Annotated in this window: 55 protein-coding genes; 36 read left to right on the top strand and 19 right to left on the bottom strand. The window is 64.3% G+C overall.

What is annotated here, in order from left to right:
* Positions 1 to 174 precede the first annotated feature (174 nt).
* A complete protein-coding gene (locus tag QUG01_RS13960) occupies positions 175 to 756 on the top strand; it encodes a hypothetical protein (protein ID WP_500830665.1) in 582 nt (193 codons plus the stop codon).
* 77 nt (positions 757 to 833) lie between these two features.
* Here QUG01_RS13960 and QUG01_RS13955 read toward each other — a convergent pair whose 3' ends face one another.
* Positions 834 to 1,160, bottom strand: a complete 327-nt coding sequence (locus QUG01_RS13955; RefSeq protein ID WP_043623312.1) for a Mor transcription activator family protein — start codon at positions 1,158 to 1,160, stop codon at positions 834 to 836.
* A 225-nt stretch (positions 1,161 to 1,385) separates the two neighbouring features.
* Between QUG01_RS13955 and QUG01_RS13950 the strand changes: the two genes are divergently transcribed.
* The 22 genes from QUG01_RS13950 (at position 1,386) to QUG01_RS13845 (ending at position 20,761) form a co-directional block, all read left to right on the top strand.
* Positions 1,386 to 1,844 carry a Gp37 family protein gene (locus QUG01_RS13950; RefSeq protein WP_500830664.1) on the top strand — a complete coding sequence of 153 codons (459 nt, stop codon included), beginning with the start codon at positions 1,386 to 1,388 and terminating at the stop codon, positions 1,842 to 1,844.
* Positions 1,841 to 2,044, top strand: a complete 204-nt coding sequence (locus QUG01_RS13945; RefSeq protein ID WP_500830663.1) for a hypothetical protein — start codon at positions 1,841 to 1,843, stop codon at positions 2,042 to 2,044. The genes QUG01_RS13950 and QUG01_RS13945 overlap by 4 nt, the downstream gene beginning before the upstream one ends.
* Before the next feature lie 2 nt (positions 2,045 to 2,046).
* Positions 2,047 to 3,483: a phage tail sheath subtilisin-like domain-containing protein gene (locus tag QUG01_RS13940; protein WP_500830662.1), complete on the top strand. Its 1,437-nt coding sequence runs from the start codon at positions 2,047 to 2,049 to the stop codon at positions 3,481 to 3,483.
* Between the two features lie 2 nt (positions 3,484 to 3,485).
* Positions 3,486 to 4,010, top strand: a complete 525-nt coding sequence (locus QUG01_RS13935) for a phage major tail tube protein (protein ID WP_043623302.1) — start codon at positions 3,486 to 3,488, stop codon at positions 4,008 to 4,010.
* 130 nt (positions 4,011 to 4,140) lie between these two features.
* Entirely contained in the window at positions 4,141 to 4,404 is a 264-nt protein-coding gene (locus QUG01_RS13930; protein WP_052246692.1) for a phage tail assembly protein, read from the top strand.
* Between the two features lie 10 nt (positions 4,405 to 4,414).
* Complete coding sequence (locus tag QUG01_RS13925) at positions 4,415 to 4,549, top strand: hypothetical protein (protein WP_262983064.1); 135 nt, start codon at positions 4,415 to 4,417, stop codon at positions 4,547 to 4,549.
* An 84-nt stretch (positions 4,550 to 4,633) separates the two neighbouring features.
* The gene (locus QUG01_RS13920) at positions 4,634 to 7,795 is read left to right on the top strand and encodes a hypothetical protein (protein ID WP_500830661.1); all 3,162 of its coding nucleotides are present in this window, start codon (positions 4,634 to 4,636) and stop codon (positions 7,793 to 7,795) included.
* Between the two features lie 30 nt (positions 7,796 to 7,825).
* Positions 7,826 to 8,740, top strand: coding sequence for a phage tail protein (locus tag QUG01_RS13915; RefSeq protein WP_500830660.1), 915 nt, complete (start codon positions 7,826 to 7,828; stop codon positions 8,738 to 8,740).
* A gap of 3 nt (positions 8,741 to 8,743) precedes the next feature.
* Positions 8,744 to 8,959: a tail protein X gene (locus QUG01_RS13910; RefSeq protein WP_083341074.1), complete on the top strand. Its 216-nt coding sequence runs from the start codon at positions 8,744 to 8,746 to the stop codon at positions 8,957 to 8,959.
* Positions 8,956 to 9,999, top strand: a complete 1,044-nt coding sequence (locus tag QUG01_RS13905; protein WP_500830659.1) for a phage late control D family protein — start codon at positions 8,956 to 8,958, stop codon at positions 9,997 to 9,999. Before QUG01_RS13910 ends, QUG01_RS13905 begins: the two co-directional genes overlap by 4 nt.
* Positions 9,996 to 10,673, top strand: coding sequence for a phage baseplate assembly protein V (locus QUG01_RS13900; RefSeq protein ID WP_500830658.1), 678 nt, complete (start codon positions 9,996 to 9,998; stop codon positions 10,671 to 10,673). Before QUG01_RS13905 ends, QUG01_RS13900 begins: the two co-directional genes overlap by 4 nt.
* A 42-nt stretch (positions 10,674 to 10,715) precedes the next feature.
* Positions 10,716 to 12,575: a phage tail protein gene (locus tag QUG01_RS13895; RefSeq protein WP_500830657.1), complete on the top strand. Its 1,860-nt coding sequence runs from the start codon at positions 10,716 to 10,718 to the stop codon at positions 12,573 to 12,575.
* A complete protein-coding gene (locus QUG01_RS13890; protein ID WP_500830656.1) occupies positions 12,572 to 13,150 on the top strand; it encodes a hypothetical protein in 579 nt (192 codons plus the stop codon). The genes QUG01_RS13895 and QUG01_RS13890 overlap by 4 nt, the downstream gene beginning before the upstream one ends.
* 85 nt (positions 13,151 to 13,235) lie before the next feature.
* Positions 13,236 to 13,973 (top strand): phage tail protein I, encoded by a 738-nt coding sequence (locus tag QUG01_RS13885; protein WP_500830655.1) that lies wholly within the window; start codon positions 13,236 to 13,238, stop codon positions 13,971 to 13,973.
* Between the two features lie 35 nt (positions 13,974 to 14,008).
* Positions 14,009 to 14,401, top strand: coding sequence for a GPW/gp25 family protein (locus QUG01_RS13880; protein ID WP_071110825.1), 393 nt, complete (start codon positions 14,009 to 14,011; stop codon positions 14,399 to 14,401).
* Between the two features lie 28 nt (positions 14,402 to 14,429).
* Positions 14,430 to 15,593: a baseplate assembly protein gene (locus tag QUG01_RS13875; RefSeq protein WP_500830654.1), complete on the top strand. Its 1,164-nt coding sequence runs from the start codon at positions 14,430 to 14,432 to the stop codon at positions 15,591 to 15,593.
* Positions 15,586 to 16,287, top strand: coding sequence for a phage tail protein I (locus QUG01_RS13870; protein ID WP_500830653.1), 702 nt, complete (start codon positions 15,586 to 15,588; stop codon positions 16,285 to 16,287). The genes QUG01_RS13875 and QUG01_RS13870 overlap by 8 nt, the downstream gene beginning before the upstream one ends.
* Positions 16,284 to 17,000 carry a phage tail-collar fiber domain-containing protein gene (locus tag QUG01_RS13865; protein ID WP_500830652.1) on the top strand — a complete coding sequence of 239 codons (717 nt, stop codon included), beginning with the start codon at positions 16,284 to 16,286 and terminating at the stop codon, positions 16,998 to 17,000. Before QUG01_RS13870 ends, QUG01_RS13865 begins: the two co-directional genes overlap by 4 nt.
* Positions 17,001 to 17,010: 10 nt before the next feature.
* The gene (locus QUG01_RS13860) at positions 17,011 to 17,706 is read left to right on the top strand and encodes a hypothetical protein (protein ID WP_500830651.1); all 696 of its coding nucleotides are present in this window, start codon (positions 17,011 to 17,013) and stop codon (positions 17,704 to 17,706) included.
* Positions 17,707 to 17,716: 10 nt separating this feature from the next.
* Positions 17,717 to 17,971 carry a hypothetical protein gene (locus tag QUG01_RS13855; protein WP_500830650.1) on the top strand — a complete coding sequence of 85 codons (255 nt, stop codon included), beginning with the start codon at positions 17,717 to 17,719 and terminating at the stop codon, positions 17,969 to 17,971.
* Positions 17,972 to 18,596: 625 nt separating this feature from the next.
* Positions 18,597 to 19,172 (top strand): phage tail protein, encoded by a 576-nt coding sequence (locus QUG01_RS13850; RefSeq protein ID WP_500830649.1) that lies wholly within the window; start codon positions 18,597 to 18,599, stop codon positions 19,170 to 19,172.
* Positions 19,172 to 20,761 carry a hypothetical protein gene (locus QUG01_RS13845; protein WP_500830648.1) on the top strand — a complete coding sequence of 530 codons (1,590 nt, stop codon included), beginning with the start codon at positions 19,172 to 19,174 and terminating at the stop codon, positions 20,759 to 20,761. Before QUG01_RS13850 ends, QUG01_RS13845 begins: the two co-directional genes overlap by 1 nt.
* 177 nt (positions 20,762 to 20,938) lie before the next feature.
* On the opposite strand, the gene QUG01_RS13840 is transcribed toward QUG01_RS13845, so the two are convergent.
* The 3 genes from QUG01_RS13840 to QUG01_RS13830 are packed head-to-tail and all read right to left on the bottom strand — an operon-like array spanning position 20,939 to position 26,683.
* Positions 20,939 to 22,339 carry an efflux transporter outer membrane subunit gene (locus QUG01_RS13840; protein ID WP_500830647.1) on the bottom strand — a complete coding sequence of 467 codons (1,401 nt, stop codon included), beginning with the start codon at positions 22,337 to 22,339 and terminating at the stop codon, positions 20,939 to 20,941.
* Positions 22,332 to 25,475: an efflux RND transporter permease subunit gene (locus tag QUG01_RS13835; RefSeq protein ID WP_500830646.1), complete on the bottom strand. Its 3,144-nt coding sequence runs from the start codon at positions 25,473 to 25,475 to the stop codon at positions 22,332 to 22,334. The genes QUG01_RS13840 and QUG01_RS13835 overlap by 8 nt, the downstream gene beginning before the upstream one ends.
* 20 nt (positions 25,476 to 25,495) lie before the next feature.
* On the bottom strand, positions 25,496 to 26,683 hold the full coding sequence (locus QUG01_RS13830) for an efflux RND transporter periplasmic adaptor subunit (RefSeq protein WP_500830645.1): 1,188 nt from the start codon (positions 26,681 to 26,683) through the stop codon (positions 25,496 to 25,498).
* A 224-nt stretch (positions 26,684 to 26,907) separates the two neighbouring features.
* Here QUG01_RS13830 and QUG01_RS13825 point away from each other — a divergent pair, with 224 nt between their 5' ends.
* The 5 genes from QUG01_RS13825 to murA all read left to right on the top strand — a co-directional run bounded on the left by QUG01_RS13825 (position 26,908) and on the right by murA (position 31,030).
* Complete coding sequence (locus tag QUG01_RS13825; RefSeq protein ID WP_500830644.1) at positions 26,908 to 27,549, top strand: TetR family transcriptional regulator; 642 nt, start codon at positions 26,908 to 26,910, stop codon at positions 27,547 to 27,549.
* Positions 27,550 to 27,640: 91 nt separating this feature from the next.
* Positions 27,641 to 28,543 carry an ABC transporter ATP-binding protein gene (locus QUG01_RS13820; protein WP_500830643.1) on the top strand — a complete coding sequence of 301 codons (903 nt, stop codon included), beginning with the start codon at positions 27,641 to 27,643 and terminating at the stop codon, positions 28,541 to 28,543.
* Entirely contained in the window at positions 28,540 to 29,295 is a 756-nt protein-coding gene (locus QUG01_RS13815; protein ID WP_199154427.1) for an ABC transporter permease, read from the top strand. The genes QUG01_RS13820 and QUG01_RS13815 overlap by 4 nt, the downstream gene beginning before the upstream one ends.
* Before the next feature lie 31 nt (positions 29,296 to 29,326).
* Positions 29,327 to 29,572: a BolA family protein gene (locus tag QUG01_RS13810; protein ID WP_500830642.1), complete on the top strand. Its 246-nt coding sequence runs from the start codon at positions 29,327 to 29,329 to the stop codon at positions 29,570 to 29,572.
* A gap of 204 nt (positions 29,573 to 29,776) precedes the next feature.
* On the top strand, positions 29,777 to 31,030 hold the full coding sequence (gene murA, locus QUG01_RS13805; RefSeq protein ID WP_500830641.1) for a UDP-N-acetylglucosamine 1-carboxyvinyltransferase: 1,254 nt from the start codon (positions 29,777 to 29,779) through the stop codon (positions 31,028 to 31,030).
* 69 nt (positions 31,031 to 31,099) lie between these two features.
* Here murA and QUG01_RS13800 read toward each other — a convergent pair whose 3' ends face one another.
* Positions 31,100 to 31,453, bottom strand: a complete 354-nt coding sequence (locus tag QUG01_RS13800) for an ArsR/SmtB family transcription factor (RefSeq protein ID WP_500830640.1) — start codon at positions 31,451 to 31,453, stop codon at positions 31,100 to 31,102.
* 85 nt (positions 31,454 to 31,538) lie between these two features.
* On the opposite strand from QUG01_RS13800, the gene QUG01_RS13795 reads away from it, so the two are divergent.
* The gene (locus QUG01_RS13795) at positions 31,539 to 32,756 is read left to right on the top strand and encodes an MFS transporter (protein WP_500830639.1); all 1,218 of its coding nucleotides are present in this window, start codon (positions 31,539 to 31,541) and stop codon (positions 32,754 to 32,756) included.
* A 218-nt stretch (positions 32,757 to 32,974) separates the two neighbouring features.
* On the opposite strand, the gene QUG01_RS13790 is transcribed toward QUG01_RS13795, so the two are convergent.
* The 9 genes from QUG01_RS13790 to dapC all read right to left on the bottom strand — a co-directional run bounded on the left by QUG01_RS13790 (position 32,975) and on the right by dapC (position 39,859).
* Entirely contained in the window at positions 32,975 to 33,313 is a 339-nt protein-coding gene (locus QUG01_RS13790) for a zinc ribbon domain-containing protein YjdM (RefSeq protein WP_199154443.1), read from the bottom strand.
* Positions 33,314 to 33,496: 183 nt separating this feature from the next.
* Complete coding sequence (locus QUG01_RS13785) at positions 33,497 to 34,321, bottom strand: MlaA family lipoprotein (protein WP_500830638.1); 825 nt, start codon at positions 34,319 to 34,321, stop codon at positions 33,497 to 33,499.
* A gap of 1 nt (position 34,322) precedes the next feature.
* Positions 34,323 to 34,610: an STAS domain-containing protein gene (locus QUG01_RS13780; protein ID WP_500830637.1), complete on the bottom strand. Its 288-nt coding sequence runs from the start codon at positions 34,608 to 34,610 to the stop codon at positions 34,323 to 34,325.
* Positions 34,610 to 35,242 (bottom strand): MlaC/ttg2D family ABC transporter substrate-binding protein, encoded by a 633-nt coding sequence (locus QUG01_RS13775; protein ID WP_500830636.1) that lies wholly within the window; start codon positions 35,240 to 35,242, stop codon positions 34,610 to 34,612. The genes QUG01_RS13780 and QUG01_RS13775 overlap by 1 nt, the downstream gene beginning before the upstream one ends.
* An 86-nt stretch (positions 35,243 to 35,328) precedes the next feature.
* Positions 35,329 to 35,805, bottom strand: a complete 477-nt coding sequence (gene mlaD, locus QUG01_RS13770) for an outer membrane lipid asymmetry maintenance protein MlaD (RefSeq protein ID WP_500830635.1) — start codon at positions 35,803 to 35,805, stop codon at positions 35,329 to 35,331.
* A gap of 11 nt (positions 35,806 to 35,816) precedes the next feature.
* The gene (gene mlaE / locus QUG01_RS13765) at positions 35,817 to 36,602 is read right to left on the bottom strand and encodes a lipid asymmetry maintenance ABC transporter permease subunit MlaE (protein WP_500830634.1); all 786 of its coding nucleotides are present in this window, start codon (positions 36,600 to 36,602) and stop codon (positions 35,817 to 35,819) included.
* On the bottom strand, positions 36,595 to 37,413 hold the full coding sequence (locus tag QUG01_RS13760; protein WP_500830633.1) for an ABC transporter ATP-binding protein: 819 nt from the start codon (positions 37,411 to 37,413) through the stop codon (positions 36,595 to 36,597). Before QUG01_RS13760 ends, mlaE begins: the two co-directional genes overlap by 8 nt.
* Positions 37,414 to 37,756: 343 nt before the next feature.
* Positions 37,757 to 38,578 (bottom strand): 2,3,4,5-tetrahydropyridine-2,6-dicarboxylate N-succinyltransferase, encoded by an 822-nt coding sequence (dapD, locus tag QUG01_RS13755; protein WP_500830632.1) that lies wholly within the window; start codon positions 38,576 to 38,578, stop codon positions 37,757 to 37,759.
* Between the two features lie 75 nt (positions 38,579 to 38,653).
* Complete coding sequence (dapC, locus tag QUG01_RS13750) at positions 38,654 to 39,859, bottom strand: succinyldiaminopimelate transaminase (RefSeq protein WP_500830631.1); 1,206 nt, start codon at positions 39,857 to 39,859, stop codon at positions 38,654 to 38,656.
* Positions 39,860 to 39,912: 53 nt separating this feature from the next.
* On the opposite strand from dapC, the gene QUG01_RS13745 reads away from it, so the two are divergent.
* Together QUG01_RS13745 and QUG01_RS13740 are read left to right on the top strand one after the other, a co-directional pair.
* Complete coding sequence (locus QUG01_RS13745; protein WP_500830630.1) at positions 39,913 to 40,824, top strand: DMT family transporter; 912 nt, start codon at positions 39,913 to 39,915, stop codon at positions 40,822 to 40,824.
* 19 nt (positions 40,825 to 40,843) lie between these two features.
* Positions 40,844 to 41,422, top strand: coding sequence for a GNAT family N-acetyltransferase (locus tag QUG01_RS13740; protein WP_500830629.1), 579 nt, complete (start codon positions 40,844 to 40,846; stop codon positions 41,420 to 41,422).
* 52 nt (positions 41,423 to 41,474) lie between these two features.
* On the opposite strand, the gene QUG01_RS13735 is transcribed toward QUG01_RS13740, so the two are convergent.
* The 3 genes from QUG01_RS13735 to QUG01_RS13725 form a co-directional block, all read right to left on the bottom strand.
* A complete protein-coding gene (locus tag QUG01_RS13735) occupies positions 41,475 to 41,981 on the bottom strand; it encodes a hypothetical protein (protein WP_500830628.1) in 507 nt (168 codons plus the stop codon).
* Between the two features lie 274 nt (positions 41,982 to 42,255).
* Entirely contained in the window at positions 42,256 to 42,483 is a 228-nt protein-coding gene (locus QUG01_RS13730) for a SlyX family protein (RefSeq protein WP_500830627.1), read from the bottom strand.
* Position 42,484: 1 nt separating this feature from the next.
* Positions 42,485 to 43,798: a Na+/H+ antiporter family protein gene (locus QUG01_RS13725; protein ID WP_500830626.1), complete on the bottom strand. Its 1,314-nt coding sequence runs from the start codon at positions 43,796 to 43,798 to the stop codon at positions 42,485 to 42,487.
* Between the two features lie 208 nt (positions 43,799 to 44,006).
* Between QUG01_RS13725 and QUG01_RS13720 the strand changes: the two genes are divergently transcribed.
* Both QUG01_RS13720 and QUG01_RS13715 read left to right on the top strand, forming a co-directional pair.
* A complete protein-coding gene (locus QUG01_RS13720; protein WP_043626803.1) occupies positions 44,007 to 44,303 on the top strand; it encodes a DUF2325 domain-containing protein in 297 nt (98 codons plus the stop codon).
* Between the two features lie 237 nt (positions 44,304 to 44,540).
* Positions 44,541 to 44,936 (top strand): acyl-CoA thioesterase, encoded by a 396-nt coding sequence (locus QUG01_RS13715; RefSeq protein WP_071110842.1) that lies wholly within the window; start codon positions 44,541 to 44,543, stop codon positions 44,934 to 44,936.
* Positions 44,937 to 45,154: 218 nt separating this feature from the next.
* On the opposite strand, the gene QUG01_RS13710 is transcribed toward QUG01_RS13715, so the two are convergent.
* Positions 45,155 to 45,871: an ArsR/SmtB family transcription factor gene (locus tag QUG01_RS13710; RefSeq protein WP_500830625.1), complete on the bottom strand. Its 717-nt coding sequence runs from the start codon at positions 45,869 to 45,871 to the stop codon at positions 45,155 to 45,157.
* Between the two features lie 181 nt (positions 45,872 to 46,052).
* Between QUG01_RS13710 and QUG01_RS13705 the strand changes: the two genes are divergently transcribed.
* Entirely contained in the window at positions 46,053 to 46,400 is a 348-nt protein-coding gene (locus QUG01_RS13705; protein ID WP_500830624.1) for a hypothetical protein, read from the top strand.
* The gene (locus QUG01_RS13700) at positions 46,397 to 46,744 is read left to right on the top strand and encodes an antibiotic biosynthesis monooxygenase family protein (RefSeq protein ID WP_500830623.1); all 348 of its coding nucleotides are present in this window, start codon (positions 46,397 to 46,399) and stop codon (positions 46,742 to 46,744) included. Before QUG01_RS13705 ends, QUG01_RS13700 begins: the two co-directional genes overlap by 4 nt.
* Here QUG01_RS13700 and QUG01_RS13695 read toward each other — a convergent pair.
* Entirely contained in the window at positions 46,736 to 47,512 is a 777-nt protein-coding gene (locus tag QUG01_RS13695; RefSeq protein ID WP_500830622.1) for a class I SAM-dependent methyltransferase, read from the bottom strand. The genes QUG01_RS13700 and QUG01_RS13695 overlap by 9 nt on opposite strands.
* A gap of 322 nt (positions 47,513 to 47,834) precedes the next feature.
* Here QUG01_RS13695 and QUG01_RS13690 point away from each other — a divergent pair.
* A partial coding sequence (locus QUG01_RS13690; protein WP_500830621.1) for an Ig-like domain-containing protein occupies positions 47,835 to 52,773 on the top strand: 4,939 nt, incomplete at its 3' end.

Raw genomic sequence — 52,773 nt, 5'->3', positions numbered from 1 at the left:
CATGTGAAAGTAGGACACCGCCAGACGCCCGATAAGACAAAGCCCAGCTCACACGAGCTGGGCTTTGTGCTTTGCGCATACGAAGCGAAACCAAAAACCCCAGCTCCATGAGCCGGGGTTTTTTGCGTTTGGACGCGGTATGATGGAATCCCATTCTTAATCAGAGGTCTCGCGATGCGATTCAAAGCCGGAGTTTATGCAGTGCTGTTCAGCGGCATGTTTGTCACGGCAACTTGGGCGCATGCCGATGCGTCGCCCGCGCAGCTTGTCGCGGCAGATGTCGCCGTGCAGCAGCGTGAGACGGGTGGCGAAGTGGCAGCCATCGATCTTGCCCAACGCGTGGTCATGCTCAAGGGCGACCAGGGTTGGGTGCTGGAGTTTCCCGTTTCGCCTGAGGTGCGCAATCTGGAACAGCTGAAGGTAGGGGACCGGGTTAGGATCCGTTACCGCAGCGCATTGGCGCTGGCCTTGAAGAAGGGCGGCGACAATATACGCAAGGACATTGAAGGCAGTGTGCAGACGCAAGCGCCGGAAGGCGGCAAGCCCGGTGTGACTGAGAGCCGCAGGCGCACGGTGGTCAGCAATGTCGTGGCCCTGGATCGGGCCAATGGCGTCGTGACGCTGGAAGGCCCGCATGGCGGACGGATGGATGTGGAGGTGCGCAATCCGCAACTGCTGGATGAGATCGCGGTGAAAGACCAAGTGGTGGCGGTGATTACCGAGTCGGCCGCGGTCTCGATTGAACCGACGCGCTGATCGCTTGCCACTTTCCTCTAGAACGCCCGATGGGAAACCATCGGGCGTTTTGCATGGTTGCGGCTGGCGCGATCAGGTCAGTCGCATTGCGCCTTGCGGGCATTCTTCAAAATCTTGTACACCCATTGCACGGAAATGCCGTGCTTCAGCGCCAGTTCGGCATGGTTGCCGCCATTGAATTCCTGCAGGATCAGGCGGTCGCGCTCGGCAGACTTGCTGCTCTTGCCCAGCGGGAAGTAGATGTTCTGGCCGCCCCAGTGCTGCGCCATGCGGCGGGTGATTTCCTGGGCGATCTTTTCCGCCTGGCGGCTCTCGGTGTTGGCCAGCTGCCGCAAGGCCAGGGCGATGTGGTCGGTCAGGTCGGTCAGCAGTTCCGGTCCCTTGCTGCGAAATTGTGCTTGCATGTGCGCTCCCGCGGGCGATGTCATCCAATGCGGTCATTTTTCCATTTCCGCTCTGGTCACGCCTTTTGACCGGTGTCAGCGCCGTGTCAGTGCCGCACTTCCTAAAGCCGGCTACAAGATATCCCCCCTCCCATCCGGCATTCTCTGCCTCGTTCGGCAAGCAGCCTTGCTGGCCGGCGATCCGAGCGCGTTTGCGCATCCCTTTCCCTGTCCTGGAGTTCCGTTGTGGCAAGCACTTCCCAAATTGTCGACGCGCTGTTGGCGCGTTTGCGTGCCAGCGTGCCGCAGTTGACCGTCGAGTACTTTGCCGGCGCCGAGGATGACTATCCGCTGACGCACCCGCAAGGCGCAGCCCTGCTGTGCCTGCGCGGCAGCCAGTTCGGTCCGCTGCGCGACGGCTACGGCCAACTGCGCACCTTGCAGTTGACGATCACGGTTCTGCTCGGCCAGAGCCGCGCCGGAGAGGCGGATGGCGATGTGCTGGACGCTGTCCGGCAAAGCTGCCTGGGCTTCGCGCCGCCGGATTGCCAGCCGGCGTGGCTGCTGTCCGAAACCTTCCTGGGTTACCGCGATGGGGTGGCGTGCTACGCCATCGCGTTGGCCACCGACACCCTGCAGGTGACGGCGGCGTCCCCGGAATCCCTGCCTGTGCTAACTGCAGTCTCACTCGAGGAGCAACCATGAAGTATCTGTATTCCGGCCCGATCAGCGGCGTTACCTTGGCCGACGGCCAGGAAATCATGCTGTTTCCCGGCAAGGAAGTGGACATGCCGGAGGACCACAACTACACCCGCACGCTGGTGGCGCTGGGTTATCTGAACCCGCAGCCGGTTTCCGTTGCCAGCGTCGCAACGTCTTTCCATACCGCTGAACAAGGAGCGTAAGCATGGCGGCAAACTATCTGCATGGCGTTGAAACCATCGAAGTGGAGCGCGGCCCGCGCCCGGTGCGCACCGTCAAGTCGGCAGTGATCGGCCTGATCGGCACCGCGCCGCAAGCCCCGGCGGGCGGCATCAACGCCCCGGTGCTGAGCCTGTCCGAAAAAGACGCCGCAGCCTTTGGCCCGCAGCTTCCGGGCTTCACCATCCCGCAGGCGCTGAGCGCCATTTATGACCACGGCGCCGGTTCGGTGATCGTAATCAACGTGCTGGACCCGGCGGTGCACAAGACCAGCATCGCCGCCGAGGCGGTGACGCTGGACCCGATCAGCGGCGTGGCCGCGCTGCAAAAGCAGGCGGTGGCCAATGTGGTGGTGAAGAGCGCGGACGGCAGCATCACCTATGTGGCCGGCACCGACTACCAGCTTGACGCGACCTACGGCAAGCTGACCCGCGTGAAGACCGGGGCGATGGCTGTCGGCGCCAGCCTGAAGGTGAGCTACGACTACGCGGATCCGACCAAGGTAACCGCAGCCGACATCATCGGCGGCGTCAACGCGGCAGGCAAGCGCATCGGCATCAAGGCGCTGCAGGACACCTACAACCTGTTCGGTTTCTTCGCCAAGATCCTGATCGCGCCGGGCTTCTGCACCCAGAACACCGTGGCGGCGGAACTGGCGGCGGCGGCCGATCGCCTGGACGCCATCGCCTATGTCGATGCGCCTATCGGCACCGCCTTCGCCGACGCGCTGGCCGGCCGCGGCCCCAACGGCACCATCAACTTCAACACCTCCAGCGACCGCGTGCGCCTGTGCTACCCGTACGTGATGGTGGCTGACGGCAACGGCGGCTTGCGTCTGGACGCGCTGTCGGCCCGCGCCGCCGGCTTGCGCGCCAAAGTGGACAAGGACAAGGGCTTCTGGTGGTCCAGCTCCAACCAGGAGCTGGCCGGCGTGGTCGGCGTCGAGCGTCCGCTGTCGGCGATGATCGACGATCCGAACTGCGAAGTGAACCAGCTGAACGCGGCCGGCATCACCACCGTGTTCAACAGCGTGGGCACCGGCTTCCGCCTGTGGGGCAACCGCACCGCCGCCTGGCCCACCGTGTCCAGCATGCGCAACTTCGAGAACGTGCGCCGCACCGGCGACGTGATCAACGAGTCCATCCGCTACTTCAGCCAGCAGTACATCGATATGCCGCTGGACCAGGCCACCATCGATTCCTTGGTGGAGTCGGTGAACGGCTACGGCCGCAAGCTGATCGGCGACGGCGCCCTGCTGGGCTTCAAGGCCTGGTTCGATCCGGCGCGAAACCCGGCCACCGAGCTGTCTTCCGGCCATTTGCTGATCAGCTACAAGTACACCGTGGCGCCGCCGCTGGAACGCCTGACCTTTGAAACCGAGATCACCTCGGAATACCTGCTCAGCCTGAAAGGAGGCAACTAATCATGGCCGGCAAGATTGAAATCAACCGCATCACCAACGCCAACATCTACATCAACGGCAATTCGCTGCTCGGCCGCGCCGAGGAGATCAAGCTGCCGGATGTGGCCGCCATCATGCAGGAGCATAAGGCGCTGGGCATGGTCGGCAAGATCGAGCTGCCGGCAGGCTTCGACAAGCTGGAGGGCGAGATCAAGTGGAACTCGCTGTACAAGGACGTGGCCAAGACTGTGGCCAACCCGTTCCAGGCCGTGCAGCTGCAGGCGCGTTCCAATATCGAGACCTACGGTTCGCAGGGTCGGCTGCAGCAGGTCAGCCTGGTGACCTACCTGACGGTGATGTTCAAGAAGAACCCGATGGGCACCTTCAAGCAGCATGAAAACGCCGATTTCAGCTCCGCCTTCACCGCCACTTATATCAAGCAGGTGATAGGCGGCGAGGACATCCTGGAGCTGGACTACATGGCCAACATCTTCCGCGTGGCCGGCAACGACATGCTGGAGCTGTACCGTCAGAACATCGGCGGCTAAGGCTGGCTGGCGCCTCCCGCGGGTTTGCCCTGCGGGAGGTTTTAAAGCCGCTTCCTAAATCGCTTTCGCATACCCCGCATTCCGGAAGCCGGACAATCACGGCATTCCCAACCCGCTTCAAGGAACCATCATGCAAATCAAGCTGCAATACCCGTTCACCAATGCCGCCGGCCAGCGCATCGAAGCGCTGGACATCCGCCGCCTGAAGCGCGCCGACCTGAAGGCCGCCAGCCAGCACAGCCAGGATGACGCCGACCAGGAAGATTTCCTGTTCGCCCGCATGACCGGCCTGACGTTGGAAGACATCGACCAACTGGACATCGCCGACAGCCGCGCCTTGGCGGACAGCTTTCGCGACATGGTGGGCGGAGCCGAGCACGCTCAGAGCGTTTGACGAGGCGCTGTTGACGGTGCTGGGTCTGCCGCCGTCGGAAATCGACGCCTTGGCCATGGACGATTACTGGTTCTGGTGCGAAGTGGCCGAACGCGAAGTCCAGCGCCGCGGCGAGCGTCAGCAGCAACTGTTGGACGCCATCTGATTCCTCCATCTTTCTGGTCGGCCGCCGTCCGCAAGCCGGGCCGGGGCCGGCCGCTCCTTTCTTTCCCCATCACAGGCACACACCATGGTAAGCGAGTTTTTCATCGGTCTTAAGGTGGGCGCGACGCTGTCCGGGGTCTTCGACAACGCTTTCCGCTCCGCCCGCGCTGCGCTGGACGAGCTGCGCAAGTGCGGCCTGCGCCTCAACGATGCGCAGAAGGATCTGGCCGGCAATGTCGAACGGACCCGCCAGGCCTGCGCCGGGCTGAATCTGGCCAGGCTGGAGAGCCAGCACCGCCAGCTGGCGTCCACCTTGGGCGGGCTGACGCGCCAGCACGAGGCGTGGCAGGCCAGCTTGCGGCGCGGACAAGCGCTGCAATCCGTCCTGAGTCTGCAGCAGACCCGCCGGATCGAGCTTTTGGCCTCGGTCCGGCTTAGCGCCGTCATCCGCCTGGTGGAAGAGAAGGTGGAACGGCAGCGGCGCGACCAGGACAAGACCCAGCGCGACATGCCGTCGGCCGACTGGCAGCGACCGGTACAGCGCGGCGGCAAGGGCGGCGAGCGCAAAGGCGGCGACAGCGATGCCGCCGGCGAAGCGCCGCGTTCCCCCTCCCGCTCGTCCCCCGCCTCCTCTTCCCCGCTCGACAAACTGCGTCTGCCTACCCGGCAGGAATTCATCCGCGCCGCCGATTTCGTGCAGAAAGCCGGCACCGCCGTGGCCGACGTCAGCGGCAAAGCACACGTCCTGCTGTCTGATGGCCTGGGCCGCAAAGTCTTTGACAAGCTGCACGGCAAGCTCAATGCCAAGTTGGGCGGCAAGCTGCCTAGCGTCGAATCCATCCTGAATGGCCTGAAAACCACCGAGTCTGTCGCCAAAGGCGTCGCCAAGGGCGGCGAATGGGCCGGCAAGCTGCTGCGCGGAATGGACGACGGCATCGCAGTGTCCGCCAAATCAGGAGCGGCCAACGCCACCGCGAAGCAGAAAAAGCCGCCGGCCCAGTCTGGCGGCAAGAGCCGTCCCGGCGCGGCGTTGAAGGCGTATCGCGATACCCAGGGCAGCGCGGCCTTCCTGAAGGACGACGAAGCGGACGCGGCAGCCGGAGACAAGAAGGCTGACGCCAAGACGGAAGGCAAAGTTTCCGGCAAGCGCGACAGCGCCAAAGCCAAGAAAAAGTCGTCCGCCAAGCCCGGCAGCAGGAGCCGCCCCGGCGAGGCGGTGGCCGAGCTGAAGCGGCAGGAAAGCGAAGCCGACGGCTGGCTGGACAAGGCCATAGACGCGACCGAGAAGCTGAAGAAAGTCAGCGAGATCAGCGAAAAGCTGACCGGCGGCGCAGCCAAGGCCCTGCGCACCGACATGGGCCGCAAAGTCTACGAAGCGGCGCGAGCCAAACTCAATCCAGCGCTGGGCAAGCGTTTGCCCGACACCAAGCGCGTCTTGTCCCTACTGGACAAGGCCGGGGACTACAGCGGCAAGGCGGCGAACTACCTGGGCCGCACCGGCGAGGCGTTGAAGGCGTATCGCGACACCCAGGGCAGCGCGGCCAAACGGCTATTGGCCGCCGGCGCGGCCTTCCTGAAGGGCGACGAAGCGGACGCCGCCGCCGGGGACAAGAAGGCGGACAAGAAGCGCAGCCCAGCGGCCGGCAAAGCCAAACGCGGCGCGGCGGTAGCCGAGGCTAAGCGGAAGGCGGCCTCAGCATCTGTCAAGACCAAGGCGGGCAAGGCGCTGGGCGCAAGCAAGAAGCAGACGAATCCATCGGCGCGGCGCGACACATCCAGCAACGCGGCGGCTTCGTCCAAGAAAAAAACGTCTCCATCGGGCCGCCGCCGACAGGCTGGCCACGCCACCGCGCAGGCTGGGAAACCGGCGAGCCGGACCAAGCCGGGCAAGGCGCTTGCGCAGGCCAGGAGGAAGTCGGCCGCGACCGCCTCGCTGCTGGACCAGGCCATTCACGCCGCCGGCATCCTGAAACGCGGCAGCGAGCTGAGCGAGAAACTGACTGGCGGCGCGGCCAAGGTCTTGCGCACTGACACGGGCCGCAAGCGGTATGAACAGGCGCGCGCCAAGCTCAATCCCTTGCTGGGCAACCGTCTGCCGGATACCGATCGCGCCCTGGCCTGGCTGGACAAGGCGGAAGGCTACAGCTCGACGGCAGCGGAATACCTGGGCCGCACCGGCTCGGCCCTGAAGCGCTTCCGCCAGGCCAAGGGCAGCCTGCCCAAGCGGCTGTTGGCGGCTGGCGTCCGCTTCCTGAAAAACGACCTGGCAGATGAGGACGATGCCAAGCCCAGCAAGCAGTCCGGCCGCAAGACGAGCGGCGGTAAACAGCCGGCCGCGTCGAAACCGGCTGAGCGCGGCGGCAAGGCAGCGGCCAAGCCGGCAGCCAAATCCACAGCCAAAACCGCGGCGAAGCCGCTTGCCCAACGCGGGGCGGCGCTGAAGGAGGCCCGCGTCAGCGGGGGCCTGGGCAAGAGCAAAGCGCTGTTGTCCGAAGGCAAGTTGCTCAAGTCCGGCGACGGCGCGCTCAAGTCCATGGGCGGCGCGCGCGGGCTGGCCAAAGGCGCGCTGAAACGGATGGGGGCGCTGGGCGATATCGCCAGCCTGGGCACGGACCTGGCGGCAATCCGCCAGTCCCGGCTGAGCCCGCAGGCTAAGTCGGCGGCCTATGGCAAGGCGCTGGGCGGCGCGGCGGGTTCGGTGGCCGGCGGCGCGGCGGGCGCGGCGATAGGCAGCGCGCTGGGTCCGATCGGCGCGTTCATCGGCCAGCAGGCCGGCAGCTGGCTGGGGCAGAAGGGCGGCGAGTGGCTGGGCGAAAAGGCCGGCGCGCTGTTCGCCAAGCATGCGCTGTCGACCAAGCCGGTGGCGGCGCCCAAGCCTGTCGCGCGGCCCCCGTCCATCGTCCGGGCCATGCCCGCCCTGCCCAAGCCGGCGGCTGCCGTCAAACCGATTTCCATCAAACCAACCGCGGCAGCTCAATCCGTGCCCATCCGCGCGCAGGGCAGGCAGGCCCAGCAGTTGCAGCGCATGCAGCAGGCGGTGGCCAACACATCGAAACCGGCCAAGCCGGCGCCGGCGGCGGCCATCTTCCATATCACCTTCTCGCCGCAGATCACCATCAGCGGCGGCGCGCAGGGCGTCAAGCAACAGGTGCAGCAGGCGATGCAACTGTCGTTCGCCGAGTTCGAGCGGCTGATGCGCCGCTACGAGTCCGACCGCCAGCGCCGCAGCTACGCCGCGCGCGGCTGAGGAGCCTAGCCATGAACAAAGGAGCAAACGATGTACGCAGTGCTGGGTGACATCGAGTTCGACCTGATCAGCTATTTCGACGGTCTGGAGCAGCGCGCCGGCAGCGACTACGCCGAACACGGCCGCATCGGCGGCAAGCCGGTGTTGCAGTTCGTCGGCGACCGGCTGGACGAGATCCGCATCGATCTGGTGCTGCACGCCGCCTACTGCCTGCCGGATGCCGAGCTGCAGCGGCTGCATGCGGCGCGGCAGCAGCATCAGGCGCTGGCGCTGGTGCTGGGCAACGGCGACCACAAGGGCCTGTTCGTGATCACCGACCTGAGCAGCAGCGGCCGGCAGAGCGACAGCCAGGGCAATCTGTTGGCGGTGGAGGCGCAGCTGTCCTTGCGCGAATTCGGCGGCCAGCTGGCCCCGGCGCCGCGGCCCGGCCTGCTGGGCACGGTCAGCGGCTTGCCGCAGGCCAAGCTGTCGCAGACGCTGGCCAGCGCCGGTTTCAAGCCCAATCTGCAAGGGCTGGCGCAGGCGGTGTCGCAGGTCAAGACTGTGGTCGGCCAGGTGCGGACCGTGGTGAACGACGTGCGCGAACTGAAAGACCTGGCGCGGCGCGATCCCTTGTCCGCGCTGGGACGGGTGCCCGACGTGCTGAGCGACGTGCAGACGGCGCTGCCCGGCTTGTCGCAGGGCGTGGGCCGACTGAAAACCTTCATCCAGCCGTTTTCCCATCTGGCTGACACCATCAAGCCGCTGGTTCCGCAATTTCAAAAGATGGGCCAGCAAATCACCGCCATGGCGCGCTCGCTGGAGGGCTGCACCTTGGACAACGTCGCCGACAAGCTGGGACAGGCGGCCGACACCATACGCGACATCGACAACAACTGGCCGGACCGCGATCTGGCGCTGGCGAAGCTGGCCGCGCGGGCGGCGGTGCGCAGCATTCTGGAGTGAATCATGTTTCTCAAGCATACCTGCAAGGAAGGCGATCGCTGGGATCACATCGCCTGGCAGTACTACGGCGACGTGGGGCAGATGGTGATGCTGATCGCCGCCAACCCGCAGGCGCCGATCAGCGAGACGCTGCCGGCCGGCCTGCAACTGGCCATTCCGCTGCTGGAGGCGCAGGACAGCGCCGCCGTCGACCAGCTGCCGCCCTGGAGGCGGCCATGATGGACAGCCGCATACAGGACGTGGCGACGCCGGTGTTCGAGCTGGCTTACAACGGGCAGTCCATCACCGCCGACATCGCCCGCTACGCGTTGAACATCAGCTACACCGACCACCTGAGCGGCGAATCGGACGAGTTGGAAGTGGAGCTGGAAGACAGCGACGGCCGCTGGCTGAACGGCTGGTACCCGGACAAGGGGGCCACGCTGGATTTCAAGCTGGGCTACCGCGGCGCGGCGCTGGCGGCGCTGGGCAGTTTCGACATCGACGAGGTGGAGTACAGCGCGCCACCGTCCGTGGTCCGCATCCGCGCGCTGGCCACCGGGGTGCAGCATCCGCTGCGCACCCGCCAGGGCCAGGCCTACGACAAGCTGACGCTGCAAGACCTGGCGCAGCGCATCGCCCGCCGCAACGGCATGACGCTGCAGGGCAAGATCGACGGCGTGGACATCGACCGGCTCACCCAATACCACGAAACCGACCTGGCCTTCCTGCAGCGGGTGGCCAGCCACTACGGCTACATCTGCAAGGTGATCGACAACAACCGCAAGCTGGTGTTCTGGAAGCGCGGCGACCTGATCGATTCCGCCAGCGTGAAGCGCTACACCCCGGCCGACCTGATCAGCTGGCGCGCGCGCGATCAGCTGTCGCAAGTGCCCAGCGCGGTGGAGGTGAGCTACCACGACCCGAACAAGCGCGCGCTGCAGACGGCGCGGGCCGCGGCGGACGCGCGCGCCCCCGGCGGCAAGGCCAGCAGCGCCGATGTGGTGAAACTGACGCGCAAGTCCGGCGGCAAACTGCAGGCCGAGCTGCAGGCCAAGGCGGAGATGGAGAAACGCCAGCTGGCGCGCACCTCCATGTACATCACCGTGGACGGCGCGCCGCAGCTGGCCGCCGGCCGCAATGTTGACCTGTCCGGCTTCGGCAAGCTGTCCGGCCGTTACCTGATCGAGCAGGCCCGTCACCGGCTGTCGCGGCAGGAGGGCTATCTGTGTGAACTGGAACTGAAGCGGGCGGCGCCCGCGGACAAGGGGGCGGCATGAACGACGTATCGTTGCCCGACGCGCTGGCGACATTGAAGTTCGGCAGCGTGGCGGAGCAAGACCCGGACACCCAGCGCGTGCGGGTGCGGCTGCCGGAGCTGGGCCAACTGCTGACCGCCTGGCTGCCGGTATTGAGCCGCAAAACCCTGAAAGACAAGGACTACTGGCTGCCGGACATCGGCGAGCAGGTGGCGGTGCTGCTGGACGCGCGCGGCGAGGACGGCGTGGTGCTGGGCGCCATCTATTCCGAGCAGGACGCGGTGCCGGTGAAAAGCGCCGACAAATGGCAGCGCCGCTTCGGCGACGGCGCGGTGCTGGAGTACGACCGGCAGCAGAACCAGCTGACCGTCAATGGCGGGGTCAAGCATGTGGTGGTGGACACCCAGGCCGACGTGCTGATCAAGGCGGCTTCCAGCGTCACCATAGACGGCGGCCAGACGGTCACCGTCAAAGCGGGAAGCAAGGTCAGCATCAACGCGCCGGCCACCGAGATCAGCGGCACGCTGACGGTGAAGGGCGCGATCACCGGCCAGGGCGGCATGGCGGTGTCCGGCGGCGGCGGAGCCACGGTGAGCGGCAGCGTCAGCGTCAGCGGCGATGTGGTCGCCAGCGGCAAGAGCCTGGTGGGGCACAACCACATGGGCGCGCACGGCCCGACCAGCCCGCCGCTGTAAGCCGCGGCGGCATTGATTCTTTTCCTTCTCAATGGAAACCCTATGAGCAACGACTTTTTCACTCTCCTCACCGCCGTCGGCAAGAACAAGCTGGCGGCTGCCGCCACCGGCGGCGCGCCGCTCAAGCTCACCCATATGGCGGTGGGCGACGGCGACAACGGCGGCTACTACACGCCCAGCGAAGCGCAGGCCGCGCTGAAGCATGAAGTGTGGCGCGCGCCGCTGAACAATCTGTCCACCGATCCGCAAAATCCCAACTGGATCATCGCCGAGCTGGTGATTCCGGACGAGGTGGGCGGCTTCACCATCCGCGAAGTGGGCGTGTTCGACGCCGCCGGCGCGCTGATCGCCGTCGGCAAATTCCCGGAAAGCTACAAGCCGGTCCTGGCCGACGGCGCCAACAAGCAGCTGTACGTGCGGCTGATCATGGAGGTGTCCAATGCCGCGGCGGTAACGCTGCAGGTGGACCCCAGCGTAGTCCTCGCCACCCGCGCCACGGTAGACCAGCGCATCGCCGAGGAACTGGCCAAGCTGGACGGCAAGCCATCCGTGCGCGCCGCCACCACGGCCGCCATCGCGCTTGCCGGCCTGCAAACCGTGGACGGCGTGGCGCTGCAAGCCGGCGACAGGGTCTTGGTTAAGAACCAGGCCAATGGCGCCGACAACGGCATCTACATCGCCTCTGCCGGAAACTGGGGCCGCAGCGTGGACGCCAACGCCAGCATGGAAGTGACGCCGGGCCTGTTTGTGGCGGTGGAACAGGGGGCGGTCAACGGCGGGGCGATTTGGCAATTGACGACACCGTCACCGATTGCGCTCGGCACAACGCCGCTGAGCTTCGCCATGCTGGGCGGCAATACCGGGGTGGCGGCGGGCACTTACCGTAGCGTCACCGTTAATGCGCGCGGCTTGGTGGTGGGTGGCAATAACCCATCGTCTGTCGATGATTACGGTTTGAGCGCGGATCTGGCACTGCCATTGCCAGCCTTGCCTTTGCCTGTAATTTGCACGCCGGACAACAGGATGACGGTAACTGCCACAACGGTAGCCGGGCAAGGTGGTGCCATTTCGATACCTGCGGGCGTGACACTGTCCTTGGGGCAGGAGGTGTTCGTGGGACAAAATGGCCGCGTCCGCTCGTTTGTCACTTCAGCGTGGAGTAGTCCAGTATTGCAAACCAACGCCGAATATTACCTGCGCGCGCAGGTCGGGGCTGGCGGTTTGACGATCTATGTTCAGCGCGGGCAATTGAATGACGCCAAGCCGGATGGCCTGAAAGGCAGTCCCAATGGCGGCAGCGGCGGCGGTTTTTACTCTACGGCGCTGGATATTTGTCTTGCCCGTGTGTTGACCGGCGCACCGGGCTCCGCGCCGATTGTGCAACGGGTAATCAACCGAGGCGACAATAGTTGGTCGGCAACGATGAATGGCAACGGCACAGTTTACTTGCCATTCGATCCATTTATGCGAGCAGGGCATATCTCCACTGGCATTGTGACCCCTCATTCATCAGCCATATCTTCCGTGGTGCATGGTTCCGCAGGGTGGACTGGATATGCATATTGGTATGCAGCTCCCAGTGGTCCGAATGGTAGTAGCTATGTAACTGGTAGTTCTTTAAATTGGACCGCCAATACAAGCGGAGTCCTGACCTCAAGCAATGTTGTGGGTGATGCTACGGTATCAACTAGTACGGGCATATTTGAGCATGTCACGGGCAAGTCTATGTGGCAGGTGCTGCAGTTGGAACATCAGATCGGTGATTTGACTGGCGCCAATGGTGATGAACACTTGATGGCAGAGGCGACTAAGAACCTTTTGCAAGCCGATTATGACTCTGGTTTGGCCATCAGCTTTGCCAATTGCGTCAATGCTTTGATTACTTGGGAGGTTGTACGATGAGAATCATACAAGACTTGCTGGCATATGATGGCGAGCTGCGTCCGGCGCAACCAAGCCCCGATCATGTCTGGGATGGCGCGAACTGGCAGTTTTCTGAGGATAAACAGGCTTTGAGATCGGCTCAGTCCAAAGATGAAATGTGCATCCGCCTGGATGCCGCCGCCGACGCCGCCAGCCAGACGTATGCCGGCAACGAGCTGCGCGCGCTGGAGTACCAACGCGCCGCCGCCGAGGCCCAGGCGTATAAAGACGCCGGCTACAAGGGCGACGCGCCGGCCGGCGTGCAGGCCTGGGCGGACGCCAAGGGCTTGAGCGGCAAGGACGCGGCCGATGGCATCCTGGCCAAGGCCATGGCGGCGGAACAGGCGCAGGCGGCCATCCGCGCCATCCGACTGAAAGCCAAGGAGGCGGTGCGCAGCGCGACGAGTCTGGATGCTGTCCAGACCGCCGCAGACAGCGCGCTGGCCGCTTTGCAGGCGCTGGCGACGGGCGCGCCGCAGGCTGGCGCCATTCCGGCTGAGGCTGCAGCCAAAACCAGCCTGTGGCGCGCGCCGCTGAAGCTGTTCTCTCGTTGATCCCAGGGGCGCGCAGCGCGCCTTTTCTCCCCCGCCGGCGTGAGCCGCCGCTTTATGGCCAGGCCGGCGCCCGCAGAGTCCTCCCATGACCGACACCACCCCCAACATCCTGGCGGGCGATGGCCGGCTGTCGCCGCTGGCCGAGCTGAGCCGGCGCTTCCAGCGGATCGCGCTGCCGCCGTTTCTGGTTTACCTGATAGACAGCGTGCAGGCCGAGTGGCTGCCGGCGCTGGCTGAGCAGCTGCACGTGGCCGGCGACGAGGGCTGGCTGCTGGCGCGGACCGAGTCGCAACGGCGCGAGCTGATCAAGCAGGCCATCGCCTTGCACCGCAGCAAGGGCACACGCTGGGCCTTGCGCCAGGTGCTGGCCACGCTGGGCGTCAACGGCCGGATCAGCGAATGGTTCGAGTACCAGGGCGAGCCGTACCGCTTCCGCATCGACCTCGATCTGTCTGCCAACGGGCTGGCCGAGCCGACCTACCACGCGCTGCGGCGCATGCTGGAGCAGTACGGCAACGCCCGCTCGCAGCTGGAGGGCCTGAGCCTGCGTTTCTCCCGCCATGAGCAGACGCCGGTGCTGGCATCCGCTGCCGCGGGCGGCGAGCTGGCCACGGTCTATCCCTACCGCGAGCGGCAACTGAGCCAGCGGAGTGCCTGGCATCCGGCGACGGCGGCGGGGGCGATGGAGCGGGCGACGGTCTATCCATTTCGCCAGACCGCGCTGAGCGGCCAGATTCCCTTGCGCTGGGCCGCCGGCCAGCTATGTCGCGAAACCGTCACCGTGCAGCCGCGCGGCTTCAATTCCTTTTCTAACGCCCTTTAAAAGCCTCCGCCGCGGCGGTTTGGCACCATGACGCCATGACACAGCTAACCGACATCTCATCCCTGCATTGGCAGCCGGCGCTTCAGCCCCGCGGCCAGACGCTCGCCGCCGACGCGCCGGACATTGTGGAGAACCTGGACGACATCCATCAGGCGCTGCGCATCATCCTGGGCACGCCCAAGGGCAGCGATCCGCTGCGGCCGGAGTTCGGCAGCGATCTGTTCCGCTACCTGGACTACCCGGCCGACCGCGCCCGGCCGCATGTGGTGCGCGAGGCGGTGGCGGCGATCAGCCATCCGCTGTACGGCGAGCCGCGCATCCAGCTGCAGCGGGTGCTGTTCAGCATCGATACCGACGGCAGCGCCCATCTGACCGCGCAGTGGAAGCTGGCCGACGGCGTGATCCGCGAAACCGAACTGCGGCTGTGACGGCCGGCCCCGACCAAGGATAACAACCATGACCCAGAGCACGACCGATCTTCCCAAGTTTATCGACGACGATCCGCAGCAGATCGTCAGCGAACTGATCACCGCCTACCAGAACAAGTCCGGCAAGACCGTGTATCCGGGCCAGGTGGAACGGCTGCTGATCGACCTGATCGCCTACCGCGAGAGCGTGACCCGCGCCGCTTTCAACGATGCCGGCCGGCAAAACCTGGTGGCCTTCGCCCGCGCGCCGATGTTGGATTATCTGGGCGAGCTGGTGGGGGTGGCCCGGCTGCCGGCGCAGCCGGCGCGCTGCAAGGTGCAGTTCAGCTTCATGCCGGATCGCAAACAGCAGGTGATCATTCCGGCGCAAACCCAGGTGGCCGGCCGCAGCGACTTCCGCTTCCAGACCGTGGCGCAGCAAGTGGTGGCGCCGGAGGCGTCCAGCGTGGTGCTGGACGTGGTGGCGCAGCTGCCGGGCCAGGCCGGCAACGGCTATCAGCCGGGCGAGATCAGCCAGCTGGTGGACGATCTGGGCGTGAAAGTGACGGTGGCCAATGTGGACGTCAGCGCCGGCGGCGCCGACGCCGAGGACGACGAGCGGCTGCGGCAGCGCATCCGGCTGGCGCCGGAATCGTTCAGCGTGGCCGGCAGCGCCGCCGCCTATCGCCACCACGCCCTGCGCGCCAATCAAAGCATCGTCGATGTCGCGGTGGTCAGCGCCAGCTCGCAATCTGTGGGTGTGCCGCCGGCCGATCAGGTGCCGCCGGGCGAGGTGCGGCTGTACCCGCTGGTGGCGGATGGCCTGCCCAGCGACGCCATCTTGAAGGCGGTGAACGACACCTGCAGTGCGGACCGCGTGCGCCCCTTGACCGACAAGGTGAGCGTTTTGAAGCCGGTGGAGTTCTCCTACCAGGTGGTGGCCATGCTCAAGCTGTATCCGGGCGTGGACGCGCAGCAGACCAAGCAGCGGGCCAAGGACGCGCTGCTGGCGTATCAAAAGCAGCAGCAGGCCCAGCTGGGGCAGGACATCGTGCCGTCGCAGCTGATCGCCGTGCTGTCGGTGCCGGGCGTCTATCAGGTGGACCTGCAGCAGCCGACGGCCATCCAGCAGGTGCCGGCCCACGGCTGGGCGCACTGCGTCAACGGCGCGGACGGCATCAGCGTGGACCAGAAGGAGCAGGCCAATGGCTGACGCCGCCATCGTCCCGAGCGTGCTGGCCGGCGACGCGCGCTTCGCCGCGCTGGCTGAGCTGGCGCGCCGTCTGGGCATGCCGCGCGCCGAAGCCGATCCGGCCACGCAGGGCCGCTTCGACGCCACCGAGCTGCTGGTGTACCTGGTGGACAGCGTCAAAGAGGAGCTGTTGCCGCAGCTGGCGCAGCAATTCCACCTTGGCAACGACGAAGGTTGGCTGCTGGCCCGCAACGCGCGGCAGCGCCGCGAGCTGATCAAGCGCGCCATCGAGCTGCACCGCTACAAGGGCACGCGCTGGGCTTTGCAGGAAGTGTTCCGGCTGCTGGACGTGGCGGTGGATGTCAGCGAGTGGTGGCAACAGCAACCGCCGGCTCCGCGCTACACCTTCGAGCTGACTGCCTGGGCCAACGCCAATCTGATGGCCGACCGCGTGGCGCTGAATCCGGAGCTGTACGGCCGGCTGCGGCGGATGGTGGAGCAGGTCAAGCCGGCGCGCAGCGCCTATCGGCTGAAGCTGGGCGCGGCCTTTGCGCAACCGCTGCGCTGGGCCGGCGCGGTGCAGGGCCGGCAGTTGCGGCGGCTGGACGCGGCATGCCGCCCGGCGCCGGCCAAACCGGTTTTCTCGATCTTGCGCCTGGCCAACGCGGTGAAGCCGCGGGCTGTGGCGCGCGCCAAAATGGAGGCTAGCAGATGAGCAGTAACCCGCTTGTTCCCCTGATCCTAGATGGTGGCTTGGCCGCCATCCAGCTGGCCAGCCGCGACGGCGTCCAGCTCCGGATCACCCATGTCGCGCTGGGCGATGCCGGCTACACGCCGGACGTTGGCCAGACCGCGCTGAAACATGAGATCGCCCGTTATCCCATCGCCGATGGCCAGAGCGTGGGGCCGCGCCAGCTGCACCTGACCGCGCTGGCCGACGACGACAAGGAGTTCTGGATACGCGAGGTGGCCTTCATTCTGGAAGGCGGCCAGCCGCTGGCCATCTGGTCCGACCCGCAGCAAGTCCTCGCCTACAAACAGGCCGGCATGCAGCTGCTGCTGGCCTACGACCTGGCTCTGTCCGGCGTGCCGGCCGACAGCGTCACCGTGCAGTCCACCGGCGCCGGCCTGAATCTGGCATTGGGCGAGGAGCTGGCCAGCCTGGGGGCGGCGCAGATAGAGGAAATGACGCGCGGGCTCAAACGCGATGACGCGCTGCGGCAGCAGCAAGCCCGTCAGGATCAGGCTGAGCAGCGGCTGGCCAGCCACGACAGCCGCCTGAACGGCCACGACGCTGCTTTGTTAACCCTCGATCAGCGCGGCCAGCAATACCGCGATGACCTGGCCGAGTTAGCCACCGCGCAGGCGGCAGCGCTGATCCAGCTGCAATGCCTGACCCTGCAACACACCGTTTTGAATCCCAAGTGAAGGAGAAACCATGAGTCTGGAGCAACAGGTAGCCGCCCTGGTGACGGCATCGAACAATCTGACCGGCGTTGTATCGAGCAAGCAGGCGGATATCGACGCCAAGGTGGCGGCGAAGACTGCGGAGCTGGAGGCGTGGAAAAATGGCATGGTGGAAGTCATTAACGGCGTAGAAGTCGCCAAAGTAGGGGGCATCTATCAGTTCAAGCGCAATCTGCATATTGAAACTGGGGGGTGGCCTGCTTGCACAACTGCTCCAATGGGACCGACTTACGTGCAGCTGTTAGAGTTTACTGCCGGAGCGGCGGAAGGCTCCTTTTTCGAAGTGAATGTTCACAAGGCTCACCGGGGCATGGGGTATGCGGCCTACTACGAGTATCTGGAGCTACGAGGCACGTACTGGCATGACGGTATTGGTGGCATCGCGCGGAAATTCTCCAATGGCGAAGATAGAGTCAGCCTGTTCACATCGGATGCCACTAATTCCAGCAATATCATACCTTTGCCTCTGACTGGCGCGCCTGTTCCATTTGCGGTCAAGCAAATCGGCAATGACGGTAATGATAAAAAATATGCCTTGATGCTGGTTTGTAGTTCGAGCTGTGGAGCGGATGAATATTTGGGAATCACTGCCCGTTATTCCGACCCGCATGCTAAGCCAGCCGCCAATTTTGCCTCTCAAGTGAAACCGGCCTTTCCAAACCTCTAAGGAGAAAAGCATGACTGATTTGACACAGGGCTACGATAGTGCAGCTCTCGCCAAGCAAGAACAGCAGGGAATGCAAAATGCATTGTTTCGTGCAAGCTGCGAAAGCCATATCGAGCGCTATTATCCGGTTTGGCAGCAGCTCAATATTCTGCGCGCCGGAACTGACGCAGATAAGAGCAAGATGGGGACGTTTATTGATGCATGCCGCGCATGGAGTAATGGCCCCAACCCCGATCAAAACCTTTTGCAGACAATCAAGCCGTAATTCTCTCCTAGATATTTTCAGGATGGTGGAGCGAAAGTTATTATTCTTCTGAGGTGCCACTCAGTACCCACGATTTGACCTGCATTGTTAGATTGATTGCTTCTTAATATGCCGGGCTTCGCTCGAAGCCCGGCGGCTTCTCCCTCCGCATTGTTTTCCTGACATATTCCGCCATCTCGTCTCATCTGTCGTCCTCATATTTTCTGTCATTGCTTCCGCATTCCACCCTATCCATTCGCGAGTTCTTTTGCGTGTCTGCTGCCTGCCTATCCCATCTCCTTCTTTAGCCCGCCGTGCTTCGGCAGCGTCCCCCTTTCTCCTTCGAGGAGCCTTCACCATGTCCATTTTTTCCGCGTTGGTCCTTCCCTTCGATTCTCCAAACCCTTCCGATGCGCCGCGTGCGGCAGAGTCGTCCACCGTACCGGCCCCTTGCATGCGTTGCATCTTCCGCTCACTGGCCGTGCTGCGTCTGTCCATGCAGGCCGAGCGCAAATAACCCCGCAGTCATTTCTGTAGGTTTCCATTCCGGGCCGTGCAGGCGGTCCATTCCATCCCTGTCGTCAAGGAGGCGCTTCATGACCTTGCATACCGGCTTCAGTGCGCGGACGCCGCGCGGGAGGCTGAGATGACCGATTCCGTTCCTTCCATCCTGGCGCGGGACGCGCGCTTCGGCCCGCTGTCTGGGCTGACCGAACGCGTCCGCGACATTGATCTGACGCCCTTTCTGGTCAATCTGATCGATACCGTGCAGCCGGATCTGTTGCCCTTTCTGGCCGACCAATTCCATATCGGCGGCGAAGAGGGCTGGCAGCTGGCCGAGTCCAACGACGCCAAGCGCGCGCTGCTGCACAGCGCCAATGAGCTGCACCGCCACAAGGGCACGCCGTGGGCCATCCGCGAAGTGATCCGCCGCCTGGGCCTGGGCGAAGCCGTGCTGATCGAAGGCCTGGCCGGCCAGCGCCGCAATGGCGCCATCCGCCGCAACGGCTATTACGTGCACGGCGATCCCCGCACCTGGAACCAGTATCGGGTCGTGCTCGGCAAGCCCATCACCAACGACCAGGCCGCCCAGCTGCGCCGCATGCTGGCGCTGTACGCGCCAGCCCGCAGCGTGCTGGCCAGCCTGGAATACCAAGCCGTGGCCAACCGCCACAACGGCGCCATTCGCCGTAATCGTCAATTCAACCGAGGGAGCGCCTAATGGCCAATCTGCAAGAAAAACCCGCCTGGGAGGCGGGCATCTACCAACTGGAAACTTCCGATCCGGTGCTGGGCGGGCCGGACGGCATCGATAATCTGCAAGCCAAGCAGCTGGCCAACCGCACCGTGTTCCTGAAAAAGCAGATCGATGATCTGGTTTCCGGCGCGCTGACGGCCGAGTACGCCGATCGCCTGAAAACCCCGCGCAACATCGCCATGACCGGCGACGGCAGCTGGAACGTGACTTTCGACGCCGGTGGCAATGTCAGCGCCGCGATGACGCTGAGCAATAGCGGGGTGACGGCCGGCAGTTACGGCCAGGTGACGGTGGACGCCAAAGGCCGCGTCACCGCCGCCCGCGCCATCGTCCCGGATGACGTGCCGGCGCTGGACTGGAGCAAGATCGCGTCCGGCAAGCCGACCACGTTGGCGGGTTATGGGATTGCCGATGGCGCCAGCAAGAGCGATCTGCAGAGCGCGGTGAACGGGCTGGTAAGCAATGCGCCGGCCAATCTGAATACGCTGCAGGAACTGGCGGCAGCGATCAATAACGATCCCAAGTACTCGGCGACAGTAGATGGCAAGCTGGCGGGCAAGGCCGATAAGGCGACTACGCTGGCGGGATACGGCATTACCGATGGCGCAAGCAAGACAGACCTAAAAACCGCCATCGACGGCGTGGTGGCCGGCGCGCCGGGCGCATTGAACACTTTGCAGGAGCTAGCAGCGGCGCTTGGTAATGACAACAATTACGCAGCCACCATCACCAGGCAACTGTCAGGGAAGGCGGATAGGGCAAATACATTGGCTGGATATGGCATTGCCGATGCAGCAGCGCTGGGTGGTTCGAGCAATCAAATTTTCAATGTGGCACCTGCCTATCAGTCGGCACATGCGGTACCGCTTTCTCAAATGACGACAGCGCTATCAGGCAAGGCGGACAAAGCCAATACATTAGCAGGGTATGGTATTGCCGATGGCGCAAGTAAGGCGGATATACAAGTGGTCTCCGCGAAGGTCGATACATGGCAGGCGAATGCAGTTAAGCAATTTGCTAATATCTCCCGATCGACACTCTATGTGAGTGGTTCTGCAGATCACTGGTATCCTGTAGTAATTGACTTACCTTTTAGGATGTTGGGAGATATACATATCTCAAGATATACTCATTATGATCTAGATAAATATGGGGAGTTTAATGGATGTATGTATTTTTATCTCCGAGGCATGTCTGGAGAGTGGGGGGGGATGCCGCTCAGTGCATCGGGAAGGGACGGACGGTTAGTGCCAGGTATTCTTTATCCTGTCGAGTATAATTATGTGGTTTCGGATAAATACAAGCTGCCACCTATTGCGGATTATAATTTTTTGGCAAAAGGTGATCCGATAAATAGTCAGCTAGTGGTTTGGCTGTTGGGCGCAAGAAGCTATGACATTATCACCTCGTATCCTGCAAAAATGGCCGCGTATTGCTCTGAAACAAATAACCTAGTTTTTACCGATAGCCGGAAGCAATTTGATATTTATTTGGATGCAATGACTACTGTTTCGAGTGGTATGGTTCAGAATCAATATAGGAGAGGCGGGTGATTAAATAAAATGATTTGTTGAGAAATTAGTTATGTTTGAAAATATGTAGAAGTTCAGACTTGATCTGAAAGTCTCTGTTTTGACCGAGTCAGGCTCAATTCAATAAGCGTGGACTTCCATAACAAAAGCCCATCCATTTCGGATGGGCTTTTGCATGGATGGCGACAACGAGACAGCTTAAGGCTTGGCGGCTTCCCACCCCCCGCCCAGCGCCTTATACACGGCTATGGTGGTGTTCAGCCTGTCCAGCTTGGCGTTGACCAGGTTGAGCTCGGACTGGAAGCTGTTGCGCTGCGCGTCCAGCACGTCCAGATAGCTGGCGTAGCCGTTGTCATAGCGCAGGCCGGCCAGTTTCAGCGTGCGGTTCAGCGCGCTGAGCTGGGTGGTTTGCGCCTGCAGCACTTCGCGGGCGCTGCTGTTGGCGGCCAGGGCGTCCAGCGCGTCCTTGAATGCCGATTGCACGGCCTTCTGGTACTGCGCCAGGGCTTGCTTCTGGCCGGCGCTGGCGGCGTCCACGTTGTAGCCGGTGGCGCCGAAGTTGAAGATGGGCGCGGCGGCGTTGCCGGCGAAGCTCCAGGTGCGGGTGGCGCTGGTGAACAGGCTGTCCAGCGACAGGCTCTGCGAACCCAGCGCGCCGGTCAGGCTGATGCTGGGAAAGTAAGCGGCCTTGGCCACGCCGATGCGGGCGTTGGCGGCGATCAGCTGCTGCTCGCTGGAGGCCACGTCCGGCCGGCGCTCCAGCAGGCTGGACGGCAGATTGGCCGGCACGTCCGGCGGGCTGGCCAGGCTGTTGATGTCCTTGCCGCGGGACAGGTTGCCGGCCACCAGCTGTTTCGGGCTGTGGCCCAGCAGCACGCCCAGCGCCGTTTCGGTCTGCTCCAGCGAGCGGGCGATCTGCGGCACCGAGGCGCGGGCCGAAGCGGCCTCGGCTTCGGCCTGGCGCTGCTCCAGCTCGGAGATCAGGCCGCCCTGGAAGCGCTTGGTCTGCAGGCGCAGCGATTCCTCGCGGCTTTGCAGCGTGCGCTTGGCGATGTCCAACTGGGCGTCCAGCGCCCGCAACTGGAAGTAGGTTTGCGCCACCTGGGCGGTCAGCGCCAGCTGGGCGGCGTCGCGGTCGTAGCGGCTGGCCGCGTAGTTGGCGCGGGCCGCTTCATTGCTGCGGCGCAACTTGCCCCACAGATCGATTTCCCAGGCCGCTGTCAGGTTGGCGTTGCGGACGTCGTTGACCAGCGGCGCGCCGCGCGTGGCGGTTTCGGTGGAGCTGCGGCCGCTCTGGTAGCCGGCGTTGGCGCCCAGCGAGGGCAGCAGCGCCGCGCGGGCGATGCCGGCCTGGGCGGCGGCCTGCTCGGCGCGGGCGGCGGCCAGCTGCAGGTCGGCGTTGCTCTTCACCGCTTCGTCGATCAGCTGGTTCAGCACCGGGTCGTCGAACTGTTTCCACCAGTCGGTGCTGACCGCCGGGGCGTCGGCGCCGGCCTGGGCGGCCGGCAGCTCAACCTTGGGCCGGCTGTAGTCGGGGCCGACCGCGCAGGCCGACAGCGCCAGCGCGACGGCGACGGGAATCAGGGCGCGCTTAAGCATCTGCGTTTCCTCCTGCCTCGGCCTTGGCCTGAGGCGTTTTCTGCTTGCCGAGCTTCATGATCAGGATGAAGAACAGCGGAATGAAGAAGGTGGCGATGAAGGTGGCGGACAGCATGCCGCCGATCACGCCGGTGCCGATGGAGTGGCGGCTGGCGGAGCCGGCGCCGCTGGAAATCGCCAGCGGCACGCAACCCAGCACGAAGGCCAGCGAAGTCATCACGATGGGGCGGAAGCGCAGGCGGGCGGCTTCCAGCGCCGCGTCCATCGCGCTGAAGCCTTCTTCCATCTTCTGCACCGCGAACTCCACGATCAGGATGGCGTTCTTGGCCGACAGGCCGATCAGCGTCACCAGCGCCACCTGGAAGTACACATCGTTGGCCAGGCCGCGCAGCCAGTTGGCCATCAGCGCGCCGAACACGGCGAACGGCACCGCCATCAGCACCGAGATCGGCAGGCTCCAGCGCTCATACTGCGCCGCCAGGATCAGGAACACCATGATCATGCCGAAGCCGAACACCAGGGCGGACGAGCCGCTGGTGGACTTCTCCTGGAAGGCCGAGCCGGTCCAGGCCAGGGTATAGCCCTCCGGCAGCGTTTCCTTGGCCACCTCTTCCAGCGCCGCCAGCGCCTGGCCCGAGCTATAGCCCGGCGCCGGGCCGCCCACCACCTTGGAGGCCGGGAACACGTTGAAGCGTTCCAGGATTTCCGGGCCGGTGGTTTGCTGGATGTTCACCAGCGCGGTCAGCGGGATCATCTGGCCGGTCTGCGAGCGCACGTAGACATTGCGCAGGTCGTCCACCTTGGTGCGGAACGGCGCTTCCGACTGCAGCTGCACGCGGAAGGTGCGGCCGAACTTGTTGAAGTCGTTCACGTACAGCGCGCCAAAGGTGCTCTGCATGGTGTCGAACACGCTGTTGATCGGCACCCCCAGCGCCTTGGCCTTGTTGCGGTCCAGCTGGACGAAGACTTGCGGCACGCTGGCGGAGAAAGTGGTCTGCACCCCCTTCAGCTCCGGTCGCTTGGCGGCGGCGGCTACCAGTTTCTTGGTGATTTCGCCCAGTGCCACCGAGTTGCCGCCGGCGCGGTCCTGCACATAGGCTTCAAAGCCGCCGGTGTTGGACATGCCGGAGATCGGCGGCGGGTTGAACGCCAGCACCATGCCGTCGGTGACGCCTATCATGCCCTTGCCGAAGATGTCCTTCACCACCGCCATCGACGACAGTTGCGGCGATTTGCGCTCATCCCACGGCTTCAGCGTGATGAAGGACACGCCGGAGTTGGTTTTGTTGGAGCCGGACAAGATGTCGAAGCCGGCGAAGCTCATGCGGTCCTTCACCGCCGGATTGCTTTCCATCATGGCGTCCAGCTTGTCCATGGTGGCGGCCGTGCGCTGCAAGGACGCGCCGTCCGGCAGGAAGGCGGCGGCCAGCACATAGCCCTGGTCCTCGTCCGGCGCCAGGCTGGACGGAATGATGCGGAACAGGCCGGCGGACAGCGCGATCAGGCCGCCGAACACCAGGATGGCCAGCACCGCGCGCTTGTTGATGAAGGCCACGCCGCCGGCGTAGCGGCTGGTCAGGCTGTCGAACCAGCGGTTGAACCATTCGAAGAAACGGTTCGAGTGCTGGTGTTCGGACTTCAGGATCAGCGCGCACAGGGCCGGAGTCAGCGTCAGCGCCACGATGCCGGAAATCACCACCGACACCGCGATGGTCATGGCGAACTGCTTGTACATCTGGCCGGCGATGCCGCCGAGGAAGGCCACCGGGATGAATACCGAGCACAGCACCAGCACGATGGCCACCAGCGCGCCGGACACTTCCTGCATCGCCTTGAAGCTGGCTTCGCGCGGCGACAGGCCTTCCTGCGTCATCAGGCGCTCGACGTTCTCCAGCACCACGATGGCGTCGTCCACCACGATGCCGATGGCCAGCACCAGGCCGAACAGCGTCAGCGTGTTGATGGTGAAGCCAAACATATACATGCCGGCGAAGGTGCCGATGATGGACACCGGCACGGCCAGGCAGGGAATCAGCGTGGCGCGCCAGTTCTGCAGGAACAGGAACACCACCAGGAATACCAGCACCATGGCCTCGGCCAGCGTGTTGTACACCTCCTTGATCGACACTTCCACGAACTTGGTGGTGTCGTACGGAATGCCGTAGGACATGCCGTCCGGGAAGTTGGCCGACAGGCGCTTCATCTCGGTTTCCACGGCTTGCGCGGTGGCGAGCTGGTTGGCGCCCGGGGCCAGGAAGATGCCGATCGGGATGGTGGCCTTGCCGTTGTGCTTGCCGTGGAAGTCATAGGACAGCGCGCCCAGCTCGACGCGGGCCACGTCCTTCAGCTTCACCGACGAGCCGTCCGGATTGGCGCGCACGATGATGTTCTCGAACTCCTCCGGCTCGGACAGGCGGCCCTTGGTGGTCACGGTGTAGGTGAAGTCCAGCTTCTGCGGCGTCGGTTCGGCGCCCAGCTTGCCGGCGGCGAACTGCGAGTTCTGCTCGCGGATGGTGGACGCGATGTCGCTCGGCGTCAGCTTCAGCTGCGCCAGTTTGTCCGGCTTCAGCCAGATCCGCATCGAGTAGTCCTGGCCGGCGAAGTTGACCACGTCGCCCACGCCGGGGATGCGCTTGAGCTCGTCGATGATGTTCAACAGCGCGTAGTTGCTGATGAACAGCGTGTCGCGGCTATTGTTCGGCGAGAACAGCGAAATCACCTGCAGAATGGCGGTGGACTTCTTGCGCACATTGACGCCCTGGCGCCGCACTTCCTCCGGCAGCTGCGACAGCACCGATTGCACGCGGTTGTTGACGTTGATGGTCGCCTGGTCCGGATTGGTGCCGATCTTGAACGACACCGACAGCGTCAGCGAACCGTTGCTGGCGCTGCTGGACTGCACGTACAGCATGTCGTCCACGCCGTTGATCGCTTGCTCCAGCGGCGCGGCCACGGTGTTGGCGATCACTTCGGCGGAGGCGCCCGGATAGCTGGCGTTGACGCTGACCACCGGCGGCACGATTTCAGGGTACTGCTCGATCGGCAGCGCCTTGATGGCGGCCAGACCCGCCAGCATGATCACGATGGAGATCACGCTGGCGAAGATCGGTCGCCGGATGAAAAAAGCGGAAAACATGAGTCAGGTTCCCCTTGCGATTACTGCTTGGCCGCGGCGGCGGGCGCGCTGGCGTCGGCCTGGTACGGATGCGGCTTGACCGCGGCGCCGGGGCGCAGCTTGATGATGTTGTCCACCGCGACTTGGTCGCCGGACTTCAGGCCCTGTTCGACCAGCACGTTCAGGCCCACTTCCTGCGAAGTCACGATGGGACGCGGCGCGACCTTGCCGTCGTCGCCCACCACCCACACCATCTTGCCCTGCTGGGTGGTCAGCACCGCGCGCTGCGGCACGGTGATGGCCTGGGTGCGCACCGCGCCGTTCAGCTGCACGCGCACGAATTGGCCCGGCAGGATGCTGCCTTGCGGGTTGGCGAAGGTGGCGCGGGAACGGATGGTGCCGGTATTGGTGTCGACCAGGCTGTCGGTGAAGTTCAGATGGCCGGTCTTGCCGTACGTGCTGCCGTCGGCAAGCTTCAGCAACACTTCGAAACCGCCGCCGTTGGCCAGCTTCAGCTTGCCGGCGTGCTGCATTTTGCGCAGGCCCAGCATGTCGCTGTCGGACATACTGAAGTTGACGTAGATCGGGTCCAGCTGCGACACCTTGGTCAGCAGGCTGGCGTCGGCCGTGGTGGCTACCAGGCTGCCTTCGGAACGCGCTTCCTGGCTGGTGATGCCGGAAATCGGCGCGGTGACGCGGGTGTAGCCCAGATTGATCTGCGCCTGTTCCACCTGCGCCTGCGCGGCGGCGACCGAGGCCTTGGCGGCGTTGTAGGCGGCCACGGCGTCGTCGCGGTCCTTCTGGCTGACGGCGTTTTCCTTGAATAGCGGCAGGATGCGCTCGTAATCCTGCTTGGTGCGCAGCAACTGCGCCTGCTGCACTTGCAGATTGCCCTTGGCCTGGTCCAGCGCCGCCTTGAACGGTTCCGGATCGATCTGGAACAGCAAGTCGCCCGCCTTCACCGGCTTGCCCTCGGTGTAGGAACGCTTCTGCAGGATGCCGCCGACGCGGGCGCGCACTTCCACTTCGCGCGAGCCGGCGGCCTGGCCGACAAATTCATATGAAACCGGCACATCGGCCGGTTGCACCTTGATTACGGCCACCGGCACCGGAGGCATGGCGCCGGGGCCATTGGCCTCCGGTTTTTGGCCGCAGGCCGCCAGGCTGGCAGCTAGCACCCCCAGCAGCAGGCCTTGCGCTGCGCGTGGAAGAAGCGTCATTCCTTGCATGGTTTCGAATCCTTCAGAAATCCAGAAGCGGATAGTAGTTACATTAATACATTGTATTGGGACCCGGGAATGGGGAAGCCTGTCCCAAGATCGATCATTTTACATACATGCGCGTCTGTATGTAAAATGAAGAAGTGTCCCGATATGTAAAAGACTCGCGATATCGACAGGCATAGGGCGTTAAAATTCATTAATTAGTACTAGTTCTAGCAAAGTATCCAGACATGGCACGAAAGACACGCGAAGAGGCGGAGCAGACGCGGCAGCAGCTGCTGGACGCCGCGGAGCGGCTGTTCAGCGAGCGCGGCGTATCGCGCACCACGCTGGCGGATATCGCCGCCGCCGCCGGGCTGACCCGCGGCGCGGTGTATTGGCATTTTCAAAACAAACTGGATCTGTATCGGGCCATGCTGGACCGGGTGGCCCCGTCGTTCGACGATATGCGCGAGCAGTTGCTGCTCAGCGCCGGCAGCGATCCGGCGCGGGCGCTGTGGGAGCACAGCCACCGGCTGCTGACCTTGATCGAACAGAATCCGCAGGTGCGGCGCATCCTGTTGATCCTGTTTCTGCGCAGCGAGCATGTGGGCGAACTGGAGCCCATCCACGAAGAATGCGTGGCCCATATGCATGAGGCCAGGGGCTTGCTGCGCCAAGTGGTGCAGGCGGCGAAGGAACAGGGCCAGACCTATGGCTGCGTCGAACCGGAAGAGGCGGCGACAGTGTTGCAGTCGCTGCACGACGGCCTGATGAACCGCCTGGTGATCGAGCAGCCGGGGCCGGACGCCACGGTGGCGGCCAGCCGTTTGTTGCAATATTTGTACCGCGGCATTTTCAAGCCGGAAGTCATGGAACAACTTACCACTTGAGCGCGCGCCGGCGCTATAATTGCGCTTTTTTCTCAAGCCACTAGCGCGGACTCGGCCCCTTGGCCATCGCCTTGGTGGCGTCATGGTTTTCATGCCCCACGCTATCGAAATCGAGGCCGTCAGCAAGCGCTACGGCCAGCTGCAGGCGCTGGACCGGGTGAGCTTCACCGTCCAGCCCGGCGAGTTCTTCGCGCTGCTCGGCCCCAACGGCGCCGGCAAGACCACGCTGATCTCGGCGTTAGCCGGCTTGGCGCGCCCGGACAGCGGCAGTATCCGCGTCATGGGCCACGACGTGATGCGCGACTTCAAGCAGGCGCGCCGCGCGCTGGGCGTGGTGCCGCAGGAGCTGGTGTTCGACCCCTTCCTGTCGGTGCGCGAAACGCTGCGCTTCCAGTCCGGCTACTTCGGCCTGGCGCGCAACGACGACTGGATCGACGAGCTGTTGTTCAAGCTCGGCCTGTCCGACAAGGCCGACAGCAATATGCGCGCCCTGTCCGGCGGCATGAAGCGGCGGGTGATGGTGGCGCAGGCGCTGGTGCATCGCCCCCCGGTGATGGTGCTGGACGAGCCGACCGCCGGCGTCGACGTCGAGCTGCGGCAGAGCCTGTGGGTGTTCGTGCAGGAGCTGAACCAGGCCGGCCATACCATCGTGCTGACGACGCATTATCTGGAAGAGGCCGAGGCCTTGTGCGGCCGCATCGCCATGCTGAAGAAGGGCAGGCTGATCGCGCTGGAAAACAAGGACAAGCTGCTGGCCCACAGCGCGCGCCGCGAAGTGGCGGTCAAGCTGTCCGGCGCGCTGCCGGCAAGCCTGGCGCCGTGCAAGCTGCGCGACGAGGATGGCCGCGCGGTATTGCAATTGGCTGACCTATCCGAGCTGGAAAGCGTGCTGGCCGAGCTACGCCTGGCCGGCGTGGAGGTGCGCGAGCTGAACGTGGTGGAGACCGATCTGGAAAGCGTGTTCGTCAAGATGATGAATGGAGGCGCGGCATGATAGGTTTCCTCACCCTGTTCAAGAAGGAGCTGGTGCGCTTCTGGAAGGTGGCGTTCCAGACCGTCGCCGCGCCGGTGCTGACCGCGCTGATGTACCAGCTGATCTTCGCCCATGTGATGTCCAGCCATGTCGAAGCCTATCCCGGCGTCAGCTACACCGCCTTCCTGATTCCCGGCCTGGCCATGATGTCGATGGCGCAGAACGCCTTCGCCAACAGCTCCTCCAGCCTGATCCAGTCCAAGATCACCGGCAACATCGTGTTCCTGCTGCTGCCGCCGCTGACCTCGGCCGAATTCTTCCTCGCCTACCTGCTGGCGTCCGTGGTGCGCGGCCTGGCCGTCGGCGCCGGCGTGCTGCTGGTGACCGCCTGGTTCGGCCTGCCCTTGCCGGCGCAGCCGCTGTGGGCGCTGCTGTTCGCCATGCTGGGATGCGGCGTGCTGGGCACACTGGGCGTGATCGCCGGCATCTGGGCGGAAAAATTCGACCAGCTGGCCGCGTTCCAGAATTTCCTGATCATGCCGCTGACCTTCCTGTCCGGCGTGTTCTACTCCATTCACAGCCTGCCGCCGTTCTGGTACGCCGTGTCGCACGCCAACCCGGTGTTCTACATGATCGACGGCTTCCGCTACGGCTTCTTCGGCCAGGCCGACGTCAGCCCCTGGCTGTCGGCCGGCGTGGTGGCGGGCTGCTTCGCGCTGCTGGCCGCGCTGGCGCTGCGCCTGATCCAGGCCGGCTACAAGCTGCGCCACTAATCTTATTCGCAATTCGCACCGGACCATCCAAATGACCCCAGAGCAAGTCAAGCAATATATCGAGGCTGGCCTCGAATGCGCCTATCTTAAAGTGGAGGGCGACGGCCACCACTTCTACGCCACCGTGGTGGCCGCCGCGTTCGAGGGCAAGCGCCTGATCGACCGCCACCGCCTAGTGAAGGAAGTGATCGCCAGCCGTCTGGCCAGCAATGAAATCCACGCGCTGTCCATCGTCAAGGCTGCCACGCCGGATGAATGGGCCAAGCTGCAGGGCTGATTGATTTATTTCGCCACGGAAACACACGGAAACACACGGAAAGACACGGAAAGACACGGAAAGACACGGAAGAAACATCACCGGACACTTGTCTGAGAATGGGGCGGTAAGTCAGTGCGCCTCTGGACGGTGGCGGCAGGATGTGGCGTTTTGGTTTTCCGCGTCGTTCCGTGTGTTTCCGTGGCCAATATTAGGTTTTAAAAAATGGACAAACTGAAAATCATCGGCAACGGCCCGCTGAACGGCGAGATCCGCGTTTCCGGCGCCAAGAACGCCGCGCTGCCCATCCTGTGCGCCGGCCTGTTGACCGCCGACACCATGCGCTTCACCAACGTGCCCATGCTGCGCGACATCGCCACCACCCAGAAGCTGCTGCAAGGCATGGGCGTGCGGGTGATGACCGACAACGTGCACGAGGTGGAAATCACCGCGGCGCAACTGGACAGCCTGGTGGCGCCGTATGACCTGGTGAAGACCATGCGCGCCTCCATCCTGGTGCTGGGCCCGACGCTGGCGCGCTTCGGCGAAGCCACCGTGTCCTTGCCTGGCGGCTGCGCCATCGGAAGCCGCCCGGTGGACCAGCACATCAAGGGCCTGGTGGCGATGGGCGCCGAAGTGTCGATCGAGCACGGCTACGTCAAGGCGCGCGCCAAGCGCTTGCGCGGCGCCCGCATCGTGATGGACATGGTGACCGTGGGCGGCACCGAGAACCTGCTGATGGCCGCCACCCTAGCCGAAGGCACCACCATCCTGGAAAACGCCGCGCGCGAGCCGGAAGTGACCGACCTGGCCAACTGCCTGGTGGCCATGGGCGCCAAGATCAGCGGCATCGGCACCGACCAGCTGGTGATCGAGGGCGTGGACAAACTGCACGGCGCCGAATACGCGGTGATGCCGGACCGCATCGAGGCCGGCACCTTCCTGGTGGCCGGCGCGATGACCCGCGGCCACGTGGTGCTGCGCAACGCCGCGCCCAAGAGCATGGAAGCGGTGCTGGACAAGCTGCGCGAAACCGGCGCGCTGATCGAGTGCGGCGACGACTGGATCTCGCTGGACATGAAGCAGCGCCCGAAAGCCGTCAACTTCCGCACCTTGCCGTACCCGGCTTTCCCGACCGACATGCAGGCGCAGCTGATGACGCTGAATTGCGTGGCCGAAGGCGCCGGCGTGGTGACCGAAACCATCTTCGAAAACCGCTTCATGCACGTGCCGGAATTGAACCGCATGGGCGCCAACATCGAAGTGGAAGGCAACACCGCCATCGTCAAGGGCGTGGAAAAACTGTCCGGCGCCACCGTGATGGCCACCGACCTGCGCGCCTCCGCCAGCCTGGTGATCGCCGGCCTGGTGGCCGAGGGCGAAACCATCGTCGATCGCATCTACCACCTGGACCGCGGCTACGAGTACATCGAGAAGAAGCTGGGCGCCGTCGGCGCGCTGATCGAACGCGTCAGCTGAGCGGTCTGCGCTGACCTGACAAAGCCACATTCCTGAGGGGATGTGGCTTTTTTCATTGCCGCGCGCCGCTCAGGCGCCGGGAGACTGCCAGTTCTTGACCAGCGCCAGCAGACCGGGAAAGCGCTGTTCAAGATCCTCGTCGCGGACGCGGCTGCGCCGCTCCAGGCCGTATTGGCGTTGCCGGATCAGGCCGGCTTCGCGCAAGGCCTTGAAATGATGGGTCAGCGAGGATTTGGGACGATCGAAGCCGAACCAGCCGCAGGGGTGGTCGTAGTCTTCCGATTCCAGCAGCAGCTTCTGGATGATCTGCAGGCGCAGCGGGTCCGCCAGCGCGGCCAGCACGGTTTCCAGCTTTAGTTCTTCGCGCGCGGGCTCCGGCAACGGCGGCGGCAGTTCGGGTGGCGTGGGGGAGACAGTGTTCATGCCCTTATGATGAACTGTTGTACGAGTTTTGTCGAACTATGATAAGTTCGACAAAACTCGTACAACGTCGATATATGGAGTCATCATGACCACCGTTTCAAAACAGACTGAACTAGGGGCGGCGCCGGCCAGCCAGGCCTCCTCGTCGCGGATGTGGCTAGCTGCGTGGATGGTTACCGCCGTATTCATGTTGTCCAATTCCGCCACGCCGCTTTATGTGCGCTGGCAGCACGCAATGGGCTTTTCGTCCGGCACCCTGACCGTCATTTTCGCCGCCTATATCGCGGGGCTGTTGCTGACGCTGCTGGTCGCGGGCCAGTTGTCCGACCGCTACGGCCGCAAACCGGTATTGATTCCGGGCCTGCTGGCCGCAGGCGTCGCTTGCGCCCTGTTCGCCACCGCCAGCTCCATCATCGAGCTGGGCATCGCCCGCTTGCTGACCGGGGTGGCCGTCGGCGTCATCGTGTCGGCGGGGATGGCGTCGGTCGTCGATGTCGGTGGGCCGGAGCGCAAGAGGCAGGCTTCGCTGGCGGCTTCGATCTCCATGGTGCTGGGCGCCGGACTGGGGCCGCTGTTGGCCGGCGCGCTGGCCCAGGTGCTGGCTCAGCCCATCGTGGCTATCTTCGTGATAGAGATGTGTGGGCTCGCCAGCGCGCTGCTAGTGGCGTTGACCTTGCCGGTGAAGCCGGCGGCCAAGGCGGCGCCAGGCTGGCGGCTGCGCCTGCCCAGCGTGCCGCGCGCCAACCGCCGCCATCTGGCCTACGGCATCGCGGTGTTCGCGCCGGGCATCACCGCGACGTCCTTCGTGCTGTCGCTGGGGCCGTCGCTGCTATCCAAGCTGCTCCACATCACCAGTCCCTTGCTGGCTGGCGGCACGGCCTGCGTGATGTTCCTGACCGCCACCGGTCTGCAGTTCGTGGTCAAGAACCTGTCGATACGCAGCATTTTCCTGATCGGCGCCGGTTCGACGCTGCTGGCCATGATCAGCGTGGCGACCGCGGTGCATACCTCGCAGCCGGCATGGCTGATCGCCGCGGCGGTTTTCGCCGGCGCGGGGCAGGGCCTGGGCCAACTGGGCGGCTTGACGCTGATCGGCATGCATGTCGAAGCTCATCGTCGGGCGGAAGCCAATGCGGTGATGAATATCGGCGGCTATATCCCGGCCGGCTTGCTGCCGGTGGCGACGGGTTTTTTGATCGACAAGATTGGGCTGAGTGGCGGGGCGACTATGTTCGCCGCCATTCTGGCTGCAGTGTCGATTTTCGCAGCCGTATTGGTCTTCAAGGGTTTGAGCCGCGACTGAGCCGCATTTTTGTGATTCACATGCTAAACGGCATCGGCGTTGGGCGCGGGGATTGAGGCGGCTGCAGTGCCAAGCTGCGGCGCTATTCGAAGTTGGGATGGAAAGGCAGTGCGAACCGATCAAGATGGTTTAATCAGTCCCGGCAGCATTTTGATTTGCCGTTTGGTGTGCGATGAAATGATCGCCGGGAAGATTGAGGCCCGGCGATCATGGCCGTATCAGGCCTTCTTGACGAACTCCGACTTCAGTCCCATCGCGCCGATGCCGTCGATCTTGCAGTCGATGTCGTGGTCGCCGTCCACCAGGCGGATATTCTTGACCTTGGTGCCGACCTTGACCACCAGCGACGAGCCCTTGACCTTCAAATCCTTGATCACGGTGACGCTGTCGCCATCCTGCAGCACATTGCCGACGGCGTCGCGCACCACGCGGGTTTCCTCCACGGCGGCGGCGGTCTCGCCGGACCACTCATGGGCGCATTCCGGGCAGACGAACAAGGCGCCGTCCTGATAAGTGAATTCCGATCCGCATTGCGGACAGGCGGGCAATTGGCTCATGGTGTTTCCTGACAAATAAAGAATGAAAAACAGCCGCCCGCGCGCAAAAGGCGCGTGGCGGCCGGGGTATTGTAACCTTACTGGCGCAAGGGCTGCTGGTCTGCGTGTTTGCGCGGGGGCATGAGCGGCAAAAAAACAGCGCGCCGTCCTGGGGGCGGCGCGCTTGTCTGGGGCGGTCGGGCCTTATTGGGCGGCCGAGGCCGCCGCTTTGACAGAACGTGCCGGCGCCGAACCGTCGACGGCGTGAGCCGCCGGAGCGGAGCTGTCGCTCTTGCCGCCTGGGCTGTCCATCAGCTCGTCCAGATTCAGGTTGTCCGTCGGCTGGGTCGGGTCAGGCTGTCCCAGCTGCTTGGCGCGCAGCTGCATGTAGACGTCGCGGGTGTAGCTGTAGCGGTCCACCGCGGCGGTATCCAGCAGATTGTCCACGCCCAGATACTTGGCGCGGGTGCTGACGCCATACACGCTGTAGAAGGCGATCGCTTCGTTGGTGTTGTGATAGATCAGCTTTTCCGGACCCGGGCCGGCCAGCGAGGTGGTCAGGCCGGCGCTGTCGCGCACCGTGGACGGACCGAAGAACGGCAGCACGAAGTAGTTGCTGTTCTTCCAGCCCCAGGCGGCCAAGGTGTCGCCAAAGGTGGTCTTGTTGTTCTTCAGGCCGGCCGGCGTGGCGATGTCGAGCAGGCCGAACAAGCCGAAGCCGGTATTGATCGCCACGCGCATGAAGTCGTTGGCGGCTTTTTCCGGTTCGGCGCGCAACACGTTGAAGGCGAAACTGTAGACGTCCTTCAGGTTGTCGAAGAAATTGCTGACGCCCGTGCGGAGCGGGGAGGGCACTACGGCCTGATAGCCTTGGGCCACCGGCTTGATCACCCACTGGTCCGCTTTGTCGTTGACCGTGAACATCGTCCGATTGTACGGCTCGTAGGGATCGTAGGCGATGCTGGGATTACTGGCGCAGCCGGCCAGCAACAACGTGGCGGCGACGGCAAGGGTGCGTGCGCGACGCATGTCACTCTCCGGAGGATAGTAGCGGTTCAAGATTGTACAGGCTGGCCAGTGAGGACAGGCCGGCCGGCACGCCGCTCAAGGTCAGCCGATGGCCGGCGGCGGCGGAGACGCGACGCGCCTCCAGCAGCAATGCCAGCGCGGCGGAGTCGGCGGCTTCGATGCCGGACAGGTCCAGCCGCAGCGGACCTTGCGCCGCCAGGCTGGCCAGCGGCGCCAGCATGGCGCCACTGCTGGCCATGTCGATGCGGCCGGACAGGCTGGCCGCGCCAGGTGCGGTAAGGTTCAGCATCAGCCTTTGCTCTTGGCGGCGGGGGCGGCGGCAACCGGCGCGGCATTCTTGTCCTGCAGCAGCTTGATCAGGCCGTCCACGCCAGTCTTGCGGATCTCCTCGTTGAAGCTGTTGCGGTACACGGTGACCAGGCTGGCGCCTTCCACGCTGACGTTGTAGATCTTCCAGCCCTTGTCGCTCTTGTACATCACGTAGTCCACGGCCACCGGGTTGGCGTTGCCCGGCAGAGTCACGGTGGACTTGACGGTGGCGTCCTTGCCGCTGGCGCTGACGACCGGATTGGGCTGAACGTTGACCTGGGCGGTCTTGAAGCGGGTCATGGTAGTGGAGTAGGTGCGTACCAGCAGGGTCTGGAACTGCTGGGTCAGCTGGTCGCGCTGCTCTGGGGTGGCCTGGCGCCAGCCCAGGCCGACGGCCAGCGCGGTCATGCGCGGGAAGTCGAACAGCGGCACGGCGACGGTTTCGGCTTGCTGGCGCACTTGCTTGGTGTTCTTGCCGTTGTCCTGTTTCAGGATGTCCAGCACCTGGCGCGAGCCGTCCTTGATGATTTCAACCGGATTGTCTGAAGCCGCCAGAACGGAGGCGGACGACAGGCCAAGCATGAGACAGAACAGGGTAAACAGTTTTTTCATTTTCAATATTCCATTTTCGCGAATCTTGCGGCGCCGGCCGCGATCATGGCGTCGGCGCCGCGTGGGGGCCGGCCAAGGCCGGACGTTTATTTCGACTGGCTGCTGTTGTCCTTGCCGGTAAAGCCGGTCATGAATTTGCCGATCAGCTGTTCCAGCACCATGGCCGAGGAGGTGATGGTGATGATGCCGCCCGGCGCCAGATTGTTTTCCGAACCGCCTTGCTGCAGGCCGATGTACTGCTCGCCCAGCAGGCCGGAGGTCAGGATGGAGGCGCTGACGTCGTCGCTGAGCAGATACTGCTTGTCGATGTTCATCGCCACGCGGGCGCGGTAAGTCTTGGAGTCGAGCCGGATGTCGGTCACGCGGCCCACCACCACGCCGGCTTCCTTGACCGGCGCCTTCGCCTTCAGGCCGCCGACGTTGTCGAAGTCGGCGTACACCACATAGGTTTGCGCGGCGCTTTGCGGTGTCAGGTTAGCCACTTTCAGCGACAGGAAGGTGACGGCGGCGATGCCCAATGCGACAAAGATGCCGACCCATAGATCAATGGTAGAGCGTTTCATTCGTTTTTTTCCTAGAACATGAAGGCGGTCAGCACGAAGTCCAGCGCCAGGATCACCAGTGCCGAGGTGACCACGGTGCGGGTGGTGGCGGCCGACACGCCGGCGGCGGTCGGATTGGCGTCGTAACCCTCGAACACGGCGATCAGCGTGACGGCGACGCCGAAGCACAGGCTCTTGATCAGGCCGTTGATCACGTCATAGTGCAGATCCACATTGCCCTGCATCTGCGACCAGAACGTCCCGGCATCCAGGCCTATCATCACCACGCCCACCAGATAGCCGCCGAACACGCCGACGACGTTGAACAGCGCGGCCAGGATGGGCATGGAGATCACGCCGGCCCAGAAGCGCGGCGCGACGACGCGGGCGATCGGGTCCACCGCCATCACGCTCATCGCGTCCAGCTGCTCGGTGGTTTTCATCAGGCCGATTTCGGCCGTCATCGCGCTGCCGGCGCGGCTGGCGAACAACAGCGCGGCCAGCACCGGGCCCAGCTCGCGCAGCAGCGCCAGCGCCACCATGGCGCCCAGCGCGTCGGCGGAGCCGAACTTGACCAGCGTGGTGTAGCCCTGCAGGCCCAGCACCATGCCGACGAACAGGCCGGACACCACGATGATGATCAGCGACATCACGCCGGCGAAGTAGATCTCGCGTATGGTCAGCTGCAGCCGCAGCAGGCTCTGTCCGCTGTTGGCCAGGATGGCCAGCAGGAAACGGCTGATGAAGCCGAGCCGCCACACCGCGTTGATGGTGGCGTGGCCGAGGCGGCGCAGCGGCGAACTAATCCAATCAAGCATGCGCGCCTCCTTGCAGGCCCAGATCGGCCGCCAGGGCGGTGGCGGCCGGATAACTGTAATGCACCGGGCCGTCGGCCTCGCCGTTGACGAACTGGCGCACCCACGGCGAATCGGAATTGCGCACTTCGTCCGGCGAACCTTGGGCGATGACTTGGCCCCCGGCGACGAACAGCACGTGGTCGACGATTTCCAGCGATTTGTGCACGTCGTGCGTCACCATCACCGCGGTGGTGCCGAGCGCGTCGTTGAGTTTCTTGATCAAGAGCGCGATCACGCCCAGCGAGATCGGGTCCAGGCCGGTGAACGGCTCGTCGTACAGCATCAGCTGCGGGTCGAGCGCGATGGCGCGCGCCAGCGCCACGCGGCGCGCCATGCCGCCGGACAGCTCGGCCGGCATCAGCTTCTGGGTGCCGCGCAGGCCTACCGCCTCCAGCTTCAGGGTGACGAGGTCGTGGATCATGCTTTCCGGCAGTTTGGTGTGCTCGCGCAGCGGGAAGGCGACGTTCTCCGCCACGTTGAGGTCGGTGAACAGCGCGCCGAACTGGAACAGCATGCCCATGCGGCGGCGATGCTGGTACAGCTCGGCCTTGCTCATGCGCGCGATGTCCACGCCGTCGATCAGCACCTGGCCGGATTGCGGCCGGATCTGGCCGGAGATCAGCCGCAGCAGCGTGGTCTTGCCGCTGCCGCTGCCGCCCATGACGGCCACCAGCTTGCCGCGCGGCACGCCGAGAGTGAGGTTTTTCAGGATGGGCCGGTCGCCGTAGGCGAAGCTGACGTTCCTGAATTCAATGAAATAGTCTGAGGACACGAAATTTCCAAACAGCTTGCAAGGAGAGTCCGCTGTATGACCCGAGCGGTACGGCGAAATTCCGCCGTTGGCGCCGCGGTGGCGGAACGGAGCTGCGACGCGAGGAAGTGCACGGCAATCGCCGGGCCGGCCGATTTTATGGAAGCGTGCTATTCCGTACGCGAATAGGCGGATTTTATAGCGTTGGCGGCTTAGCGCCAAATATAGCTATGTTACCAAGTGCAAAATTGACGCAGCATCAATAATATTGACATGGTTTGATTGACAGTAGGGGCAGGAGCGTGTCCGGTGGGCGGGCGCCGCCGGGGAGATGACGGGCCGGCAGGGCCAGCCCGTCCAGGGTTTACACGCCGCGCAGCAGCTCGTTGATGCTGGTCTTGCTGCGGGTCTGCGCATCCACCTTCTTGACGATCACGGCGCAGTACAGGCTGTGGCTGCCGTCCTTGGACGGCAGGTTGCCCGATACCACCACCGAGCCCGGCGGCACGCGGCCATAGTGGACCTCGCCGGTTTCGCGATCGTAGATCTTGGTGGACTGGCCGATGTAGACGCCCATCGAGATGACGGAGCCTTCGCCCACGATCACGCCTTCGACGATTTCCGAGCGCGCGCCGATGAAGCAGTTGTCCTCGATGATGGTCGGGTTGGCCTGCAGCGGCTCCAGGACGCCGCCGATGCCGACGCCGCCGGACAGGTGCACGTTCTTGCCGATCTGGGCGCAGGAGCCGACGGTGGCCCAGGTGTCCACCATGGTGCCTTCATCCACATAGGCGCCGATGTTGACGTAGGACGGCATCAGTACGGTGTTCCTGGCGATGAAGCTGCCCTTGCGCGCCACGGCGCCCGGCACCACGCGGAAACCGGCTTCCTGGAAGCGAGCCGGGCTCCACTCGGCGAACTTGGTGTCCACCTTGTCGAAGTAGCGGTTGACGCCGTCGTCCAGCACGGCGTTGTCGCGGATGCGGAAGGACAGCAGCACGGCCTTCTTCACCCACTGGTTCACCACCCAGTCGTCGCCGTGTTTCTCCGCGACGCGCAGATGGCCGTTGTCCAGTTCGGCGATGACCTGCTCGATGGCGGCTTTCAGTTCCGGCGATACGATGGCGGGCGTGATTTCGGCGCGTTTCTCGAATGCCTGCTCGATCAGGCTTTGGATCGGATGCATCTGGTTCAGTCCTTTGGCAATGTGAATCGAAGTCGTCATCTAAATCATTCAATCTGGTCGGGGTGGTTCGAAAGCTCAGGCCGAGCTGGCCGGCTGGTGGCTGCGGCAGAACGCAACCATTCTCTGCGCCGCGGCCAGGCATTCCGCCGGTTCCGCCACCAGCGCGATGCGGATATAGCCGCTGCCGGGATTGCCGCCGTGGGCGTCGCGGGCCAGGTAGCTGCCCGGCAGCACCGTCACATGCTGTTGCTCGAACAGCGCGCGGGCAAAGCCGACATCGTCGCCGTCCGGCACCTTGGCCCACAGGTAGAAGCCGGCATCCGGCATGGCGACGTCCAGCACCGGCGCCAACAGCGGCAACACGGCGGCGAATTTGGCGGCGTAGGCCGCCCGGTTGGACTCGACGTGGGCCTCGTCGTTCCAGGCGGCGATGCTGGCCGCCTGCACCGTCAGGCTCATCGCGCTGCCGTGGTAGGTGCGGTACAGCAGGAATTTCTCCAGGATGGCCGCGTCGCCGGCGACGAAGCCGGAGCGCATGCCCGGCACATTGGAGCGCTTGGACAGGCTGGTCAGCATCACCAGCCTGTCCAGGCCGCGGCCCAGCGCGCGCGTGGCGGACAGGCCGCCCAGCGGCGGCTGGTCGAAGTAAATTTCCGAATAGCACTCGTCGCTGGCGATCACGAAACCGTAGCGGTCGGACAGCGCGAACAGCTTGTCCCAGTCCGCCAGGCCCATTACCGCGCCGGTGGGGTTGCCCGGACTGCAGACGATCACCAGCTGAGCGCGGCGCCAGACGGTGTCCGGCACGCTGTCCCAGTCTGGCTGGAAGCGACGGGCCGCCTCGCAGTTCAGGTAGTACGGTTCGGCGCCGGCCAGCAGTGCCGCGCCCTCGTAAATCTGGTAAAAAGGATTGGGAGAGATCACTACCGGTTTGTCGCCGCCGCTGGCGTCGATCAAACACTGCGTCAGCGCGAACAATGCCTCGCGGCTGCCGTTGACCGGCAGCACCTGGCGCGCCGGGTCCAGCGCCACGCCATAGCGGCGCTCGGCCCAGGCGGCGCAGGCCTGGCGCAAGGCCGGGGTGCCCTGGGTGGCCGGATAGCCGGACAAGCCGGCCAGGTTGGCGCACAGGGCGTCCTTCACCAACTGCGGCGCCGGGTGTTTGGGCTCGCCCATGGCCAGGCTGATGTGCGGCAGCTCGGCCGGCGGCTCGGCGCCAGCCAGCAGCGCGGCCAGCCTTTGGAACGGGTACGGATGCAATTGGGCCAGGCGGGGATTCAAGGCGTCTCTCCATCAAAAAATCGGCACGGCAATCGACCATCTTAAGAACAGCGATGACACCTGTAAAACAAAAATTTCTCGCCACTTCCGGCATCCTCACCACGGCGCTGGTATGGGCGCTGATGTGGTACCCGTTCCGCAGCCTCAGCCAGCAAGGCGTCAGCGTGCCGATGGCCTCCTTGGGAACGTATCTGATCACCATCGCGCTGGGCATGACCTTGTTCTTCAAGCTGTACCGGCGGCAGTTCCGTTTCGAGCCTCCCCTGTTGTTGCTGATGCTGGTATTCGGCTGGTGCAACTTCAGCTACACCATGGCTGTGGCCGAGGGGCAGGTGATGCGCGTGCTGCTGTTGTTTTACCTGTCGCCGCTGTGGACCGCGCTGTTTTCGCGATTGCTGCTGCATGAAAAGCTGACCCGCAGCGGCTGGCTGGTGGTGGCGCTGTCGCTGCTGGGGTGCTTTGTCTTCCTCTACCGGCCTGGGTTGTTGTCCGGCGCTTTGCCATTGACGCAGGGCTACGAATGGCTGGCGCTGTCAGGCGGCATGGCTTTCGCCTTCGGCAATGTGGTCAGCCGCAGGCTGCACACCATTCCGATCGCTGTGAAGTCGGCGACCATCTGGTTCGGCGTGGCGTTTTTTGGCGCGGCCAGCCTGTTCCGGAGCGGCGAGCTGGCCAGCATGTTGACCATCCCGCCGCAGAGCTGGCTGGTGCTGGGCATTCTGGGGGTGGTGTTGCTGTGCACCAGCGTGATTTCGCAAAATGGCGTGTCCATCCTGCCGGCGACGCAGGCGATGACGCTGATGCTGATGGAGCTGGTGTTCGCCGCGATATCGGCTTACCTGCTCGCAGGCGAGGCAATGACGCTGCAGGAGTGGTTCGGCGGCGCCTTGATCGCCGGCGCTAGTCTGCTGTCCGGCAAGATGACGCAGCCCGCGCCGCATTCCCGTCCGCAAACCGCGCCATGACATGAAGACTGGAGACAAGATGCAGATCAGACCGATGGCGCCGCAGGACTTCGCGGCGTTCTGGCCGATATTCCGCGACATCGTGGCCGCGCGCGAAACCTATGCCTTCGATCCCGACATGGACGAAGCCCGCGCCCGCCAGCTGTGGTGCGAAACGCCGCTGGAGACCTGGTTGGCGGAGGAGCAGGGGGAGATTCTGGGCAGCTATTTTCTGAAACCCAATGCCGCCGGCCCGGGCGGCCATGTCGGCAATTGCGGCTATATGGTGTCGCCGGCCGCGCGCGGCAAGGGCGTGGCGCGCGCCATGTGCGAGCATTCGCAGCAGCGCGCGCGGGCGCGCGGCTTTCTGGCCTTGCAGTTCAACAGCGTGGTGGCCACCAATGAGACGGCGGTGGCGCTGTGGCAGAAGATGGGTTTCGACATCGTCGGCCGGCTGCCGCGCGCTTATCTCCATGCCGTCCATGGCCTGGTGGACTGCCTGGTGATGTACAAGTGGCTGGGGGAGGAAAAGAAGGCGGCGATGCCGGAGCCGGTTCCGCTGATCGGGCGCAAGAATATCGAGGCGGTGGTGTCGCGGCGGCGCAGGCAGGAGGGGTGAAACGGAAAACCGCCGGACCGGCGTGCTGCCGGCCAGGCGGTAGCGGCGAGCCTTACAGGCTGCTCAGGTACTGCTGGAGCGCCTTGATGTTGACGTCGTAGGCGGTCGGCGCGCCCAACTCGACGCCGCCGCTGCGCACGTAGTAGGCAAACGGCACGGCGCGGGTGCCGAAGAAGGGCAGGAAATCATCCGGCTGCAGCGTGGTGCCGTTCAGACCAATCGCCCAGTTGTTCGCCTTGTAGCGGTTCAACTGCTCGATCACGCCATGCACGGCCAGTCCTTCGGTGCTGCGAATCAGCGCGATGTAGTGGTTCAGCGTGTCGATATTGGTTTGATAGGCGGTCGGCTCCCCCACGTTGACGCCCTTGGCCCGCACATAATACGAAAACGGCAGTTTGTGCTCGGTGAAGAAGGACAGGAAACCATCCGGCGCCAGGGTGTCGCCGTTCAGGCCGATGGCCCAGTTCTTGGACTGGTAGTCCTTCAACTGCTTGATGATCTCGTTGCTGGCTTCGATAGCCTGTTTGGCCGGGATGCTCACTGCGGTGGTCTGGCTCATTTCAGCGCTCCTGAATGGGTTGAATGACAGGAAATGCGTACTGCCCGGGTATCCGAATCGTTAGCTTGCATGTTTGCCATCCTGCAGGAATGGATCGATTGGCTTCGATCAGGCAAGGCGAGAATAGCCCGGCGGGAGCGCAGGGGGTACTGCCAGATAGGTTAGGTGTATTTCGAGAGCGATATGCTATAAAAATCTTCGGGATTGAAATCCTGTTTCAATAGCTATCCATTTTTTGATATAAGAGTTGAGATCTGCCGCGGCGCAGTGCGCTTCAATAATGCGGCGGGATTTCGTCGCGCAGCGAGGTGGCGGGGCCGTCTTCCGGCTGCTGGCTGCGCAGCTGCTGGTACAACAGGCGGATCTGCTGTTGCAGCAGGTCGATTTCTTTCTGCTGGCGGGCGACGGTGGCGTTGAGCGCGTCCAAGAGCTCGTCCTGAAAGGCGAGGCGCACTTCCAGCGCCTCGACGCGGTTTTCGGTATTGGTATCCATGCCCGCCATTCTACAACACCATGGCGGCGATCCAGCCGGCGGTCATCAAGGGCAGGTTGAAATGCAGGAAGGTGGGCAGCACGGTGTCGTGGATGTGGTCGTGCTGACCATCCAGATTCAGGCCGGAGGTCGGCCCCATGGTGGAGTCCGAGGCCGGCGAACCGGCGTCGCCCAGGGCGCCCGCGGTGCCGATGATGGCCACGGTGGCCAGCGGCGAGAAACCCAGGTGCGCGCACAGCGGCACATAGATGGCGGTGAGGATGGGCACGGTGGAGAACGACGAGCCTATGCCCAGCGTCACCGTCATGCCGATGGCCAGCATCGCCAGCGCCGCCAGCGAGCGCTGGCCTTCGAACAGCGCCGCGCCGGCCTTGACCAGCGGCGCGATCTCGCCGCTGGCGCGCAGCACTTCGGCGAAACCCTGGGCGGTGATCATGGTGAAGCCCACCATCGCCATCATCTTCATGCCTTCGTTGAACACGCCGTCGGCGTCTTTCCACTTGACCACCCCTGTCGCCAGGAATAACAGAAAGCCGGACAGCGCGCCCATGATCATCGAGCCGGTATACAGCTGCACCGTGAAGGCGGCGACGATGGCGGCGCAGGCCGTGGCCAGCGATTTTCGGCTGACGCGGGCATGGGTGCGCTCGGCGTTCTCTATCTTGCCCAGCGAGTAGCGGCGCGGCTTGCGGTAGCTCGCCAGCACGGCGCATAGCAGGCCGGCCACCATGCCCAGCGCCGGTATCGCCATGGCGTGCATCACGTTGATGCCCGAGATGTCCATGCCGGCCTTGGCGGCGTTGCCGAGCAGGATTTGCTTCAGATAGATGTCGCCGAAGCCCACCGGGAACACCATGTAAGGCGTCACCAGGCCGAAGGTGAGCACGCAGGCCACCAGCCGGCGGTCCAGCTGCAGCCGCGCCATCACGTACAGCAGCGGTGGGATCAGCATCGGGATGAAGGCGATGTGGATGGGCACCAGATTCTGGCTGGCGATGCTGACGCAGCCGAGCAGCGTGATCAGCGTCCATTTCAACTTGCCGTGGGCGCTGTGGTTCTCCAGTTTTTTCACGGCCAGATCAGCCATCGCATGCGGCAGGCCGGACTTGGCGATGGCGACGGCAAAGGCCCCCAGCAGGGCGTAGGACAGCGCCACCGAGGCGCCGCCGGTGATGCCGTTATTGAACGCGGCCAGGGTGGAAGACAGCGACAGGCCGCCGGCCAGGCCGCCGATCAGCGCCCCCAGCAGCAGGCTGATGACGACGTGGGTACGCAACAGGGTCAGGGTGAGCATGGCGCACACGGCTAGTACAACGGCATTCATTTGTATAGACAAATCAGTAGCTTAGGCGCGTGCGCGCGGGGCGGGTAGGGTAGCCGGTTTTGGCCGGGCTGTCGAGCAGGCAGGAGGAATAGGCCTTTTATATTCCAAAGTATGATTAGCTTTTCACTCAATATTGCTAGGGGAAATTTAAAAAGCGTTTTACAGTCATTTCATCACCTGAATCCGCGTGGCGCGGCAAGGAGGTAAGATGGAAGCGTTGCTGGTAGGGGCGGATAGCCTGGGCAATATTCCGGAAGTGTTACGGAGCTACGATATCCGCATCGCCCGCCACATCTGTGGCCGCAATGTCGCGCATCAACGGCGCGCGCCGCTGCCTGGCCGGCCTGATCTGCTGATCCTGTTGACCGACTTCCTCGGCCACAATGTGATGCGCAATTATCGCGATAGCGCGGCCGCCTTGGGCATACCGGTGCTGGCCTGCCGCCGCTCCGCCACCGCGGTGGAGCAGCGCCTGCGCCATCACGGCTGGAGGCGGCTGTCATGATCTTCTCCGGCAACGAAAACTGGCTGGCCTGGCTGCTGGGACGCACCGCGCTGCAGGCCCCGCCCCGCGTGGAATGGGGCCGCGTCGAGCCGCCACCGGCGCCGGTCACGCGCTGAAACCGGTTGGCGGCGCTGGTTCCCCGGCCGCCGTTCTGCGAAACTCCCATCCATTGTCTGCGTCCAAGCTGCCTGCCCGCCGCTGCGGGCGCTTTATCGTTTGGAAACAGGGAACCGCTTGATGTCAGTCTTTTCCGTTGAATTCAAAGTGCGCGATTACGAGTGCGACATGCAGGGCATCGTCAACAACGGCGTCTATTTCAATTACCTGGAACATGCCCGCCATGAGTTTCTGCTGGCCAAGGGCATAGATTTCGCCGCGCTGGCGCGCGACAAGATCAATCTGGTGGTGGTGCGCTCGGAGATGGATTACAAAGCCTCGTTGACCAGCGGCGACACCTTCGTCGTGACCGTGGCTTTCGAACCGGTGTCGCGGGTGCGTTTCGGCTTCCGTCAGCAAGTGATTCGCCAGGCCGACGGCAAGGTAGCGCTGGAAGGGCTGATCATCGGCACCGCCATCAACGAACGCGGCCGGCCGGCGATTCCGGAAGGCTTCGCCGAGCGGCTGACCGCCTGAAAAACGGATTTAGCCACGAAATCCACGAAAAACACGGACGAAGGCCGACTACCGAGATCGGAGAGACGGCGGCTGTTGGTTTGCCGCTGCGCTTTTCGCGCCTTCCGCGGCTAGTCAAGCCTTCGACAAGGGCAACGTAGTCTGTCAGTCGGCAGGCTGCCGCCCTCGTTTTTCCGCGTGTTTCCTTAGCCAAGAACGTTCTCCGCCACTCCTTTCTATTAGGCCGATTCCGTCAGCGTCTCTGGCCGGATGCCCCACTGCTCGCGCAAAAAGGCTTGCCCGGCCGGCGTGACGCGCAGCGCGCGGCTATCCTGGCGCCGCTCCACCCAATGCCGCTGTTGAAACTCCCGGCATAGCCCCGCGCCAAACGCGCCGGCCAGATGCGGCCGCCGTTCGCTCCAGTCCAGGCAGGCGCGCGCCAGCGGCCGTTTGCCGCTGATTGGCGCCGTTACCCCCAGGGTGGCGGCGAACCAGCGCTGTCCCGACGCCGTGACTTCGAACTGTCTTTCCTCATTCAGCAGCAACAGCCCGTCCGCTTGCATCGCGTCGGCAATGGCGATGCCCAAGCGGCCTGCCAAGTGGTCGTAACAGGTGCGCGCCAGTCTGAGCTGTGGCGAAACCGGGCTGGCGGCGCGCGGTCGCTGCAGATCATGGCCATGGGCGGCCGCGCTCAAGGCTTCCAGCGCCTGGGCGATGGCGGCATTGGCCAGCAGGTAGTAGCGGTGGCGGCCATGCCGCTCCACCTTCACCGCTCCGCCTTGCAATAGTTTGGCCAGATGGTTGCTGGCGCTCTGCGCGCTGAGACCGGCATGACGGGCCAGTTCGCTGGCCGGATAGCTGCGGCCATCCAGCAGCAGGAGCAGCATGCGGGCGCGGCCGGGGTCGGCCAGCAGGCTGGCCAGGCGGCTGATGTCGGGAAGATGGGCGGCGGTCATGATTCACTCTAGCGTGAAACATCGTATGGGATGGCTGGCTACGATAAGGGCATCTTCAAGACTAGCCAAGGAGTTTTATCATGCCGCAGCTGCCCGGTGATCTGCCAAACCATCCCCACCGCGACGCCCCGAGCTTGAGTGGCCACGCTGGCGGCCAGCCGCGCCACTCGGGAGGATGGGCATGAGCGATTGGCCGGAACACGCGCTGGCCGCCGCCAGCCATCCAGATCCTTATCCTTATTACCGGGCACTGGCGCGGCAGGGCTGGGTTCGCGACGAACGCCTGGGTGTATGGCAGGCGGCCTCGGCCGCTGCGGCGCAGGACCCGGCGGCACCGGGCGAGGCGATGGATTTTGGCCGGGGCCGCCATGGTTGTCCCGGCGAGCGGCTGGCGCTGGCTATCGCAAAGGGCGCGCTGGCGGCGCTGGAGGCGGCGCGGCCGGATTGGGAGGCTTTGGCCGGTTCTATTCAGTTCCGCCATTTGCCCAATGCGCGGATACGCCGTTTTGGCGCAGGAGAGGGGCGATGATCGCGGTGATTTTTGAAGTGACGCTGGCTGACGGCGGGCGGGATGGCTATCTGGACTGGGCCGGTCGGCTGGCGGAGACGCTGCAGCAAATGGATGGCTTCCTCTCCATCGAGCGTTTCCAGAGCCTGGCGCGGCCAGACACGCTGCTGTCGCTGTCGTTCTGGCGGGACGAGGCGGCGCTTGCCACCTGGCGCAATCTGGCTTCGCACCGGATGGCGCAGGCGGCGGGACGGGATGGGCTGTTCGCCGACTACCGCCTGCGGGTGGCGGCGGTGCTGCGCGATTACGGCATGCGCGCGCGCGGGCAGGCGCCGGCTGACAGCCGCGCCGCGCACTCAGCCTGAGGCCAGGGCCTTGATCACGTAGAGGTCGAAGCGGGTGGACCTGCCGTCCAGCACGGCGGACGGCTTCACGCCCGCTATCGGCGCGCCCAGCCGCGGCCGCTTGACCACCACGCGCACTTTGGCGGCGGCGATGGCGGCGGCCAGCAGCTCGGCGCTGTCCATATCATCGCCAATGACATGCTGGAAGGCCTGCATGTCTTTCTTGGCGGCGGCGGATTTCTTGTCGGTGTCCGGGAACATCGGGTCGACGAACACCACGTCGGGACGTTCCGCCTCGCCCAGGCTGGCCAGCCAATCGCGCGAATTGGCGTGCACCAAGCCCATGCGCGCGGCGATGTCGCGGGTGGCCTCGTCGCGTTCGGCCCGCTCCAGCGCATCTGCCAGCAGCGCCGCCGCCACCGGCGAGCGCTCCACCATCGTCACCCGGCAGCCCAGCGTGGCCAGCACGAAGCTGTCGCGGCCCAGTCCGGCGGTGGCGTCCACCACATAGGGCAAATCCTTCGCCCCTTTCAGCCCCACCGCCTTGGCTACCGGCTGGCCGCGGCCACCGCCCTGCTCGCGTCGATGGCGCGCCGCGCCTTCGACGAATTCGGCGAACACCGCGCCGTGTTTGCCGGTGGTCAACAGCTCCAGCCGCTCGCCGTTCAGCTCCAGCCAGTAGCCGTCGCTAGGTCGTTGTTTTGCCAACGGCAGCAAGAAACGCTCAGACAGGCGGCGTGCGGCGTCGAGGCGGGCGGGTTCGGAGCAGTAAAGCGGCGTGGCGGTCATCGGGCATCCTTGAAAACGTATGCGCACGATACGGGATGCGTGTTTCTGCTGCAAGTTGGCATTTTTTGCTCGGTATGCTCAGGGCAGCTAAGTAATTTTAGCTAAAGCCTCTTTACGCATATAACATTTTTTAACGAGTAAAAATGGTCTATCCATCATATGTGAACACATACTGTTCAGTGTGAGTCGCTACGGGACAAAGACTCGGCAGCCAAATCCTATCCCGCCAGACGCAGCCGTTGTTTGAACGGTTGGGGTTGGCGTGCCTGGAGTGGCGCGCAGCTTTGTAAACGGCTCCGGGTGTGTTGTCGGGAGAATGGTCATGGCATGGTGGAAATCGGCAAAACCGCAAGCGCTGTCTCGCGCCACGGAGCGTTCGTCCAACCGTCTGCTGCTGCAGGCCTTGGAGCCCAGGATGATGTTCGATGGCGCGGTAGCGGCCTCGATAGGCCATGCGGCGCAGCATATCGGCGTAATGCATGACGTGCTGGATGCCTCCGCCCAACAACGACATGGCGAGGCGGCGCACCCGGCGGCAGCGACCAGCGCCGCGCCTCCTTCCCGCGCCGCGGCCGAATCCCATGCCGTCCCGCCGGCTGGACCAAAAGATGGCGGCGAGCGTGCCGCGTCCGCCAACGCGCCGCAAGTGGTGTTCGTCGAAAACGATGTCGCCAATTTGCAAAGCCTAGTTTCCCAGTTGCCGTCCAATTACCAGGTGGTGATTCTGGACAGCAGCAAGGATGGCCTGGCGCAGATCGCGCAATGGGCGCAAAGCCACAGCGGCTACGGCGCCATCCACATCATCTCGCATGGCCAGGAAAACGATCTGCAGCTGGGCACCACACAGTTGACCGCCGCCAATGTGGCTAGCTACCAGGCTGAGCTGGCCACCATAGGCCAGGCCTTGCGCCCGGGGGGCGATATTCTGTTGTATGGCTGCGACGTGGCGGAAGGCAGCGACGGCGCGGCGCTGGTCAACTCGATCGCGCGGGAAAGCGGCCGGGTGACGGCTGGCTCCACCGACGCGACCGGCGCCGCCAGCCTGGGCGGCGACTGGACGCTGGAGTACGCCACCGGCAAGCTGCATGCGGCCACGCTGGATCTGCCGAATTATCAGGGTCTGCTGACCCAACCCACTTCCGGCACCACCTCTTTCGACACGCTGGACGGCTCCACCACCGTGATTCCAAACGGCCAGAGCGCGCTGACGGTGAGCAACTTCCTGGGTTGGAACTTCACCATGCAGATGAATTCGAACAGCGACGGCCAGAACGAGATGATCATCGTGGAGAAGGACGGCTCCAGCTCGGTGGAAACGGTGGACGCGCTGAGCGACGGCGTGAAGCAGATCACCTATTTCTCGGTCAAACCGAATGACAGCAGCTTGTTCGCGCTGAATTCCATCAGCGTGGTGCTGGACGGCTACAACTCCAGCTTCTCCGGCGGCACGCTGGTATTGCAGGGTTATCTGAATGGTTCGCTGGTGAGCGGGGCCACGCTGAGCCAGAGCGTGTCCGACATCGACAACAGCGGCTCGGTGGTGACTTTCAATGTCTCCAGCAACAGCAACTTCGTGGGCATAGACTCATTCCGCGTGGTTCCTTCCGCCGGCAATAATGTCACCGGCCTGATCGGCATCGGCGGCATCAACGCCACCAACTTCCACTTCCCCGGGCCGACGTTGACCGCCAGCGGCGGCAGCAGCGCTTACAGCTCCGGCACCGGCAGCGCGGTGACGGTGGACAGCGGCATCACGCTCAGCGATACCGCCGCCTCGACGCAGACCAGCGCCACGGTGTCGATCACCGGCAACTTCCACAGCGGCGAGGATGTGCTGGCCTTCACCAACAACGGCAGCACCATGGGCAATATCAGCGGCAGCTACAACAGCGGCACCGGGGTGCTGACGCTGACCTCCAGCGGCTCCACCGCCACCAACGCGCAATGGCAGGCCGCGCTGAAGGCGGTGACGTATCAGGATTCCTCGCTGACGCCGAATACCAGCAGCCGCACCATCAGCTTCGCCGTTACCGACGCCAGCAGCAACACCAGCGGCACGGTGACCAAGACCGTCACCGTGGCCGCCGACGCCGCGCCGGTGATCAGCAACCTGAACGGCGATAGCAACACCTATTACGCCGGCGCCGGCGCGGTGCATCTGGATACCGGCACCGCGGCTACCGTCAGCGACACGGATACGCCCACTTTGACCGGCGGCAACGTCACGGCCCACATTTCCGCCAACGGCCAGAGCGGCGAGGACGCGCTGGGCATAGACACCAGCGGCACGGTGACGCTGTCCAGCGGCACCAGCGTCGGCAGCACGGTGTCGGTGGGCGGGGTGGCCATCGGCACCATCGCCAGCAGCGGCGACGGCGTCAGCGGCCACGACCTGATCGTCACGCTGAACAGCAACGCCACCGCCAGCCGGGTGACCACGCTGGTGGACGCATTGACTTACAACGACACGGCCTCCGGCATACCCAATACTTCCATCCGCACCATCCAGGTCACGGTCAATGACGGCCGCGGCGGCACCAGCAGCGCCGCCAGCGTGACGATGGCGGTCAGCGCCGCGCCGCTGCTTACCACAAGCGGCAGCAGCGCCGCCTTCACCGCCGGCGACAACGCCACCTCGACGCCGGTGGCGGTGGACGGTGGCATCACCGTCACCGACAATGCCAGTCCGACGCTGGCCAGCGGCACGGTGGCTATCACCGGCAACTTCCACAGCGGCGAGGATGTGCTGGCCTTCACCAATAACAACGGCACCACCTACGGCAACATCAGCGCCAGCTACAACAGCGGCACCGGCGTGCTGACGCTGACTTCCAGCGGCGCGACGGCCACGCTGGCGCAATGGCAGGCGGCGCTGCGCGCGGTCACCTATACCGACAGCGCCGTGACGCCAAATAGCGCCACCCGCACGGTCAGCTTCCAGGTGGCGGACGGCAATAGCAACGCCAGCAGCGCGGCGACGCGCACGGTGACGGTGGCGGACACCGACCAAACGCCGATCGCCACCGCCAGCGGCGGTAGCACCGCCTTCACCGCCGGCAACAACACCTCTTCCACACCGGTGACGGTGGACAGCGCCATCACGGTGTCCGATCTCGACAACACCACGCTGGCCAGCGGCACGGTGTCGATAACAGGCAATTTCCACAGCGGCGAGGACGCGTTGAGCTTCACCAATACCAGCGCGGTCACCTACGGCAACATCGTCGCCAGCTACAACAGCGGCACCGGCGTGCTGACGCTGACTTCCAGCGGCGCCACCGCAACGATCGCCCAATGGCAGGCGGCCATGCGCGCGGTGAAATACACCGACAGCGCGGTGACGCCGAACAGCGCTACCCGCACCATCAGTTTCGTGGTCAATGACGGCACCAAGAACAGTACGGCGACGACCAAGTCGGTGACGGTGGCGGACACCGATCAGACGCCTATCGTCACCGCCAGCGGCGGCAGCGCTTCGTTCACCGCCGGCAACAACGTCACCTCCACGCCGGTAACCATAGACGGCGGCGTCACCGTGTCCGACCTCGACAACACCACATTGGCGAGCGGAACGGTGTCGATCACAGGCAATTTCCACAGCGGCGAAGACGTGCTGGCTTTCAGCAACACCAGCGCCATCACCTACGGCAACATCAGCGCCAGCTACAACAGCGGCACCGGCGTGCTGACGCTGACTTCCAGCGGCGCGACGGCGACTATCGCGCAATGGCAGGCCGCTTTCCGCGCGGTGACGTACACCGATACGGCGATTACGCCTAACAACGCCACCCGCACCATCAGCTTCGTGGTCAACGACGGCCAGCAGAACAGCACGGCGGCGACACGCACGGTGACGGTGGCCGATACCGACCAGACGCCGATCGCCACCGTATCCAGCGCCAACGGCAGCTACACCCTCAGCGGCACGCCTACCCCGGTGGCGGTGGACAGCGGCATCACGCTGTCCGACCGCGACAACACCACGCTGGCGAGCGGTACGGTGTCGATCACCGGCAACTTCCATAGCGGCGAGGACGTTCTGGCCTTCACCAACACCAGCTCCGCGACCTTCGGCAATATCGTCGGCAGCTACAACAGCGGTACCGGCGTGCTGACGCTGACCTCCAGCGGCGCAACCGCTACCGTGGCGCAATGGCAGGCCGCCTTGCAGGCAGTCACCTACAACGACACCTCGGGCACGCCCAATACCGCCACCCGCACCGTCAGCTTTGTGGTTAACGATGGCGAAGTGAACAGCGCCGCCGTTACCCGCAACATCGCCATCCAACTGCCGACGCCGACGGTAAGCGGACTCACCAGCGGGACCGACACCGGCAGCAGCAGTTCCGACGGCATCACCAGCGACGCCACGCCGACAGTGACGGGCTCGGCGGAGGCGGGCAGCACGGTGACCATCTATGTGGACGGCGTGTCGGTGGGCACCACCACCGCCAGCGGCACCGGTGCTTGGAGCTATGCCTTCAGTGACCCGATCGCCAGCGGCAGCCATGCGATAACCGCCATGGCAACCAGCGGCTCGGTGAACAGCAGCGTATCGACTGCTTATACGGTGCTGATCGACACCACCGCGCCGAGCGCGCCGACGGTAAGCGGGCTGACCACCGCTACCGACACCGGCAGCAGCAGTTCCGACGGCATCACCAGCGACAATACGCCAACGGTGCAAGGCACAGCCGAGGCGAACAGCACGGTGACGGTGTATGTCGACGGCACGGCGGTCGGTACCGCTACTGCGGATAATACCGGCGCGTGGTTCTACAACGTTTCCAGCAGCCTGGCCGACGGCAACCACAGCGTACGGGCGACGGCGACCGATACCGCCGGCAATGTCAGCGGACAGTCGACGGCTTACAACGTCACTATCGATACCGCGACGCCAACGACGCCAACCATCAGCGGCCTGACCACGGCGACGGACACCGGCAGCAGTCATAGCGACGGCATTACCAGCGACAACACGCCGACGCTGCAGGGCACCGCGCCGGCCAATAGCACGGTGACGGTGTATATCGATGGCTTCCAGGTCGGCACCGCCATCGCCAACGGCAGCGGGGCATGGAGTTACAACCTGAGCACCAGCCTGCCAGATGGCAATCATGGCGCGCGTGTGACCGCGACCGACACTGCCGGCAATGTCAGCACGCTGTCGGCGGCTTACAGCATCACCATCGACACCGCCGCGCCGAGCGCGCCGACGGGCCTGGCCCTGGCCACGGCTTCGGACACCGGCAGCAGCCACA

The organism is Chromobacterium sp. CCUG 76385 (assembly GCF_059916625.1).
Note: the sequence above shows the minus strand (reverse complement) of the source record. Positions and strands in the feature narration are given on the sequence as shown.

Coding starts and splice junctions, on each gene's coding strand:
- QUG01_RS13845 (WP_500830648.1), top strand. CDS start 19,172: ATGGCCAATCTGCAAGAAAAACCCGCCTGGGAGGCGGGCATCTACCAA.
- QUG01_RS13885 (WP_500830655.1), top strand. CDS start 13,236: ATGACCGACACCACCCCCAACATCCTGGCGGGCGATGGCCGGCTGTCG.
- QUG01_RS13735 (WP_500830628.1), bottom strand. CDS start 41,981: ATGAGCCAGACCACCGCAGTGAGCATCCCGGCCAAACAGGCTATCGAA.
- QUG01_RS13840 (WP_500830647.1), bottom strand. CDS start 22,339: ATGCTTAAGCGCGCCCTGATTCCCGTCGCCGTCGCGCTGGCGCTGTCG.
- QUG01_RS13900 (WP_500830658.1), top strand. CDS start 9,996: ATGAACGACGTATCGTTGCCCGACGCGCTGGCGACATTGAAGTTCGGC.
- QUG01_RS13895 (WP_500830657.1), top strand. CDS start 10,716: ATGAGCAACGACTTTTTCACTCTCCTCACCGCCGTCGGCAAGAACAAG.
- QUG01_RS13945 (WP_500830663.1), top strand. CDS start 1,841: ATGAAGTATCTGTATTCCGGCCCGATCAGCGGCGTTACCTTGGCCGAC.
- QUG01_RS13940 (WP_500830662.1), top strand. CDS start 2,047: ATGGCGGCAAACTATCTGCATGGCGTTGAAACCATCGAAGTGGAGCGC.
- QUG01_RS13935 (WP_043623302.1), top strand. CDS start 3,486: ATGGCCGGCAAGATTGAAATCAACCGCATCACCAACGCCAACATCTAC.
- QUG01_RS13960 (WP_500830665.1), top strand. CDS start 175: ATGCGATTCAAAGCCGGAGTTTATGCAGTGCTGTTCAGCGGCATGTTT.
- QUG01_RS13775 (WP_500830636.1), bottom strand. CDS start 35,242: ATGAAAAAACTGTTTACCCTGTTCTGTCTCATGCTTGGCCTGTCGTCC.
- QUG01_RS13890 (WP_500830656.1), top strand. CDS start 12,572: ATGAGAATCATACAAGACTTGCTGGCATATGATGGCGAGCTGCGTCCG.
- QUG01_RS13795 (WP_500830639.1), top strand. CDS start 31,539: ATGACCACCGTTTCAAAACAGACTGAACTAGGGGCGGCGCCGGCCAGC.
- dapD (WP_500830632.1), bottom strand. CDS start 38,578: ATGCATCCGATCCAAAGCCTGATCGAGCAGGCATTCGAGAAACGCGCC.
- QUG01_RS13825 (WP_500830644.1), top strand. CDS start 26,908: ATGGCACGAAAGACACGCGAAGAGGCGGAGCAGACGCGGCAGCAGCTG.
- QUG01_RS13810 (WP_500830642.1), top strand. CDS start 29,327: ATGACCCCAGAGCAAGTCAAGCAATATATCGAGGCTGGCCTCGAATGC.
- QUG01_RS13915 (WP_500830660.1), top strand. CDS start 7,826: ATGTACGCAGTGCTGGGTGACATCGAGTTCGACCTGATCAGCTATTTC.
- QUG01_RS13830 (WP_500830645.1), bottom strand. CDS start 26,683: ATGCAAGGAATGACGCTTCTTCCACGCGCAGCGCAAGGCCTGCTGCTG.
- QUG01_RS13930 (WP_052246692.1), top strand. CDS start 4,141: ATGCAAATCAAGCTGCAATACCCGTTCACCAATGCCGCCGGCCAGCGC.
- QUG01_RS13785 (WP_500830638.1), bottom strand. CDS start 34,321: ATGCGTCGCGCACGCACCCTTGCCGTCGCCGCCACGTTGTTGCTGGCC.
- QUG01_RS13800 (WP_500830640.1), bottom strand. CDS start 31,453: ATGAACACTGTCTCCCCCACGCCACCCGAACTGCCGCCGCCGTTGCCG.
- QUG01_RS13700 (WP_500830623.1), top strand. CDS start 46,397: ATGATCGCGGTGATTTTTGAAGTGACGCTGGCTGACGGCGGGCGGGAT.
- QUG01_RS13740 (WP_500830629.1), top strand. CDS start 40,844: ATGCAGATCAGACCGATGGCGCCGCAGGACTTCGCGGCGTTCTGGCCG.
- QUG01_RS13705 (WP_500830624.1), top strand. CDS start 46,053: ATGAGCGATTGGCCGGAACACGCGCTGGCCGCCGCCAGCCATCCAGAT.
- QUG01_RS13855 (WP_500830650.1), top strand. CDS start 17,717: ATGACTGATTTGACACAGGGCTACGATAGTGCAGCTCTCGCCAAGCAA.
- QUG01_RS13790 (WP_199154443.1), bottom strand. CDS start 33,313: ATGAGCCAATTGCCCGCCTGTCCGCAATGCGGATCGGAATTCACTTAT.
- QUG01_RS13850 (WP_500830649.1), top strand. CDS start 18,597: ATGACCGATTCCGTTCCTTCCATCCTGGCGCGGGACGCGCGCTTCGGC.
- QUG01_RS13955 (WP_043623312.1), bottom strand. CDS start 1,160: ATGCAAGCACAATTTCGCAGCAAGGGACCGGAACTGCTGACCGACCTG.
- QUG01_RS13745 (WP_500830630.1), top strand. CDS start 39,913: ATGACACCTGTAAAACAAAAATTTCTCGCCACTTCCGGCATCCTCACC.
- mlaE (WP_500830634.1), bottom strand. CDS start 36,602: ATGCTTGATTGGATTAGTTCGCCGCTGCGCCGCCTCGGCCACGCCACC.
- QUG01_RS13720 (WP_043626803.1), top strand. CDS start 44,007: ATGGAAGCGTTGCTGGTAGGGGCGGATAGCCTGGGCAATATTCCGGAA.
- QUG01_RS13865 (WP_500830652.1), top strand. CDS start 16,284: ATGAGCAGTAACCCGCTTGTTCCCCTGATCCTAGATGGTGGCTTGGCC.
- QUG01_RS13905 (WP_500830659.1), top strand. CDS start 8,956: ATGATGGACAGCCGCATACAGGACGTGGCGACGCCGGTGTTCGAGCTG.
- QUG01_RS13815 (WP_199154427.1), top strand. CDS start 28,540: ATGATAGGTTTCCTCACCCTGTTCAAGAAGGAGCTGGTGCGCTTCTGG.
- QUG01_RS13695 (WP_500830622.1), bottom strand. CDS start 47,512: ATGACCGCCACGCCGCTTTACTGCTCCGAACCCGCCCGCCTCGACGCC.
- QUG01_RS13710 (WP_500830625.1), bottom strand. CDS start 45,871: ATGACCGCCGCCCATCTTCCCGACATCAGCCGCCTGGCCAGCCTGCTG.
- QUG01_RS13715 (WP_071110842.1), top strand. CDS start 44,541: ATGTCAGTCTTTTCCGTTGAATTCAAAGTGCGCGATTACGAGTGCGAC.
- QUG01_RS13835 (WP_500830646.1), bottom strand. CDS start 25,475: ATGTTTTCCGCTTTTTTCATCCGGCGACCGATCTTCGCCAGCGTGATC.
- QUG01_RS13920 (WP_500830661.1), top strand. CDS start 4,634: ATGGTAAGCGAGTTTTTCATCGGTCTTAAGGTGGGCGCGACGCTGTCC.
- QUG01_RS13860 (WP_500830651.1), top strand. CDS start 17,011: ATGAGTCTGGAGCAACAGGTAGCCGCCCTGGTGACGGCATCGAACAAT.
- QUG01_RS13880 (WP_071110825.1), top strand. CDS start 14,009: ATGACACAGCTAACCGACATCTCATCCCTGCATTGGCAGCCGGCGCTT.
- QUG01_RS13870 (WP_500830653.1), top strand. CDS start 15,586: ATGGCTGACGCCGCCATCGTCCCGAGCGTGCTGGCCGGCGACGCGCGC.
- QUG01_RS13820 (WP_500830643.1), top strand. CDS start 27,641: ATGCCCCACGCTATCGAAATCGAGGCCGTCAGCAAGCGCTACGGCCAG.
- QUG01_RS13730 (WP_500830627.1), bottom strand. CDS start 42,483: ATGGCGGGCATGGATACCAATACCGAAAACCGCGTCGAGGCGCTGGAA.
- murA (WP_500830641.1), top strand. CDS start 29,777: ATGGACAAACTGAAAATCATCGGCAACGGCCCGCTGAACGGCGAGATC.
- QUG01_RS13875 (WP_500830654.1), top strand. CDS start 14,430: ATGACCCAGAGCACGACCGATCTTCCCAAGTTTATCGACGACGATCCG.
- mlaD (WP_500830635.1), bottom strand. CDS start 35,805: ATGAAACGCTCTACCATTGATCTATGGGTCGGCATCTTTGTCGCATTG.
- QUG01_RS13725 (WP_500830626.1), bottom strand. CDS start 43,798: ATGAATGCCGTTGTACTAGCCGTGTGCGCCATGCTCACCCTGACCCTG.
- QUG01_RS13780 (WP_500830637.1), bottom strand. CDS start 34,610: ATGCTGAACCTTACCGCACCTGGCGCGGCCAGCCTGTCCGGCCGCATC.
- QUG01_RS13910 (WP_083341074.1), top strand. CDS start 8,744: ATGTTTCTCAAGCATACCTGCAAGGAAGGCGATCGCTGGGATCACATC.